Here is a 54681-nt window from a genome sequence, read left to right on the forward strand (position 1 = left end):
ACCAGCGTGCCGCAGCTCAGATTGGCGATGGCACCGGTCATCGCCCCTGCCCGATCGGAGGCGGCAAAGGCAGCGAAATCGCCGATCTCGGCGAGCGTCGGGAAGCGCCCGAGCAACGGCCCGTTGGCGGCACGGGCAGCGAGCATGTCGTCGACGGACATGCCGGCCCGGCTGGCAAACCCTTCGAAGGCGGCTCGGGCATGCGACATCCCAAGGGATTCGGGTATGGCGTCGGGGCGCAGGCAGATCACCCTGATGCCGCTCCGCCCGAGTTCGCCGGCAAGGATGCGCGACAACGCCTCCACCGCGGCACTTGCAACGCCGTTGCCAAGAAAGCCCACACCAGACATGCGCGCGCCGGGCGTCGACAAGGTCAGGATCACGCCCTTGCCGCGCATGTGCCGCGCCACGGCCTTGGCGGTCAGGAAGTTGGTCCTGGCATAGGCGGCAACAGGCGTTTCGAAATCAGCAAGCGAAAGTTCCGCCAGCGGCGTGCCCTGGACGTGGGCGACACCGACGGCGTTCAGCGCGATATCGATGCCGCCGTTCTTCGTCGCCACTGAACCGGCATGGCGTTCGACCGCCTCCTCGTCGAGCGCATCCACAATTGCGATCTCCGCGAAGCCACCGCTGGCACGAATGTCGGCCGCGACAGCCTCCATCCTGGGGCGGGAGCGCCCGGCAAGGAAGACACGGGCGCCGTCACGGGCGAATGCCTTTGCAGCGGCGCCACCAATCGCGCCACCGCCGCCATGGACCACCGCAATGCGGTTGTTGAGCAGCATGTCACTCTCCACCTTTTGCAGCAGTCTGCGGGCTGCCGATACGCTCGGCATATTCGCTCACCAGCCGCGTGTGGGTCCGCCAGAACCCGTCGGGCTCGCGTCCCTCAAGCCTGGCGGCGAGGATGCCGAGATGCGTGTGCCAGCCGGCGGCGACGTTCAGAATCGCGCCATGGTCGGTGAGCCGGCGATGGGTGACCGTCAGCAAGACCTTGTCGTTGCGCGGCTCAATTTCGAAGCGCACCTCGGAACTTTCGCCCGTCTCCGCCGCGCCGCCCCAGCTGTAGGCGAGCAGATACGGCGGCTCGCAGGCGATGATCTCGCCAGGCACCCGATGCTCGGCGAGGGCAGCCAGATGCGCCGGCGGCGGATCGTCGTTGCGGGTCAGTTCGGAATTGCGGAAGACGTTCTCGACCTGTCCGCCTGCTTTCAGCTCCATCGGCCCGCCGGCGAGCCAGGTGCTGCGCTTGTCGGAGTCGGTGAGGTAGCTCCAGATGCGTTCGGCCGGGCCGGGCAGCAGCCGCTCGATGCGCACAGTTCCCGGTTCGGTGACGACGCCGTAAGAAGTGTGGATATTCATGACTTGCTCCGTTTCTTCTTCGCTTCAGTGCCGGTTTCCGGCTTCTTCGCCGCGGCTTGATCCTCGGCCACCAGGATGGCCTCGAGTGCATCGAGCTGCTGGCTCCAGAACTTCTCGTAGTGGCGCATCCACTCGACACCGGCATGCATCGGCATCGCGTCGAGGCTGCAGACATGGGTGCGCCCCTGCACGCTGCGGCGCACAAGCCCGGCTTTCTCCAGAACCTTGATGTGCTTGGAGGCCGCGGCCAGCGACATGTCGAACGGGGCTGCCAGGTCGCCAACATTGCGCGGCCCCTTGGCCAGACCGGTGAGCATCGCCCTTCGGGTTGGATCGGACAGCGCGTGAAAGACCGCGTCGAGATGCACTGAATCTTCAACCATAAGGTTGAACGTATAGCCGCAAATTCGAATAGTCAACCATTCGGTATAACGATTTTCGAGGCTACTTTCCGTTGCGCTCCAGCCGGTCGAGGAACCATTGGGTCAGCCGTACCCAGACCTCGTCTTTCTCGCCTGAATCCTCGACGCCATGGTCGAGGTTGGGGTTGTCGTTGACCTCGATGACGAAGACGCCATCCTTGGTCTCCTTCAGGTCGACGCCGTAGAGCCCGTCGCCGATGCAGCGCGCGGCACGCACGGCGGTTTCGATGACATGGGCCGGCGCATGCTTCAGCGTGAACGTCTTGATGCCGCCCTCATCGGGCTTGCCGGCGCGGTCGTGATTGACGATCTGCCAGTGCTTCTTGGCCATCAGGTAATGGATGGCAAACAGTGGCTGGCCGCCGAGCACGCCGACGCGCCAGTCATATTGCGTCGGCATGAACTTCTGGGCGATCAGGAGATCCGAATCCTCGAGCCAGGCGGTCGCCAGCGCCTTCAGCTCGTCGAAGTTCGACGCCTTCTTGACGCCACGCGAAAACGAGCTGTCGGGGATCTTCAGCACCAGCGGAAAGCCGAGCGTGTCGGCCGCCACCTGCAGGTCCGACACTCCGGCGATCATGACAGTCGGCGGCACCGGCACGTTGTTGAAGGTCATCAATTCGTTGAGATAGACCTTGTTGGTGCAGCGGATCATCGACAGCGGATCGTCGATGACCGGCATGCCCTCCTGCTGGGCGCGGCGCGCGAAGCGGTAGGTGTGGTTGGAGATCGACGTCGTCTCGCGGATCAGCAGCGCGTCGTAATTGGCGAGCTTGGCCAAATCCTTTTTGGTGATCGGCTCGACCTCGACGCCCATCTTCTCGGCGATGCGAGCCCAGTAGCGCAGCGACGATATCTCCGACGGCGGCAGTTGCTCGTTGGGATCGATCAGCGTGGCGAAGGTGAAGCGCGAGGGCGTGCGTGCCTTGGTATCGCGCCATTCCCGGCTGGTGTAGGTCTCGAGCGCTGCAACAAAACGCTTCTTGTCGGCGTCGTCCAGCCGTCCAAGCGCGGCAAATCCGATCTTGTGGATCGAGGCCCATTCGCCGTCCTTGATCGCCACTTCCAGAGCCGGCGCACGGAACCAGTCGAACAACAGCCGGGTAAAACGGTCCCAGGCCTTGGACGGGCCGACGCCGAAGAAGATTGTCACCTTCGCCGGGAAACTGCCGCCCAAGTCCTTGCGGCACTTGTTGAGCGCCAGTTCCAGTTCCGGCAGTGCGTTTTCGTAGAGCTTGCGTTCCGACAGGTCGATCATCGTCTCGACGGTCGGGATCACCTTGTGGCCGCGCGAGCCGGCAAGCAGCGAGGCGTAATAGCCCCGGCTCTGGTAGGCATAACGGTTCGACAGGTTGATGATTTTCGGCCGCTGGCCGCGAAACAGCGCCGGATGAGCGAGATAATCGCGGTTGGTGATGATCTTGTGCGGCGTCGCCGCCTGGTCGAGATCGCTTTGGCGGCCGGTAAGAATGACCCAAGTCATCGTTTCCTAAGCTTTCCGAGAGTGATTGCGGCGCGCAGGCCATCGCGGCCGAACTGCGCCATGCGCATGAAGATGTCGTAGGGAACGGGAATGTTGGCAGCATCCGACGCAGTCTCACGCTCCTCGTCCTCGATCCACGGGTCGTGGATCAGGATGTGGCCGCCATCGTCGCCAATCGCCAGCACCCAGTGCGGCACCTTCTTGCCGAACATCAGGAAGCCCGAGATCAGCACCAGCACCAGCTTGCCTTCGGCCAGCTTGGCCCTGATGTCGTCGAGCGTGAACGGCCGGTAGGTCACCGGGATCGCATATTTTTCGGCGCGGGCGCGAAAATCGGCTTGCGCCAGTTCCATCACCCGGCGCTTTTCGGCCGTGCGGACGGATTGGAGGAAAAGTGCGCCCTCGGCGGACACGAAGATCTCCGCGGCGAGCCCCGCCTCGTGGCCTGCCACCGCCAGCCCGAACGGCTCGCAACCGCCCGGCCCCGACATCATGAAGATCGTCGTCGCCTCGCGCCACAGCCGCACTTCCATCACCGGGTCGGGCACGAAACCGCGGTCAAAATTGGCCATCGCCATCATCAGGCAGCATGGGCCGCAGGTGAAATCGCAGGTCTGGGCGTAGAACGGGACTTTGGTGGCCACCGGCACGTCGCCGCGCAACGTCTTTTCGTAGCGCAACGCGGTCATGCCGTCTTCGTAATAGTCCGGCTCGCAGCCGATCCTGCGGTAGCCGTTCTGCTCGTAAAGGCGGATGGCGCGCGTATTGTCCTGGCGTACCTCTAGCCTCAGCATCATGCGGCCATGCTCGTAGGCGACGTGCTCGGCGGCATCGAGCAGGCTGCGGCCAATGCCCTTGCCGCTGAAATCGGGTGCAATGGCGAAGGAATAAAGCCGCGCCACGCCGCTGCCCTTGCGAAACAGCACCATCGCATAGCCGGCAAGGCGGCCATTGATGTCAGCGACACGCGCCTGCGCGGTTTCATGGTCAATCAGCTGGCGGAAGGAGCGGCGCGAGATCCTGTCGCCTTCAAAGACGGCATTTTCGATGGCGACAAGCGCATCGACGTCTTCTGCGCGGGCCGTACGAATGTCGGCAGCCATACGGATCCGAGAACCTCGTCTGGGCGGAAGAGAGCCCTAAGGATGCATCCCTGCGAAGCACTCATGCGCTCGCTGTGCCAGCGCAGTCACGCCTCGATTCGGGCCTTATTGTGACATGGCTCAGCGGCGGCGAGGATATGAATCTCATAGGAAAGGACGCCGAAAATCGGCGTTTTCTTCAAGCCCGTCCGCGCTCGCATTTCCGGATCTCGGCAGTCGGTTTGCTGCCGAGCCCTGCTTGGCTGGTCGAGCGGGGGAACTTTTGAACTTCCGCTTCCTGATGGCTTGTGACCACCCAATAGCCACAAGCCATCAGGATAACGGCCGAAGCTCCACAACTTGGGAGGCAAGCAGGGCGCAGCAGCGAGCACCCATCTGCCCAAGGTACAGGCCCTGTACAAGCCTACGACCGTGCCAGCCCGGCGCCGGCAAGCAGTTGCTTGTAGGCGTCCTTGGCGACCACGCCCATCTGCTCGGGCGGCAACGTGCCGACGATGGCGCAGCCATAACCTTCGTCCTGCCAGTAGACGGCCTCGGGGCCGCCGCTGGCGAGCGTGTAGGTGCCCTTGGAGCGCTCGGTTCCTTCGGTGGTGACATAGACCGAGATCCGATTGCCTTCGGCGTCGGCATACAGCATCAACGCCGCCGTGCTGCCGTTCGCTGGTACCAGGCGCCCACCGAGAAGCGTAAAGCCGTTCTTGGTCAGGTCCGGCGCCACGAGCGTCAAGCCGGTGCGCTTGGACAGCCAGCCGGTCAGATAGGCCTGGTCACTGCCATCGACCTCGACCGGCCGGTTCTTGTCGGCGGCAAAAGTCTGGTGGGCGGCAATCGCCAGTTCGGCCATGCGGTCGTCGTCACCGGAACCAAAGCCTAAACCGCTGGCCCCGGCAAAATACCCGCCGAGCCCGCCTGAAATCAGCAGTGCCGCAGCGGCCGCCATGCGCCACCACTGCGCTGCCCCCTTGCGCCTGGGTGCATCGCCGTTGACGGCTGCCTCCAGCCGCGACGGCACCGGCTCTTCGAGCACACCGGCAAACAGGTTGCGCAGCGCGGCGTTGTCTGCGGCATAACGCAGGCTCCTGGCCTTCATGTCGGGATTGGCTTCGAGCCAGGCCTGATAGGCGGCGCGTTCGTCCTCCGGCAGTTCGCCGTCGAGGGCCAGATGGATGTCACGGTCGGTAAAAGCGCGGGCGTTCATTTCTCGACGATCCTTATCGTCCTGCGGCGCGCCTGATCGTCAAGCAGTCCGCGCAGTTCCTCGCGGCCACGCGCGATACGCGACATCAACGTGCCGGCCGGCACGCCGAGCATCGTTGCGGCCTCGGCATATGAAAATCCTTCGATGGCAACCATCACCAGTGCGGCACGCCGGTCGGGGCTGATCTGCTGCAATGCGTCAACGATCTCGCGCGAAGCGACACTTTCGGCCTGCACCGCAGGGGTCGCCAAAGCCTCGGAGGCATCGAGCGGCAGGATCGAAGCCTCGCCGCGCCGGCTCACCTTGCGCATCTGGTCGATGAATAGATGGTGCATGATCGTAAACAGCCACCTCCTGGGGCTTTCTCCCGTTCGCCAGTTGTCCATGCGCACCAGTGCGCGCTCGAGACTGTCCTGGACAAGGTCGTCGGCGGCATCGCGGTCGCGCAGAAGCGCCCGCGCGTAGCGGCGCAGCCGGGGAATTTCCTGAAGTATCGCTGCCTTCTTTTCGTCCATGACCGCGGATCGCAAGTCGCCCTCTTTGCACGCCGATTGAACGCGCCTTATCAGCGCGGCGCAAGCGTGTGACTGGAGCGCCGCGCGTCCACTTGGACGCGCAAAGGACGCTCCGGAACTCTAAAACTGCGCATCGTCTTTTCCGAAAATCAATTCCGATTTCCGGGCCGATGCGCGGCGGCGGCTTGCCACCCCAGTCACCCAAGCGCACAATTAACGATTGCCAGGCGCATTCTATTCCCGACACATCAGAAATCTTGAAGCATTTCCCTAGTTCAATTGATTTTGAACATCGGCCGGGATCGGCTAGATATGGCGCTCCACGGAGATGCGACCATGACTGCTGCAACTGCAACCACCAGGTCGCAATCGAGCGTTCCCTGGCTCATCATCATCTGCGGCTGCCTGATCGCGGCGCTGACCTTCGGCCCGCGCTCGGCGATGGGCTTCTTCCAGTTGCCGATGCTCGCCGAAAAGGGCTGGGACCGCACCACCTTCGGTCTCGCCATGGCGATCCAGAACCTGTGCTGGGGTCTCGGCCAGCCGATCTTCGGCGCCATCGCCGACCGCTTCGGCAGCTGGCGTGTGCTGACGCTCGGCGCCGTGCTCTATTCGCTCGGCCTCTATCTGATGGCCAATGCCGACAGTGCCACGATGCTGCATCTGAGCGGCGGCGTGCTTGTCGGCCTCGGTGTTGCCGCCGGCTCGTTCAGCATCGTTCTGGCGGCGTTTGCCCGCAACACCAACCCGCAGAACCGCTCCATGGTGTTCGGCATCGGCACCGCTGCCGGTTCCGCCGGCATGTTCATCTTCGCGCCGATCAGCCAGGGCCTGATCGACGCCTATGGCTGGTCCGACACGCTCGTTTACATGTCGATCGCCATGCTGGTCATTCCGGTGCTGGCAATCCCGCTGGTCGGCAATGCGCGTTCGGGCACGGTCTCGCAGTCCGAGGTCGAGCAGACGCTTGGCCAGGCATTGTCGGAAGCCTTCGGCCACAGGAGCTACCTGCTGCTGACCTCCGGCTTCTTCGTCTGCGGCTTCCAGGTCGCCTTTATCACCGCCCACTTCCCCGCCTATATCAGGGACATCGGCATCGACGCGCGCTATGCCGTGATCGCGCTGGCGCTGATCGGCTTCTTCAATGTCATCGGCTCGCTCGCCTCTGGCGTCATCGGCCAGAAATATTCAAAGCCGCACTTCCTCGCCTGGATCTACATTGCCCGCTCGGCGCTGGTGGCTGTGTTTCTGCTGGTGCCGCAGACACCAACGACCGTCGTGGTCTTCGCCATCATCATGGGCCTGCTGTGGTTGTCGACGGTGCCGCCGACCAACGGCCTGGTCGCCATCATGTTCGGCACCCGCCACCTCGGCATGCTCGGCGGCATCGTCTTTTTCTCGCACCAGATCGGCTCGTTCCTCGGGGTCTGGCTCGGCGGCTACCTCTACGATCATTTCGGATCCTACAACCCGGTCTGGTGGCTCGGCGTGATCCTTGGCCTGTTTGCGGCCGCCGTCCACTGGCCGATCAAGGAACGCCCCGTCGCGCGGCCAACGGTGCTGGCGCCGGCGGAGTGATCCGCCAGCTGTCGCTGGCTCCTACCGGCAGTAGAAGCGGCGGCCGCCCTCGCCGATAAAGGTGTTGCTGCGCCGGTCGTAGCCATAGCGCCTGTGGCACGGCCCGCCCCACTGGTCACGCCGGCGTTCCTTGGCGTTCTGTTCGGCTATCGAACCGGCAACGATCGCACCGACGGCAAGGCCGAGGATACCGAGGCCGATGGCGGCCTCTGTGTCCTTGTCGCGCTTGCGACGGTCGTGGCGGTCTTGCCTGTCGCGCCATCTGTCGCACTGCCTGCGTTCGTAGCTGTCGCGCGGCCACGAGCAATCGATGTCGTCGTCATCGTCGTCATAATAATAGTCGCCGACGAGTTGCACCTGTGCGCCCGCTGTGAAGCTTCGGCTGCCGGCATGGGCCGGAAGGCTGGCAAGCAGGCTCGCGGCCACGGCACAAGCCACTGTCCTGGCCAGCGTCTTTGCAAGAAACATCATGGCTCCTTTCCGGGCCTGGCCCGGTCATCGAAAACAGACCGATTGGGAGCTGGGCCTGCCTTCGATGTGGTGGGTCACCGTTGTCGGCGCCGTGTATCCCTCCTGGAGGACAAGGGAAGCGGCAGCACCTTCAACCGGCGCAAGATCCATCCCGAAGACCACCATGGGCCTTCGGGTTTCTTGCCTCAGAAGCCGTAGTTCAGGCCGAGCTTGACGCTGTGGCTGGCAAGGTCTTCGCTGCGGCGACTGCCGCCCTTGACCACCGCGTTCACGTCGCCATAGTTGACGTAGTTGTATTCGACGCGCGCCCTGAGGCCGCCATCGAAGGCCTGCTCGATACCGCCGCCGACGAGGTAGCCGCCTTCCCACTTGTCGTCGGAAATGACATTGCCCTTGCCCTTGAACTTGGCCATCGAGTAGCCGGCGGTGCCGTAGACCAGCGTGCGGTCAAGGGCTACGCCGGCGCGAACCTTGGCCGCACCGTTCCAGGTGCGCTGCAGTTCGGCGCCACCGCCGAGATTGTACTTGGAGCCCTTGGAGTAGCTGCCTTCGAGCTCGGCGCCATAGACCATCGAGCCGGACTGGAAGTTGGTGCCGACCTGGCCGCCGAGCTGCCAGCCGCTCTTGTCGGCGAACGGGTTCGGGAAACCCGATGAGGCCGAACCGAGATGGACACCGGCATAGGTGCCCGACCAGTCATAGGCCTGATTGGAAAAATCCTGCGGCGCGGCGTAGTTCTGGGCCACGTCAGCGGCCATTGCAGGCATGGCGAAAGGCGCGAGGCCAGCGAATACGACGAGAAACAGATTTCGCATGGACATGTTAGTTCTTGCTCCGACATTTGCGTGGGGCTGCGAAGCAGAAGCCTCGCAGCCCGTTGACGGGGCCTCGACGCGGCGGCAACGGGGGAGAACCCGCCGGCCAAGTCCCGTGCACCATATCATTGGTTGCGAGCGTAACCTGAGCCTTCTGCATTGCAGCAACATTGCATCGAATATAATAAAATCAATTATTTAGCGGTAATCTTTCGGTAACCTTCATTAAGGCATCCTTGCGTCGGTCTATCGCGGACGCCTCAGGAAAACGGGCCACGCTGCCGCGCTCACACTGCCACGCCGCGCATGGCACCCAGTTGCCACGCAACCATAGGCCATTGCCAAAGCTGATGTTCTGCGACGACTATGAATCCTGACGGCACCTCTCGGCCTGTTGCGCTCTGCGAGCGGAACAGGCGACGGTGCCAGGCTGACGTCGTCAGCCAGCAGTGCAGCCAGGAGGCTTCGGGTGGTCGAGATCAGGAAAGGCCAGGGCTTGGCAAGCCAGATTTCAATGCAGCCGGCTGCGAAGACCTTATTGCCGACCTTTGCCGCGACCGCGGCCATGGTCGCCATCCTCTATTTCGCGCGCGACGTGCTGCTGCCGCTGGCCATCGCGATACTGCTCACCTTCGCGCTCGCGCCGATCGTTGGCTGGCTTCGCAGGCTCGGTGTCCCCAGGCTGGTGTCGGTCATTGCCTGCGTCATGGCCGCCTTTGGCATGGTCGCCGTGTTCAGCTTCGTGGTGGCGTCGCAGATCGGCGAAGTTGCCCAGAACCTCCCGACCTATCAGTCCAACATCCTCGAGAAGGTGCGCTCGCTCAAGGAGACTGGCGGCGGCAATGGCATCATCGACAGGCTGAGTGGGGTCATCGAGCGTGTCGGACAAGAAATCGACAAGCCCGAAGGCGCGACAGCCGGGTCGACGCAGCCGTCGCGGCCGGACCCGCTTCTGGTCGAGATCTTCACACCTCAGCGCCCGATAGAAACCCTGAAGAACCTGATCCTGCCGCTGATCGGCCCGCTCGCCACCGCCGGCCTGGTCATCGTCGTCGTCATCTTCATGCTGCTGGAGCGCGAAGACCTGCGCGACCGCTTCATTCGCCTGGTCGGCTATGGCGACCTGCATCGAACGACCGAAGCGCTTCAGGATGCCGGCCGCAGGGTCGGACAGTATCTGCTGATGCAATTGGTCGTGAACGTCGCCTATGGCGTGCCGATCGGCGTCGGTCTCTGGCTGCTGGGCATACCGAACGCGGTCTTGTGGGGCCTGTTGGCGATCGTGCTGCGCTTCGTGCCCTATATCGGCCCGGCGATCGCGATGATCCTGCCGCTTTTCCTGGCCCTGGCGGTGGCGCCGGGCTGGTCGCTCGTGCTGTGGGCGGCAGGGCTGTTCATCGTGATGGAACTGATCATCAACAACGTCATCGAGCCATGGCTATATGGCTCCAGGACTGGCCTCTCGCCGCTGGCCATCATTGTCGCGGCGATCTTCTGGACGTGGCTGTGGGGGCCGGTCGGGCTGGTGCTGTCCACGCCGCTGACCGTTTGCCTCGTCGTGCTTGGCAAGCACGTCCCGCAGTTTGCATTCCTCGAGGTCCTGTTCGGCAACGAGCCGGTCCTCGATCCCAAGCAGCGCCTCTACCAGCGCCTGCTGGCTGGCGACCCGGAGGAGGCAACCGACCACGCCGAGGAGATGCTCGAGACCGAGTACCTTGTCGACTTCTACGGCAGCGTGGCCATTCCGGCATTGCTGCTCGGCGAACGCGACCGCGCTCGCGGCGCGCTGACCGACGAGCAGCGCAGGCGCGTTGCGGCAAGCGCGGCGACGCTGGTCGCCAACCTGAACGAGATCGCCAACGAGGAGGCGGAGGAAGGCGACGACGTCGCTGCTGACGATGCTGAGCCGGACGAAACCCCTGAGGGCGACGAACTGCCGGACGGATCGGGAAAATCGGTGCTTTGCATCGGCGGGCGCGGCGATCTCGACAATGCTGCCGCCGCCATGCTCGCCCAGGTCCTGACGGTTCAGGGTGCCTCGGCGTCGACGGCGAGCCACACCGATGTCGACCCTGCCAACATCCGCAACCTGCCGCTCGGCACGTTCCAGACCGCGATCGTCGGCTTCCTCAACTCCGACTCGTTGAACCATGGCCGCTACGTCGTGCGCCGGCTCAAGCGCGCCGGAAAGGACCTGCGCGTCGGCATCGTGCTTTGGGCCGACGAAGCGCCGGGCCGCGACGCCGAAAAGCTTGCCGCCGAGTTGAACGCCGACTTTGTCGCATACGACATGACATCAGCCGCGACGGGGGCATTGTCGGACGCGCCTGCCGTTCCCCTCAAGGCGCCGAAAACGCATGGTCCGGCGCCAGCCTTCTTCCCGCAGCAAGCCGGCGGCAAAGCCGAAGGCGCCGGCAGGCTGAAACCTGCAACTGCTGGTCTGCTGGGTTGGCAGCCGGCTTGCGGCGCTCGCCTGTTGGCTACCTAGCGCGCCGCCCGCGTCAGCAGGCGCTGGTAGAACAGGCCGATGCCGATCAGCACACCACCCAGGCCGATGAAGGACAGCGCCCGCAACACGCCTTCCAGCTCGGACATGTCGAACAGGAAGACCTTGGCCACCGCGACCGAGATCAGCGCCGCGGAAGCGATACGCAGCACCTGCGACTTCAGCGTCACGCCAGCGACAAGCAGGCCGACGCCCATGGCAAGCCAAAGTGCCGAATAGGTGTAGGTCTCGACCTGCCCGAGGCCCGCCCACAGGCCGATATGCTCGCCCTGGAACAGCCGCCGGACCGACAGCGTCGCATAGGCGAAGGCGAGCAGTGCGGCGACCAGCGCCAGCATCGCCGAATACCATTGCGGGCGCTTGCCCCGGGCGTAATAGGCCAGCGCCGCTGCTGCTGCCGCCGGCAGCAGATAGGCGAGGAACAGCAAGTTGAAGAACACAATGCCGCCGGTGCTTTCGTTGGTGAACAGCGGGTTGAGCACCAGGAAGTGCTGGCCGACGATCGACAGCACCGACACAACGCCGATGCCGAGCGAACCATAGCGCAGCACCGGGCTCGGCGAACGCATGTCGAGCGCCACCAATATGCCGCCGCCACCGAGCGCGATCAGCGTGTAGATCGCCTGCTCCGCCAGCGTCGGCACGTCGGAAGTGATGACGCCGCCATTCATTGCGTGGCGCACCAGCATCGCCAGCGTCAGCAGCGCAAACAGTGCCGCCACCGCTTCCATGACCAGCCGGGGCCGCCCATTGGTGGTTCGCGCCAGCTGCCAGGCGGCAAAACCAAAGGCGAGTGCCGGAATGCCGTAGCCGGGCAAAATCCAGTTGAACACCGGCGTCTTGCCGAGCACGTCGGCGCCAACGATCGTTGGGTCGAACGCCACCCGGACCAGCACCGCAACCGCCGCCGCAACGCTCAGCCAGCCGAGCGCCGGATAGCTGCGCTGGCGGGTCGCCAGGGCCGCTACCGCTGCGGCCAGTCCGAGCAGCACGGTGGTAAAGCCCGAGCCGAAGCCCATATGCAAGGCCAGCAGCAGCGCCACCCCTGCCCCGCCCAAGGCGAAGGAGACGGCAGGGCCACCGGTCAGCGGCGGCTGTTCGTTGCGGGCGATCCATTCGCCGCCGGCGGCAAAGCCGGCAACAAGTGCAACGGCGATCAACGCGCGCAACAGATCGCGGTCGGGGTTGCCATAGGCGATCCAGAGCGAAAACAGCACCACCAACGGCACCGCCACGCCCCACCCGGCCCAGGCCGCGGCGCGCCAGGGCACCGTCACCACGTAGCGTTTGGCGCTCCACAGGCCGGCGCCGGCGAACACCAGGCCGAGCAGCCAGCCGATGCGGGTCAGTGTCGAACCGGCAACCTCGATCGGCAAACCTTCGACAGTGAGCGCGCCAATCGGCAGGTCGAGGTCGAAGGTGCCGCCCAGCGCATTGCGCAGATAGACCAGCACGGCGGCGAGAGCGGCCGCAAACAGCAGTGACACTGCCGCCGGACGATAAAGCGCCACCGCCAGCATGCCGATCATCAGGATCGTCCCGCGCAGCGGGCCGCCAAGCGCTGCATAGGTCGGATGGATGAACAGCACCACCGATGTCACGGCGACGAAGAAGGCCGGCACCATCGACGGCCAGTCGAGCGTGGCTGGCTCGTCGTCACGGCCGAGCCATAGCAGGGCCAATGCCGCCAGTGTGATGGCGGAGATGAACAGCACCACCGCAAAACTCGCCAGCGGCGCGTCGGCGAGATAAAGCAGCGTCCAAAGGCCGGTGCCGATGAAAGCAGCGCCCATCAGCAGCGACCACCTGCGGGTGCGGGCGACGGCCGCCGTCGCCACCAGGACGATGGCAAGATAGCCGAACAGTGCCCAGTAGTTGGGCGCGGTCGACGCGACCAGCACCGGCGTCACCATCGAGCCGAGCAGCCCGAGGCCGGCCAGCGCCTGGCCATGCGCCAGGGCCGCGGTAATCGTCGCGACACCGACGATGCCCAAAAGCACGAAAGCCGGGCCGGCACCGATGAAGCCATAGATGCCATGTGCGGCGTAGATGGTGCCGAACAGGGCGAACGCGCCCGCCGCCGTCAGGATCGCCGGGATGTAGGCGTTGGAGCCGTTCTGGATCGGTACGCGATAGCCGGTGCGACGGATGAATTCGCCGCCACCGACCAGCACGAGCCCGAGCAGGGCAGCCATGCTGAGCCGCAGGCCGGGGCCGAAGATGCCGGATTCGATGGAGTAGCGGATCAGGAACACCGCGCCGAAGGCCAGCGCCAGGCCACCGACCCAGACTGCCCAGCGTGTACCGAGCGCGGTCTCGATGTTGGGCGTTGCGCGCGCCGCAGCCTGCTGCGGCTCGGCTGCCGCTGGCGCCCACGGGCCAGCCACCGCAGCTTCCACCTCGGCATTTGCCGCCACGGGCAGCTCTTCCGCTGTCGCCGCGACAGATTCCGCCGCGGCTGGCTGGTCGGCTACCTCAGCGGCCAGCGCCTCCGGCAAGACCGCCTCGCTCACCGTCGCTGCCTTGACCTCCGCCGCCTTGGCGGCCGGCGCCGGCACGGCACCTGACAGCACCAGGCTGCGCAGCGCCCCAAGCTCGCGCTCGAGCAGGCCGAGCCGGCTCTGCTGCTTCGACACGATGACGATCAGCACGACGATGGCGATGACGCCCAACAGGCTCTCAAGCATGGCCGTTCCCCCTCAGATTGGCCGGCTCACCGCGCCGCCAGATTGGCGACGGGAAAGATCGAACATGTTTCGGTGCCGAAGGCGAGCAGCTTGCCGTCCTTGTCCTTCAGCGTCGCTTCCGACACGGCGAGCGTGCGGCCCTTGTGGATCACCCTGCCTTCGCACACCACTTCGCCTGTCTTGGGCGTGATCGGCCGGGTCAGGTTCACCTTGAACTCGACGGTGGTGTAGGCTTCGCCCTTCTCCAGCGTGCTGTGCACGGCACAGCCCAGTGCCGAATCGAGCAAGGTCGCTGCCCAGCCGCCATGCACGGTGCCGAGCGGGTTGAGATGGCGCTCGCCGGGCAACCCGCGAAACACCGCGCGCCCCGCTTCCACCTCGGTCAGGCCGAAATTCATCGCCGCGGCGATCGGCGGTGCGGGATAGAGCCCGTCGACGACACGCTGCAGCAATTCAGCACCGGAATAGAGATGCACGTCCTCATGCGGGATCGTGCCCAGGCCAAGCGGAGAGACGAGGCCGGGGAACAGTTCGACTTCGCTCATGCGGCTGTGTCTCCATGGGAAATCGCCCTGGCCGCATAAAATTTCCGCAGCGCCATCAACAGTCCGCTGCGCGCGTCGGGCACCTCGATGCCGCGCGGCTCGTAGACGTGGCGAGCAAAAAAGAAGCTCGACAGGCGAAAGGCATCTTCAATGGCTTTGAGGTCGGCGCCTTGCCGCGCCCCGCGCTGCAGGAAAACAGGCAATGGCAACAGCTTGTCGCGCCATGGCTCGCCGGCCACGCGCGACACGGCGCGGCCCGATTTCGGCGAGACATAGGTCAGCTCCTCGAGCGCGCCGGTAGCGGCACATTCGGAAAGATCGAGGCCGAAGCCGAGCTCTTCCAGCACCAGAAGCTCAAAACGCACCACCAGTTCGCCGACGGCTTCGGCGTCGCTCAGATGCTCGATCAGGATCGCGAGCGTCTCGTAGAGGCCTGCGTGCGGGTCACGCTCGGGCAGAAGCCTCAGATGGGCTGCCAGCGTCTGCAGCGCATAGACGGCAATCGCGCTGTCGATCAGCCTGGCGGCATTGAGCTCGATTGGCTCGGCCTGGAACGTGCCGAGATGTTCGTCGAGACGGGCGCGCCAGATCAGGTCGACCCGATTGCCCGCCTGCAACAGCGGCTGCTGCTTGCGCGAGCGGCCGCCGCGCACGAGCCCCAGATGCCGGCCATGGGCACGGGTCATCACCTCGAGCACGGCGGAGGTTTCGCCGTGCTTTCGGGTGCCGAGGATGATTCCTTCGTCGCGCCACTCCATGGCCGGACCATCAGCCGGTTAGGCGGCGAAATCAAGAACTATGGCTGTCGGCAACCTGGTGTCCTTGTCCAACCGGCTCAGCTCTCCGGCAATGCCGGGATCAGCGCCAGCAACAGCAGCGCGCCGAGCACCAGAGCCGCGGCCACCGCAGCCAGCGGCAACAGGCCGAGCGTAATGAAGGGCGCCACCGCGGCCGTGCCGGCAGCGGTCGTGCCGAGGATGGCGACCACGACAAGTGCAGCGCCGCGCGCGTCGTCGCCATGCGAGGCGACCACCGCGCGGTGGAAGCCGGGCGGACCACGAAAGCCGAGGCCAAAGTTGAACGGCACGAACAGGGCCGTCACAACAAGCGTGTTCGCCCCGCCGGCCAGCGCGTAGCCCAGCATCGCCAGGCCTCCGAGCGCTGAAAGTGCCGTGCCGAACCAGATCATGCGCTCGGCACCGAAGCGCGCCGTCAGGCGACCGGTGACGTTGGCGGCAACGATGAAGGTCGCAATGCCGGTGAGCTGCATGACAATGAAGTCCTTGAGCCCGGCGCCGAGTGCTGCGACGAACACCGTCGGCGCGGCGAACACGATCACCAGCAACGCGCCGAGCGTAAATGCGTGGCTGACGGCATAACGCAGGAACACCGCATCGCGCAGCAGATGGGCATAACCGCCGCTGCGGCGTCCGCTGACCACACGCGGCAGGTGCCGCCCAAGTGCCGCTACTGCTGCCGCGAGCACCAGCGCGAGTGCGGCGATGACCTCGAACGACGCGTTCCATCCGGCGACGGAGAGCAGCCAGACGCCGGCGACCGGTGCCAGCGCCGGTGTAAGCGAACTCGATGCTGCCCAGAAGCCCGAGCTTGCCGATGGCGCGCTCGTCGCCATAAAGCGCGCGGATCATGCCCGGCGCGAACACCGCCGCCGCAGCCCCCGCCGCGCCCTGCAGGAAACGCAGCGCAATCAGCATCTCGAGCGAGGCGCTGAGACCAGCCAGCGCCGAGACGACGCCATAGGCGACCAGCGAGCCGACGAGCAGGCGGCGCTGGTCGAAGCGCGCGCCGAGCGAGCCGAAGATGAGCAGCCCGAGTGCGGCTCCGGTCACGAACGCTGCCAGCACGAACTGCGCGCGCGCATAGGTACCGCCGAGCACCTCGGGCAGGCTCGGCACTGCCGGCAGCACAAGATCGGTGCCGGCGATGCCGAGCACGGTGCTGGTCACGATGAGTGCGAAAGCGATGCCTGCATGGCCGCCATGCTTGCCGATGGTCATTGTCTTGCCAGTCTTGAGGTTGGGCCAGTCTTGGATTGAGGGCTTTTTTCGGGACGGCGTCAGTGCCCCATGACAGGCCATGGGTCAAGCAAAGCCGGTTGGTCCAGAGCCCTCGGCGTGGCCTGCTACGGGCAGTCGCTGTCGCGGACGAAGCGGGCCTTGACCCAGCCCTTGGTGGTGCGGTCGCCATTGTAATGCGTTACCGGGCACCAGCGGCTCGCCCAGGGCTGGCTTGGCGGCCGGCAGGCGGCGTCGAGATGGATGATACCGTGCGTCTGCGGCGGCAGCACGTCGACGATGCGGGCATTGGCCGACGGCCGCGCCCGCATGTTGAGCGCATCGTTGCGGGCGACATTGACCACCACCAGACAACCCGGCCCTGATGTCGCCATCACGGGTGGAACGATGGCAAGCGTGAGAAATGCGGTCAGCGCGATCTTGAACATGGCCTGTCCCCTCGCCGTTCAGGGCAGCGACGCGGACTTCCGCACCAACCCCGCCGCCGATGATAGCGGCCTTGACCGGCAGCGCCAAGACGATGGCCGCGTACCGCAATGAAGTTGGCCGCCGTGTTATCACGGCGGCCTTGTCGGCTCAGGCGAGCTTTGGCTTGAAGAGGCGCGTTGCCAGCCAGTCGAGGACGAACATCACAACAAGCGAGATGCCGACGAGCGGAAAGGCGATGCCGCCCATAGCGAGGATTGCGATCAGCCCGCGAAACACCCTGGTGTCACCGGGTAATGGCGGCACGCCGAGCGAGCCGGCTGGACGGCGCTTCCACCACATCACACCGGCCGAGACCGCCAAAAGCACGATGCCGATGCAGGCCGCGAGCATCACCAGCTGGTTGGCCAAACCGAATTCCTGACCCATATGCACCGAGATGCCCCATTCCATCCACTTGCCTCCCACACCGTAGTCGGCAAAGCCCATGTCGATCAGCGGCTTGCCGCTGTATTGGTCGAGATGGATCACGCGCTGCTCGGCCGCGTCGTCGGGATAAACCGAACCGGTGTAGACGCCTTCCGGCTTGCTCGGTATGGCGACCGTATAGCCGCGATGCAGCCCTAGCCTGTCGAACGTCTCGATGGCCTTGTCCAGCCCGATCGGCGTGCCTGCAACTCCCGAGGACTCCGGCAGCTTGGCCTGCTCCAGCGACCACGACGTCTTGGCGACGTGGTCGAGATGTTCGCCCGACATCGGCACGTCGACGCGCACGCCCGAGGGATAGCCGAAGTTGCTGCCATTGGCCCATTCGTTGACCTTTTCGCCCCACACGCCCGACCAGGGCATGCCTGTTATCGCCAGGAAAACGATGAAGAACCCGACGAACAGGCCGGTCACCGCATGCAGGTCGCGCCAGAACATGCGGTTTTTCGGCTTGCCGCGCACGGTGACGACCCCACCCTTCTTGCCGCGCGGCCACCACAGATAGATGCCGGTGCCAACCATCAGGATCGACCAGCCGCCGGCAAGCTCGATCAGCAGCCGTGCCGTGTCGCCGAAATATTTCAGGCTGTGCAGGTAACGGATGGTCCACATGATCGTGCCGCGATCGGGCAAGGCGCCCAGCACCTGCCCGCTGTAGGGGCTCACATAGACGGCGAGCTTGCCAAAGTCGGCGGTGGCGACGGTGATCTCGGCCGAGCTCTCGGGCGTCGCCGGGTCAAGATACTTCACCGCCGTTCCGGGATAGTTGGCAAGTGCCGCGTCGACCATGGCCTCGGGTGCCACCCTGGTCTGTTCGACGGCGACGCGCTTGAGCTTGGAATAGACGGCAGCGTCGATCTCGTCCTTGAACAGATAGAGCGCGCCGGTAACGGCGAGCGTAATCATGAAGGGCAGAACCAGCAGCCCGGCATAGAAGTGCCAGCGCCAGACGGCACGGTAAAGGTTGGACGCGGAGCGCGCAGCCACGGCGCTGCTCTCCCGTCCGAGAGTGATTTCGGACATTTTTGTCTCCATAGGCGTGGAATGTCAGGCCGCATGAACGGCCCTGATCGGTTCGACGTCAGATGGAGATCGTGGGTGGCGCCCGTGCCTCGGCGATAAGGCCGCGTTGGCCCTGGCGAACCGGCACCGCCTGTTCGGCAACGACGGCGCCATGCGCCTCGGGGCGGTCGAGGATGAAGGCAAGCTGTTGACCCGGCAGGCCGGGCGTGGTCGCTACGGCCAACTGGCAGAGCGTGCCACACGGGCATTCGGCGGGACTGCGGGCGGGCTGTTTGTCGTCGCCTGCCGGTGCCATGCCTTCCATCGTGCAGATGACGCCGAGCGGGTCGGCGATGGAGGCCGCCATGGCGCCTGATGCGGCACCTGACAGCAGCGCCTGGAACAGCAGCATGAAGGCGATCATGCCGGCGATGGCGCCAGCCGACAGCCTGTCCCGCAAAAGCAGCCGCATGCTCTTCATGCTGGCGCCATGCCACATTGCCGCCGCAAAGTCACTGCGGCACGAGCGCTTTGGGCGTCAGCCGTGGCGCGGCCATTGCGGGTGTTGCGTATCGATGACGAAGCCATGCGCATGCCGGTGCCCAAGGCGATGTCCGCCCTCGGCCCAGTGCGGATCGTCCTCGTCGAGATCGTCGTGGCGATGGCCCAGCACATCGGGATCTGTCGCGGGCCACATCGCCAAGGCCGCCGCCAGGGCTGCGGCCGCAATGCCCGCCATGATGACGAAGGTCTGGGAAATGCCGACAGTCACCCCGAGCCAGCCGGCAAGCGGATAGGTGATCAGCCAGCAGGCATGGGACAGCGCGAACTGCGCGGCAAAAAGTGCCGGCCTGTCTTCGGCATGCGACGAGCGCCTGAGCAGCCGCCCAGCTGGCGTCTGCGCCATCGAATAGCCGAGACCGAGAATGAACCACAGCGGCAGCAGCGAATCGAAGCCCCGCACCAATGTCCCGCACACAAGCCCGGCAGCCAGTAGCACAATGCCGGCCAGCATGATCGAGCGGTCCTGAACCCGGTCGAGAATTCCAGGCAGCATCAGTGCTGCCACCATCGACCCACCGCCATAGGCGGCCAGCGCCATCGCCGTCGCCTTCTGCGTCAGGCCGTACTCGCCCTGCACGATGACGACGGTGTTGACGATGACCATCGCGCCGGAAGCCGCGACCGCCATGCTGACCGCCAGCAGCCCCTGCAGCCGTGGCGTCGCAAGGTAGATCCTGAGGCCCCGAGTGGTCCGATCATAGATGCCACGCGGCGCCGACAGTTTGGGGCTCGGCAGTCTCACCGAGACCACCAGGGCGGCGGACGCCAGGAAGCCTATGACGGTGCCGGCAAACAGGCTGTGGAAGCTGATCACCGTCAAAAGTGCGGCCGCAAGCACCGGGCTGACCAGGCTTTCGAGGTCGTAGGCAAGCCGCGTCAGCGACAGCGCGCGGGTATAGTCCTTCTCGTCGGGCAGCACGTCGGGGATCGTCGCCTGGAACGCCGGGGTGAAGCCGGCGGATGCCGATTGCAGTACGAAGATCAGCACATAGACCTGCCAGACCTCGGTGACGAAGGGTAGAAGCAGCACCACCGCCGCGCGCACCAGATCGAGGCAGACCAGCATCGTGCGCCGCGGCAGCCGCTCGGCGAAAGCCGCCGCCACGGGCGCGACGACGACAAAAGCGATCATCTTGATCGCCAGGGCCGTGCCGAGCACGACGCCCGCATCCGGCCCCGCCAGTTCATAGGCCAAAAGGCCGAGCGCCACCGTGGCGAGGCCGGTGCCGATCAGCGCGATCAGCTGCGCCGCAAACAGATGGCGGTAGGTTCGGTTGGACAGGATCTGAAGCATTGGTCGGGCTCTGGCGGTATCAGGCACTTTGGGACAACGGCAGCCCGGCGGCATGGCCGGGGCGAACGGCGCGCCTAGAGGTACTTGGTGATTTCCTTGAACTCGTCGATCGACTGTCGCTGCTCGCGCGGCAAGGCGCCGACCGCGTCCTCCAGGCAATGGTCGAGATGATCCTGGATCAGCGTGCGCTTGGCCTGGCCGACGGCCTTTTCCACGGCATGAAGCTGCTGGGCGATGTCGAGGCACGGCCGGCCCGCCTCGATCATGGCGATGATGCCGCGCAGATGGCCCTCGGCCCGCTTCAGCCGCTTGACCGTGTCGGGATGGGAGGCGTGGGGGTGGGTATGTTCTGCCATGCTCAATTGCTATCCCCCCGGAGGGGATATGGTCAAGATCGCCGCATGAAACTTCTCGGCCATCCCTCTCACCAGCCGCGGAAGCGTGGCCAGTAATCGAGCCCGCCGGCTGCCGTGACTACCTGATAACCGTCGAATTGAGCGGCGGTGGCGCAGGCATGATTGGGCAGGATGCGCAGCATCGTGCCGACTGATATGTCAGGCAGCGGCGCCCCGCTGCCCGGCCTGACCCCAATGACGCCGTGCTCCTGGCTCGTCGCGGTCACGATCAGGCTGTCCAGCACTTGCCCGTCAATGTCGCAGACCACGCCGTAACCCTGGTCAATCTTCTGGGATGCTGTGCCGCGGTCGCGCGACAGCGCCATCCAGCCGGCATCGATCATGATCCAGCCACGCTCGGTCTGGTGGCCGATGACAGTGGTCAGCACCGACAGCGCGATATCCTTTAGCCCGCAGACGCCAACGCCGGCCTGAACGAGGTCGAAGAACACATAGACGCCGGCGCGCACCTCGGTCACCCCGCTCAGGTCGCGGGCGAAGTGCGCCGTCGGCGTCGCGCCGACACTGACCACCGGACAGGCGAAGCCGGCCTCAGCAAGCTGCGCCACTGCCGCGACCACGGCGTCGCGCTCCTGTTCTGCGAAGGCAACGAGGCTTGCCTCGCCATGCGTGCCATAACTCTCGCCGGCATGATCGACGACGCCGCGCAACTCCGCGCCTCCGTCGACAAGTATCCTGGCTATCTCGACGACCACGGGGTCGTCGGGCCGAACGCCCGAGCGGTGACCGTCGCAGTCGATCTCGATCAAGGCAGGGATCGCCTCGCCCGCCTTGCGCGATACCTCGGCGACAGCGTGCGCTTGCGCAAGCGAATCGAGGATCACCACGAGATCGCATCCGGCTGCCCTCAAGGCCAGCACGCGCGGCAGCTTCTGCGGCGCAATGCCGACGCAGTAGAGGATGTCGGTGACGCCGGCCTCGGCGAAAACCTCGGCCTCCCGCAGCGTCGAGACAGTCGCGCCCCTGGCGTTCCGCAGCACATGCCTGGCGGCGTCGACCGACTTGACCGTCTTGAGGTGCGGCCGCGCCGAAACCTTGAGCGCGGCCAGCCTGCGTTCAAGGCGCTCGATGTTGCGGAGCATGATCGTCTCGTCGAGAATCAGGCTCGGCGTCGCGAGGCTTCCCAGGTCGGCAACATCACCCATGACCGTATCCCCCATTCGGCAGAGGCATGATAGCGCCTCTGCCCGATGTCCGCCAAGCGGCCGGCATGAGAGTCAGGGGATCCAGAAGCGGGCCCCCCGTCGCCTCAGCGATAGCCTGTCGTATCCGCCGGCTTGCCGGCATCCTGAACCTCGACCACATAAGGCCAGGCATTCGGCCGGGAGCCGTCGAGATCGGTGAAGCCGTAGACCTGCGCCAGGCCGCCGCTCGACAGCGACTGCCCGTTCCAGCGCGCCACATCGGTGTCCGCCGCAAGGGCTGCCACGGCGCGGCCGACGAAGCGCGGCGTCTCGGAGATGGCGAAATGCGGAACATTTTCGAGCGCGTCGCGCCAGTTGGCTTCGGTGACGCCGAAATGTTCGAGCATCATTTCCGAGCGTAGCCAGCCCGGCGTGATCGCCACGGCGGTCGCGCCAAGCGGCGCGAGATCCTTGGCATGCGCCCAGGCCATGCGCAGCACCGCCGACTTGCACAGGTCGTAGAAGGGCGACAGGCGGTAGTTCACCGCATTGTATTCGGCCGTGCCGTCGGTGACCTCGACCAAGAGCCCGCCGGGCTTTTCGATCATCAGCGGCAAGGCGTGATGGGCGGTGATCAGATGGGTGTCGATGGAGAGCCGCAGCATCCTGAGGCCATTGTCGAGATTGTGGTCCCACACCGGCTTGTTCCATTCGAACAGCTTTTCGCCGCCCCAGATGTCGTTGACCAGTATGTCGAGACGGCCCTCGTCCTTGCGGATGCGGGCAACGAGGTCGCGGACCTCGTCGGAAACGAGATGGTCGACGCGCAGCGCAATGCCCTTGCCGCCAAGCGCGTCGATGGCCTCCGCGGTTTCCTCGATCGTCTCCGGCCGCTGGTATTCGGACTGGCGGTCGCGCGTCGTCCGCCCGGTGACGTAGACGGTGGCACCGGCCGCGCCCAGTTCCATGGCAATGCCCCTGCCCGCGCCGCGGCTGCCGCCGGCAACGAGCGCTACTTTTCCTTGCAGTGTCATCGATCTCTCCCGAGAGTGTTTCTTTCGGAGGCTGGTCATCGGCTTCTAGGCGATATATAAACAAATATTCGTTTATAAATAGAAGGTCAAGATGCCGCGCCGCAAAACCCTGTCCAACGAAGAGGTGCTCGTCGCCGCCTCACGGCTGCTGCACGATCGCGGACCCGATGCGCTCACCTTCGAAAGCCTCGGCCGGGCCTGCGGCCTGTCGCCGGCGACGCTGGTGCAGCGCTTCAAGACCAAGGCCGGGCTCAAGCAAGCGACGCTGCTGCATGCCTGGGACAGGCTCGATGCCAAGACCGCAACGCTTTCCGCCTCGACGCCGAAAACGCCCGACGGTGCGATCGAGTTGCTTGTCGGCCTGTCGGATTATGGCGGCATCGAAACCTATGCCGAAGGCCTGCTGGTGCTGCGCGAGGATTTGCGCGACCCGGCACTCAGGGCACGGGGTGCCGCCTGGAAAGTGGCACTGTCCGCCGCCCTCGAAGAACGCTTCGCCGGCGTCGCTGGTGCGCCCAGGGGCATCGGGCTGCTGATGGCCTCGCAATGGCAAGGCTCGCTGTTGTGGTGGGGCTTCGACCCGCAAGGCCAGGTCGAAGATTTTGTCGCCGCCGGCCTGCGCGGCTTCGTCTCGGCCGTGCTGGCCGAGCCGGCGGAGGTCGGTTGATCCAACCCCTCCGCTACTTGTCGCCGACCTGCTTCTTGTCGCTCAACAGCGCATAGACCGCCATCGCATGGCCATGGCCGAGACCGAATTCGTCGCGCAGCCATTCGACGATCTGCCCTGCCTTGACGCCAGGCTTGAGCTTGCCGCTCTGGGAAAGGCCCTTGCCGTCGGCGAGTGCCAGCAGTTCTTCCGGTCCCTTGCCGGTCTTGGTCTTGATGGTGTCGAGATAGGCTTGGAAGGACATCGTATTCTCCTCGTTGAAGATAAGATTGTTCAGCCGCGCCGCCGGTTGGCCAGAACGCCGCCGGCGATGATGGCGGCAATTCCCGCAACCGACAGCAAGGTCAGCACGTCCTTGAACAGAAGCGCCGCCATCACCACGCCGAAGCCCGTGCCCCAGTAGCCGAGTTGGCTGAAGAACACCGGCCCGCCAATCTCCTGCAGGCGGAAGTTGAGCAGGTAGGATGAGGCCGAAGTGGCGACCATGCAGCCGATCCAGAACAGCACGTCGCGGTCCAAGAAGACCCAGCTCGCCGGCGCTTCAAAGAACGGCGCCACCAGCGCCACCATCAGGCTCGAGCTCAGCAGGATGCCGCAGGAAAAGGCGAGCGCTGATGAGCCCTTGGGCCAGTAGGCCGTGCGGATGATGTTGCCGGCAGCCGCACAGGCCGGGATGATGATGCCGAGCAGCACCCAGACGGTCTGCGAGAAGTCGATCTCGGCAAGCTGCTGCTGCACCAGCGCCGCCATGCCGGCAAGGCCGATCAGGATGCCGGCGAAGCGCCTGAGATACATGCGCTCGATGCCGAGCCCTGCCGCAAAACTCATCGTCAGAAGCGGCGACAGCGAATAGACCGTCGAGGTGTAGGCCGGCCCGACCCGGTCAACGATGTAGTAGCCGAGCACCGTCGGCACGGTGAAGCTGATGATGCCGAGCACCAGGTAGAGCAAGAGGTGGCGCCGCTCGCGCGGGATGCCCTGCCCCGACGCCGCCAGCAGCGGCAATAGGATCAGGCCGGCGCCGACATTGGCGACGAGCGCCAATTGGAATGGCTGCATGCCGGCATTCAGCGCCGCCTTCGAGATCATGATGCGGGTGGCGAAGACCAGGCCGCACAGCGCCAGCAGGATCAGCGGCGAGCGCGCGGCGTAGGACACCGGCAGACGAAGAACTTCCTGTTGCGTCATGGTCAACCCCGAGATATCTTAGTGCTAAGATAAATGACGGAACTATCTTAGTGTCAAGACATCTCGACGAAAATAATGCGGAGTTGGTGGGCGATAGCCTGCGGGACGGCATCGATGCGCGCCGGGCGCAGTGGGCCAGGGAACTGCCCCATCTCGACACGCGCGGCATGGCGATATTGGGTCGCGCCCGCTGGATCACGCTCGCCGCCCGCCCCAAGATCGAAGCAATCTTCGCCTCCTACGGGCTCGACACCGGCGAGGCCGACGTCGTGTTCACGCTGCTGCGCTCGGGGCCACCCTACCGGCTGCGCCCGACCGAGCTCTACAGGTCGATGATGATCTCGTCGGGCGGCGTCACCAACCGCATTGTCAAGCTGGTCAAGGCAGGCCTCATCAGGCAGGTCGCCTCCGATGGCGACGGCCGCAGCCTGCCGGTCGAACTGACCGAGGAAGGTCTTACCCGCGCCCGCGAAGCCTTCGAGGCCGACATGGCGGTCGAGACGCTGATGCTGGAAAGCCTGACCTGGGACGAGCAGACGCAGCTGGCCAGACTGTTGCGCAAACTGGCGCTATCCCTCGGCAGCGCGCCATCGCCAGAGTGACGCCAGCGAATCGTGACGCGGGCGCACTGCAGCGTGAGGAATGGAATGAACCGGGAAGAGCTTGCCGAACTTGTCCGTAAACAGCAGTTCCCGCTGGCACTCTATGCCACGGGCAAAGGCCTCGAGCGGCCTTGGGGCGCTGCCGCCGGCATGGCCGACGAACAAGCCGGCTGGCCTATGTCGGTCGACACGCCGCTGCGTGTCGCCAGCAACACCAAGACCTTCGTTGCCGCCACGGTTCTGCGCCTTTGGGAACGCGGGCTGATCGACCTCGACGGCCCGATCGCACAGCAGATCGACCCGCTGTTCAACGAGTTGCTTGCCGCCGCCGGATACCGCACCGACAAGATAACGGTTCGCCATCTGCTCGACCATAGCGCCGGACTGGTCGACCACACCGATGCCCCTGAATTCTTCGCCACGGTTGTTCGCGAGCCGACGCGTTTCTGGACGCGCGAGGAGCAGGTCCGCCTCGGCGCCAAATTCTCGGCGCCGCTCAGCGAGCCGGGCAGGCGCTTCAGCTATTCCGACACCGGCTACATCCTGCTCGGCGACATCGTCGAGCGTATCTCGGGCACGACGCTTGCTGCGACCGTCCGGCGCGAGATGGCGTTCGAGCGGCTTGGGCTTGCGACGACTTGGTGGGAGATCGCCGAAGCCGAACCGGCGCAAGTCGAGCCACGGGCTCGCCAGTTCTTCGGCGACGTCGATGCGACTGAAATCAACGCCTCCATGGACCTCTACGGCGGCGGCGGGCTGGTGATGTCGGCGCGTGACCTGGCAACCTTTTTCGCCGCCCTCTTCGAAGGCCGCGTGTTCGACAGCCCTGACTCGCTCCGGGAAATGCTCTCGAAAGGTCCGCATGAAGGTGCTGAAACCCACCGTCTCGGCATCGCGGCAAGCAGCGTCGCTGGGGCCGAATGCTACTCGCATCTCGGCTTCTGGGGCACCGCCGCCTATTATTCGCCAGCCTCGCGCATCGCCGTCGCCGGCTTCGCCACCAGCCGCGAAGCGCGCGGCAAGCTGGTCTCGGTCATCGAGCAGGCACTCGCCGCCACCCTGCCTGTATCCACCGTCGCCTAGACAAGGGTTGTCTTACCTGCGCAGGCCGTTCAATCGGCCCAGCGGAGGATTGTCTGTCCAGTGCTCTGAAGCGTCGCTTCGAATTGCGGTGATGCCAGCACCGCATGCATATGCAATTCAGTGGTGCCGACATTCGCAAAGCCATGCTTCTTCAAAGCAGGCACGATGAGCGACTGCCCGGTGGCCATTAGGAGAGACGTCCCGTCCAGCCAGAACTCGACGTCCCCGGCCATGACAGTCAGCACTTCCTCTACCGGATGGTGGTGAGTCGGCGCGCCCGCTCCCGGCGCCACCCACTGCTCGAAGATGCAAAGCTGCGATGCGCCAGCACGGGCAGACACAAGCATGCGTGTCCTCACCCCCTCGCGCCATTCCTCAAACGCATGGTTGGTATGAACGACAGCCTTCAAGAGAGGCCCCTCGCATCCGTTGCCCAGGCTATGGAGGACACGATATGCCCCGCCACGCGTTTCCGCAACGGAGTAGCAGCCGGCCGGCGGCGCCTCAGACGGCGGAATCGGGCGAAACGACCTCCCAGGTGCCGAACAGCTCAAGCCCCGCCTTGCTGGCAAGCAATATCGACGCCGCATTGTCGGGCTGGCACCGGTATTGCGGCTCATATCCCAGCTCCCAGGCATACCTGCTGATCGAGCGCACCACTTTGCGGGCGTGGCCCTTGCCCCTGAACGGCTCGAGCGTCAGCACGCCGAGATCGGCGACCCGCCCGTCCATCCAGGGGTACATGCTCGCCGCACAGACAAGGCGGTCCTGTTCGAACGAACCGAACACCAGCCAGTGATCGAGCTCGACAAAGGCACCATCCAGGTCCTGCTCCGACGCCTGTGCCTGGAAGCCTGTGAACACCGCCTTGTCCTCGCTGCTCAGCCGTCTCGGGCCGGCGGCCGGCTCATCCAGCATAAGCCGCTTCTTTTCGGCTTCGGTAAAATGAAACACCCGATCGGCGCCATGAAGCGTCACGCCCGCCTCATCAAGGGCATTGCGAAAAGCAACGATGGACAGGCCCTGCCGTTTGCGCAGCCCGGCCTTGACCGCCAGCTCAGGCGTCAGCACCGCCATGCCCCGGCCATCGACTGTCTCCAGCACCATGACCCGGCAGTCCTCGTCGAGATCAGGGTCAGCTGTAACAGTAAAAATGTCGTCGCTATGGAGGATGTCGCCGTTGAGAAACTGCGCCCGCCAAAAATCAGTGATCGTCAGCGAAAAAATTGACATGATGAATACTCTGTCTCGTCTGGACGAGCGTGAGCGCGGAAAGTGTAGTCTCGCGATTCTCACGACTTCGTGAAGCAAGCCGTAGCCAGCAAAACCCGGCGAATGTGCGGCAAAAAGCGCTTCATGGCTGCTGGACCAAGCATCGCCCGGACTTGCCCGGCGGTTTCGGCTACCCGACGGCCAGGGCCTGTGCGACCTTGCCGTCAGTGGCCGCGCCCTCCTCGACGCGGTGGGAGCCTGCCATGCCATCAGCCGACCTGTTGATCGCCTTTGTCGCCACCACCGCGATCTTCGCCTTCATGCCGGGCCCGGCCATGCTGTACGCCGCCGCCCAGACGCTGGCGCGCGGGCGCTGGTCGGGACTGATGGCGGCACTCGGCATCCATCTTGGCGGCTACGTCCATGTCATTGCCGCCGCCGCCGGCCTGTCGGTGCTGTTCCACGCCGTGCCGCTGGCCTACACGGTCGTCAAGCTTGCCGGTGCCGCCTATCTCGTCTGGCTTGGCATCTCGCTGTTCCGCGCCAAGGCGCAAGGCGACCTGCCTGCCATCGAGCCGAAATCCGCCCGGCGCGCCTTCGTCGAGAGCATCGCCGTCGAGGTGCTCAACCCCAAGACGGCGATCTTTTTCATGGCCTTCCTGCCGCAGTTCATCGACGCCTCGGCTGCCTTTCCGGTCTGGCTGCAGTTCTTCATCCTGGGCACCGTGGTCAATGCGATGTTCACCACAGCCGACGTTGTCGGCGTCATGCTGGCGGGCGCGATGATCGGCCGGCTCAGGCGCTCGCGCCGCGCCCAGCGGCTGATGCAGCGCGCCGGCGGTGCAGTACTCGTCGGCCTTGGCGTCCACGTCGCCCTTCAGAGAAGCTGACCGGCTCGACACCTCAGACGATCCGCGACAAGACAGTTTCGAAAACCATGCCAGCCGACCAGCACGCCACCTCCCTCGCCGACCTATTCGCCCAGGGGCAGCGCTCGTTCGCGGGCCTGCAACTGGCCGGAAGCGATCTGGCGCGGCTCGACCTCAGCGCCTGCGAGTTCGCCGACTGCAACCTGACGGGCGCTGATCTGTCGGCGGCGACGCTGACCGACACACGCTGGGTCAGCTGCCGCATGGCGGGCGCCAAACTTGCGTCGATCGACGGCGTCGATGCCCAGTTTCACAATTGCGACCTCTCCAACACCGACTGGACACGGTCGCGGCTCAACGCTTCGAAGTTTGGCCAAAGCAAGCTGACGGGCGCGAACTTTGCCGATTGCACACTGATCGGCGCAGACTTCCAGGAATGCCGGCTGGTCAGCGCCTTCCTGCCCGCGATCTCGTTCCGGCGCAAATCGCTGAGCCGTCTCGATTTCAGCGACGCCGAACTCAGAGGCTGCGACTTTCGCGAGGCGATCTTCGACGGCTGCAGCCTGCGCGGTGCCAGCCTACGTTCCTGCCGCTTCGAAGGTGCCGACCTGCGCGGCTGCGACCTTGGCCCGCTGAAGCTCAACGAGGCGTCGATCCTCAAGGGCGCGGTGATCTCGAAAAGCCAGGCAACCGACCTGTTGCGCAATCTCGGGCTGCAGGTGCTGTAGCGCTACGTTACTCTTTCACGCCGCCTCGGTCTCGGCGTGCCTGATTGCTTCGAACAGATTGCGGCCAATGGCATGCGCCGCTTCGAGATGCTCGGCAGGCCCCTGTGTTTCCGTGTCGAGCATAAGCTCGGAGGTTGCCACTGGCGCGCCGACATAGTCGAAGATGCCGTGGTCGATCTGCGTCTTCATCGCGCCGAAATAGCCGTGCCGGGCATAGGTCCGCGTGGTGGCGCCGCCAATGGCGACGAGATGCACCTTGAGGTGACGCAGCCGCTTCACCGGCTTGATGCCGGCACCCTCGTCATAAGCCCAGCCATTGGCAAAGACGCGGTCGATCCAGCCCTTGAGCAAAGCCGGCATCGACCACCAGTAAACGGGATAGACCAGCACCAGCGTGTCGGCGCCGTCGATCCGCGCCTGCTCGGCGGCGACGTCGGCCGCCGGCGCCACTTCCCTGCGATGTACGGCGAGATCGGTGGCTGTGTAGCGCGGGTCGAAGCCTTCCCTAGCGATGTCGGCGATCTCGAACGTGTGGCCTGCCATGCCAACGCCTTCGGCGAGGCAGGCTGCAACGCCGTGGCTGAGCGACTTCGGATCGGGATGGGCGACGACGATAAGCGCGTGCATTGGAAATTCCTGTTTCGTGGTTGCGGGCAGCGGTGACAGTTAATATACTTCGAGTAACCTACTAACAGTATATACTTTTGGTATATTATGACGTCAAGCACTGAAACGTTGGAACAGCCCTCGCCGCCGCGCCGCCGTTTGTTGCGGGAAGACCGCCGCCGGCAGCTTGTCGATGTCGCCTGGCGCATCGTCCGCGAGCAAGGTACCGAAGCGCTGACGCTGCCCCGGCTCGCCGAGCAGGCAAGCGTGGCAAAACCCGTCGTCTATGATCATTTCGCCACCCGGCCCGCTTTGCTCGCAGCGCTGTACCAGGAATTCGACACGCATCAGACCGCACTGATGGACGCTGCCTTCCGGGCGAGCGAACCGACCCTGCCGAGCAGGGCCATGGTCATCGCCTCGTCTTATGTCGACTGCGTGCTCGAACAGGGCCGCGAGATACCGGGCGTGATCGCCGCCCTTGCCGGCTCACCCGAGCTGGCCAAGGTCAAGCGCGACTACGAGGCGATCTTCATGGACAAGTGCCGGTCCCTGCTTGCCCCGTTCGCAGCGACCGGCACCGTCGCGTCTTCGGGACTTTGGGCGATGCTGGGCGCAGCCGAAGCGCTGTCCTTCGCCGCCGCGAACGGCGACCTCACGCCCATCCAGGCCAAGGACGAGCTGTTCGAAACAATCCTCGCCATGGTCGCCAGAACCCCGCGATGATGACGCTGCGGCGGCACGGCCGCTCGCCGCCTTCCGCAGGTTCGAGAATAGCCTTCAGCGCCTGCCTGATCGCATGCGGGCCCTTGCTGCGCCGCCCGCGGCTCCGGCTGCGATTGCCATCGCTGCGAGCAGCAGCGCGATGCCGCTGAACAGCGCTTCATAGCCATGGCCGGCAATCAACGGCGTGACGAGCAGCGGCGAAACGAATTGCCCGATGAAGATCGACGCAGTCAGGATGCCGCCGCTCACCCCCCGGTGCCGCAGCGGCGCAAGGTTGAGCGTGAGGGCGACGAAGCTCGGCGAAACAAGCGCATAGCCCGCGCCGATCGCCGCGGCTGCCGCAAACAGCACGGGCGTCGTCCCGGCGAAAACCAGCAGCAAAAAGCCGAGTGCCATCGCGGCATAGCCCAGCAAGAAGATACCTGCATAGCCCGCGGCGCGTTGCACCAGCGGATAGAGAAGGGCGAAGCTGCCTCCGGCGAGCATCAGCGTGCCGAGGATGGCGCCGGTCATCACGGCGGCGTCATAACCCTTGGCTTCGAGGAAGAACGACATCTGCGTCGGCATCACAAAGAAGATCATGTTGGTGAGAGCCTGGAGCAGCACCAGCAACGACAGCAGCAGCACCCAGGACGGTTGTCCTTCGGCCTCGTCCACAGCCCTTGCGCCCGGTGCCTGCGAACGCCGGGGCGGATCGACGATGACCATCCACATCAAGGGCAGGAAGACGGCAGCGAGCCCGTAGATGGCGAATGGCCAGCGCGGCGAAATCGACGCCACCCACCCGGCCAGCGAGATGAAGACCAGGCCACCGAAATTCCGCGCCGATATCTGCAGCCCGGTCAGCGCACTGCGCCGGTCGCCGGTGAAATAGTCTCCGACAAGGGCAGTCTGCGCCGTCATGATGAGTGCGACCGCAATACCGAGGACGAGGCGGCTGGCGAAGATGCTGGGAAGGTCGGGAAGGAAGAGCCCCGCACATCCGGCCAGCGCAAACAGGATCACGCCTGTGAGCAGCAGCAGGCGGCGTCCGAACCGGTCTGCCGCGAGCCCGGCGAAGGGTGCGAACAGTGCGACGCTGAGCGACGGAGCCGGCACCAGCAGGCGGGTCAGCATCGCGGCGTTCGGATCGGCTGCGAACAGCCGCTCAAGTCCGGGGAGCGCCGGACTGATCGTCGCGTTCGCCATCGTGGTGAGCGACGCGGCCAGCAGCAATGCGACCGCGCGCCCATCCATCCAAACGGGCCTTTCTATTGTATCCTGAATGCTCTGCATGACTTTTCCTCTTGCTGAAATCGACGTTTCGGCAGAGCGTACGACTTCAAGCCAACTTGAGGTCAAGCATGCATTTTCTGGATATTGGCGAGGTTGTCGAACGCACGGGCGTGCCGCCGTCGACTCTGCGCTATTACGAGGAGATCGGCCTGATCCGTTCGCTTGGGCGACATGGTCTGCGGCGGCAGTACGATCACGACGTCTTGCTGAAACTGTCGCTGATCGGCCTGGGCAAGGCAGCCGGCTTCTCGCTCCCCGAGATCGCGGGCATGTTTGGCCGGGACGATCGGCCCGACATCCCGCGTGCACAGTTGCACGCCAGGGCTGAGGAACTGGAACGGCAAATCATCGATTTACGAATGCTGCGCGACGTTCTCCGCCACGTGGCCGACTGCCCCGCTCCATCGCATCTGGAGTGCCCGAGCTTCCGCAAGCTGTTGACGTCGGCGACACACAAGACGGCGAGTCGCGCTCCAAAACCTGCTGCAGGACGGGCAAAGTCAGTACGGCAGCGGTAGACTGCTTTTTTGATGCCAGCGGCTGCACATGCTGGCCGTTCAGGGCGCAACCGGGCGCCAGCTCGTTTTGAGAGCAGGCATTGGGCCTGACGTTTCTTGACTTTGCCAGTCAGCCAGACAGCAGGCTGGCAAATATCTCGGCCAGCTGCTTGTCCATGAACGGCTTCTTCAGAAGGGGGCGGTCGCGATAGCCATCCCTCACGTCGTGGCCGCTGTAGCCCGTCGAGAAAACGAAAGGCACGCCGCGCGCAGCGAGCGCGTCGGCCACGAAATAGGTCTTATCGCCGTTCAGGTTCATGTCCAGCATGGCTGCATCGAAGTTGTGTGCTTCAATGAGGGCGAGCGCCTGCTTGACCGTAGCGGCAGCGGTCACCGACTCGCATCCGAGGTCGGCCAGCATGTCTTCGATCATGATGAGCACGAGCATTTCATCCTCGACGACAAGGATACGACGATTAGAAAGCAGCCTATTCATCCCGGACACCGTAGGTGGCAGGAAAGTTGATCGTGCAGACAAGGCCTTCCACCCGGTAGTCGAGATCGACCGCGCCATCGAGTTCGTGTGCTAGGCCGCGCTCCAGGACCCGCGAGCCAAACCCTTTCCGGGACGGCGGCATGACGGGCGGACCGTCCTTCTCTTGCCAGCGCAGGACCAGCCGAGCGCCCTCAGGCGACAGCTCGATCATCCATGAAATCAGCACGGACCCTAAATTGTTGGAAAACGCGCCGTATTTCACGGCATTGGTCGCAAGTTCATGGAAGGCGATGCCGAGGGCCAGGGTAACTTTGGGCGAGACGCGGATGTTGCTGCCCGTGATGACAAAGTGCTCCGACCTGCCATTTGCAATCCCGAACGGCTCCAAGGCCGCCTTGATCAGATCGAGCAGCCCCGCACCTTCCCAGTTCTCGCGGGTCAGCAGGTCATGCGACCGGGAGAGTGCGAACAGGCGCGACTCGAATGGAGTCCCGGATCACTTCGGGATCGGAGGTATTTCGCAATGCCTGCCAGACAATCGACTGCACCGTGGCAAGCGTATTCTTGACCCGGTGGTTCAGCTCATCGATGAGCATCCGCGACTGGGCCTGCTCCTGCTTGTGATCGGTGAGGTCGACGAGGGAGGCGAAGTGCTGCACGACATCGCCGCGCTCATCCCTGACTGGGCTGATGAGGATTGCCGACCAGAATTCGCTGCCGTTCTTGCGGCGGTAGCAAATTTCCGATCCGCCAGTGACGGCGCCCGCAAAAGCAGCTTCGATGCGCGCCAAAGAATCGAGATCGGTGCCGCGTGCCATCAGGAAGTTGAAGCTTTGGCCAAGCAACTCGTCGCGGGAATATCCGGTCAGACCAAGAAAGGCGTCATTGGCGAAAATGATCGGATTGCTAGGCTCTTTCGCATCGGTGAAAACCATCGCCATACGTGTCGTTTCAGCCGCAACGACAAACGGCCCAAGATCCCTCCGAAAGCTTTCGACCTCAGCTTCGGCGACCTTTTGGCCTTCGGATTTGATTACTGGTTCAGCCATGCCTCAGCTTCATTCGATTGGCGGCAGGCCGCAGCTAACTAGCAACGTTTGGAGCCGTGCGAAGTTCTTGGATGGGCACGAGGCTGTGACTTACGTCGCGGACATCTTGCCTAACGAAAACCGGCAATATTTGCCGCCACGCTCGCTCTTGAAAGCGTTGATTAATACCAGCGACCGCGGCCGAACCAGCCGCCGCCCAGCAGAACAAGTACGATAAGTATGATGAGAAGAGTGGTGGTATCCATGTCTGTCTCCTGGGAGTGCTCTTGACCTCCCGCCACTCTTTTCACGGAGCGGTGGATTGCCTGTTCATCGCGCTCCAACTGTAAACAACGCTCCACATGCTTTCTTGTTCCAACGAAACAGCGACTTTGGCGCTCTATTTCACGCAAAGATTTTTCAGCTTCCAACCGGCAACTCCGCGGCTACTGGATCACGCCTTCCCAAACATCAAAGCATCCTTTATTCGCTGCTTTCTTTTAGCGGATAGATTGGATCGAGACGTGATCAGGCCGGCCGACGTGACGGATGCTTCCAGCCTCGCCGCACTCGGGCTGGAAGTCTGGCTGAACACCTACATTCGACATGGCGTCAATGCGTTCTTCGCCGACTATGCGCTGGAGCATTTCACGGCCGCCCGTTTCGAGAAGATCCTGGCGCGGACAGACCAGACAATCCTGGTTTCGCAGAATTCCGCCGGCATCGACGGCTTCATCCATGTCGCATCGGGCGCGCCGGCACCCGTGCCGGCATGCTCCGATCTCGAGATAGCAAAGCTTTATGTCCAGCCCCGGCATCAGGGCAGCGGCGCTGGCGGGCGTTTGCTCGATGCCGGCTTGCGACACTGCGCTTCCACCGGCCGTCCAAATGTCTGGCTTGCGGTCAATGCCGAAAACGAGCGCGCCACCGCGTTCTACCTCCGGAAGGGTTTTGCCAAGGCTGGCGAAACCCGGTTCCAGATCAACGACGAGTCTTACCCGAACCACGTGCTGCGCTACGAGTTGGTCTAGACAGGCGCGCCGTCGGCGTTCAGCTTGCCCGCGCCAAGGCGACGGCGTCGGCACCGGCGGGAAAGCGGAGCTGCCCTGAAACATCGGTCGCGGCCTGCCACACGGCTTCGGCAACGTCGGCTTCTTTCGTCACCAGCGCCGGCGTCGCGAACCCGGCAAAAATCGGTCCCGCGAAGGCGGCATAGGCTTCGGGAATGAGATCCGCGACGCGCAGCTCGGTGTTGTGGGCAAAACGCGTGCTTGGCGCATAGCCTGGTTCAACCAGTTTCACCCGAACGTCGAATGCGCCGAGTTCATGGGCCAGCGACCCGGTAAAACCCTCGATCGCCATCTTGCTTGCGGTGTAGGCGGCGGCGAGCGGCATCGCGGTGAGCGTCACGCTGGAGGTGACGTTGACCACCACGCCTGCCCTGCGCGCACGGAATTGCGGGATCACGGCCTGGGTCATCGCCATCACACCGAAGGTGTTGGTCTCGAACAGCTTGCGCACATGCGCCATCGGCATCGCTTCGAAGGCACCGACGAGGCCGATGCCCGCATTGTTGACGAGCACGTCGATCGGGCCGCTGGTGTCGAGCGCTGCGGCAATGCTCTCGTCGTTGGTCACGTCGAGCGGCAAAACGCGCATCCGCTCCGAGCGCGGCAGGATGTCTTGGCGCGGGGTTCGCATGGTGGCGACGACATTCCAGCCCCGGGAGTGAAAGTGGCGCGCGGTTTCGAGGCCATAGCCAGACGAGCAGCCGGTGATCAATACGGTTTTCATGACTTGTTCCTGATTGATGTTGACGCCGTAAAAATACGGCGCAAAATCAGGACTAACATCAATCATAAGTCCGATTTTTATTTGTAATAGTCCTGATATGACCGACCCGCTCGCCCAGATCATCGAACTGCTCCAGCCGCGCGCCGTCTTCTCCAAGGGGATAAGCGGCGCAGGGCGCTGGGGTGTCCGCTATTCCGAATTCGGCCAGCCCGGTTTCTGCGCCGTCATCGAAGGAAGCTGTCGCCTCGCCGTCGACGGAGAGGTGCCTGTCACGCTTGAAGAGGGCGACTTCGTCCTGTTGCCCGCGACCCCTGCCTTCACGATGTCCGGCTTCGAGCCGGTGACGCTGAAGCGCATCGATCCCAAGGTGACGCCTGCGCCCACCGACGAGGTGCGCCACGGACGACCGGACGGCCCCGCCGATGTCCGCCTGCTTGGCGGCTATTTTGTTTTCGGTTCTCCGGATGCGGCGCTGCTGGTGTCGCTTCTGCCGGCAATGGTGCACGTGCGTGGCATCCAGCGGCTTTCCACGCTGGTGCGCCTCGTCGGCGAGGAGACGAGCCAGCAGAATGTCGGCCGCGACCTGGTGCTGGCCCGTCTCGTCGAGATCCTGCTGATCGAGGCATTGCGAGCAACGCAGCCCAAAGGCTCGCCACCGGGGCTGTTGCGCGGGCTGGCCGACGCGAGGGTGTCAGGGGCGATACGGCAGATGCACGGCGATCCGAAGCGGCCGTGGACGGTGGCCGAGCTCGCCGGCGAGGCCGGCTTGTCGCGCTCGGCCTTCTTCGACCGCTTCACGCGAACCGTCGGGCTGCGGCCGATGGAATACCTGCTCGCCTGGCGCATGGCCCTTGCCAAGAACCTTCTCGCCGGCAAGGCGATCGCGCTCGACGAAGTCGCGCGCCAGGTCGGCTATGGTTCGGCAAGCACCTTCAGCACGGCGTTCAGCCGCCATGTCGGGCAATCGCCGGGCCGCTACGCGCGCAGCGACCGGGCGTGATGAAGGGTCGGGGAGGTTTAGGTTGGCGACATCGCGCGCGGGGAGACCGACCTCTCGGTCAACGCCGAAAAAGTTGGGCTGACCGCATCCCTGCGCGCCCAGCCCTGCCCCTGGCCTAATGCGGGAAATCGAGGCCCATCTCGCGGTAACGCTCGGGATCGTCGCCCCAGTTCTCGCGCACCTTGACGAACAGGAACAGGTGCACCTTCTGCTCCAGGATGCCACCGATCTCCATGCGCGAGGCCTGGCCGATGGCGCGGATGGTCTCGCCCTTGTGGCCGAGCACGATCTTCTTCTGGCTGTCGCGCTCGACAAAGATGACCTGCTGGATACGCACCGAGCCGTTGGGCATCTCTTCCCACTTCTCGGTCTCGACATGCGAGGAATAAGGCAGCTCCTGGTGCAGCCTGAGATAGAGTTTTTCGCGGGTGATTTCGGCCGCCAGCTGGCGCATCGGCAGGTCGGAGATCTGGTCTTCGGGATAATACCAGGGACCTTCGGGCAGGCGCTTGGCCAGGAAGTCGAGCAGATCCTTGCAGCCCGAGCCGGTCAGTGCCGAAACCATGAAGGTGCTTTCGAAATCGACAGCCTCGTTGGCGGTCGAGGTCAGCTTCAGCAGCTTTTCGGGATTGACCCGGTCAACCTTGTTGAGGATCAGCACCTTGGGCTGGCGTACATCCTTGAGCCGTTCGAGGATGGCGGCGGCATCGCCCTTGATGCCGCGCTCGGCGTCGATCAGCACCAGGATCAGGTCGGCGTCCTTGGCCCCGCCCCAGGCGGTGGTCACCATCGCCGTGTCGAGGCGACGCTTCGGCTTGAAGATGCCGGGCGTGTCGATGAACACGATCTGGGCGTTGTCGTGGGTGGCGATGCCGCGCACGATGGCGCGCGTGGTCTGCACCTTGTGGGTGACGATCGACACCTTGGCACCGACAAGCTGATTGACCAGCGTCGACTTGCCGGCATTCGGCGCGCCGATCAGCGCGACGAAGCCCGAACGGGTGCCGCCCGTTTCAGGCATTGTGGTTTTCAGGGGCATCGGTCACGATGCAGTCTCCTCATTCTTCCAAACGCCTTCGCGCACCAGCAAGGCTGCGGCGGCGTTCTGCTCGGCCTCGCGCTTGGAGCGGCCGGTGCCGGTGGCGGGCAAAAATTGTCCGACCCGCACGCTCACCGAAAAGACCGGGTCGTGATCAGGGCCGGTGCGGCTTTCGATCTGGTAGGCAGGCACTGAAGTCGACGCCTGGTGCGCCCATTCCTGCAATTCGGTCTTGGGGTCGCGGCGCGCAGCACCGGCGGCCTCGGCGCGCGGCTTCCAGTACTTATGAATGAAGCGCTTCGCCGCATCCAGCCCGCCGTCGAGATAAATGACGGCGATCAGCGATTCCAGCGCGTCGGCGCGCAGGTTGACGCGCTTGCGGTCGGCGAGATTGCGCACTTCGGAGCCAGCACGGATCAGCTCGGCGAGGCCGATCTCGTCGGCGATCTGGGCCAATGCTTCGGCATTGACCAGCGCATTGAGCCGGACCGACAGCTCGCCTTCGGGCGCCTCCGGAAAATCGGCCAGCAGCATGTCGGCGACAGCCAGCCCGAGCACCCGGTCGCCCAGGAACTCGAAACGCTCATAGTCGACGCCGGCATTGGCGCTGCGCGCGCTGCCATGCGTCAGCGCCCGTTGCAGGCGCTGATGGTCGCGGAAGATGTGGCCGGTGCGGAGTTGCAGCGCGTCGGCGAGTTCCGTGGCGGTGAGCCGTTTGCCTGCCATGCCTATCGGACGAAGTTGAACAGGCGCGAGGCGCGCATCTCGGTCGGCCACTTCCAGATCTCGAGCGGGCTTGCGCCGCTGGCGATCGAGAAGAAGATGATGTTGGCGCGACCGACGAGGTTCTCGCCCGGCACGAAGCCGACATTGAAGCGGCTGTCGGTCGAGTTGTCGCGGTTGTCGCCCATCATGAAGAAGTGGCCTTCGGGCACGACGAATTCGCGCGTGTTGTCGCCGATCGAGTCAGGCGTCAGGTCGAGCGTGTCGTAGGAAACGCCGTTCGGCAGCGTCTCGCGATAGACGTCGACCGGACGGTTGACCTCGGTGATATCGGGGTTGTCGATCTGGCCGACCTTCTCGCGCGGCACGGCTGTGCCGTTGATGTAGAGCTGGCCGTCCTTCATCTGGATGCGATCGCCGGGCAGGCCAACGACGCGCTTGATGTAGTCGAGCGACGGATTGGGCGGGAATTTGAAGACGACGACGTCGCCACGCTCGGGGTCCGAGCCGAAGATGCGGCCGGAGAACAGGTTCGGCGACAAAGGCAGCGAATAACGCGAATAGCCATAGGCCCATTTGGTGACGAACAGATAGTCGCCCTCGAGCAGCGTCGGGCGCATCGAGCCCGACGGAATCGAGAACGGCTGGAACAGCAGCGTCCGGATCACCAGCGCCAGCAGCAGTGCCTGGATGATGACGCTCACGGTCTCGCCGAGCCCACCGGACTTCTTCTGTTTTTCAGCCACGCTCATGTCGTCCTCGATTGTAGGTCGCGATGGGTATAAGGGCTCGCCGCCGCCGGGGCAATGTCTCAGCCGCCGCCAAAACCCTAAGATAATGGCGGTTGTTCGACGGGCAGCGCCTCGATGATCACAAAGGCTTGTGCGAGCGGAAAATCGTCGCTGATTGTCAGGTGAACCACGGCGCGATGCCCCTCAGGCAGCATCTCGGCGATGCGGCGCGCGGCACCGCCGGTCAGCTCCATCGTCGGCCGACCGCCGGGCATGTTGACCACGCCCATGTCGCGCCAGAACACGCCTTCGGCGATGCCGCAGCCGAGCGCCTTGGAGCAGGCTTCCTTGGCGGCAAAGCGCTTGGCATAAGACGCGATGCGCCCGCGCCGGCCCTCGGCGCGCTGCTGCTCGACTTCGGTGAAGATGCGCTGGATGAAGCGCTCGCCATGGCGGGCGATCGACTTCTCGATCCGCCTTATGTCGATCAGGTCGCTGCCGATGCCGAGGATCATGGGTTCAGCCCTACACGGCACGTCTCACCGGCGAGGCGCAACGCGGACGCCCCCCTCTCTCCGTTCTTCACGGGGAGAGGGTAAGGGTGAGGGGCAATCTGGCAACGTCTGCGCCGCCCCTCATCTGCCTGCCGGCATCTTCTCCCCGTGAAGCACGGGGAGAAGACAGCAGTCCGCAACGCCGCTTCTCGTTCTGGACCGATGGGCGCGATCAGCCTCACCGCCATCAACCCTCAAATATTCCGGCTGCCCGGCTTGATCGCCGGGATCGCCGCCAGTTCCGGCGGCAGCTTGTCGGCCGGATAGGCCGGCACCTCGTATTCGGCAAGCGCGATCAGCGGCACGCCGACGTCGGTCTTGCCGGCCGAGCGGTCGATGATGCAGGCAGCCGCCACAACCTCGGCGCCAAGTTCGTTCAGGCAGGCGATGGTCTCACGGATCGACAGACCCGTGGTCACGATGTCTTCGACGATGACGACGCGGGCGCCCTTTTCGATCTCGAAGCGGCGCAGCCGGAACGTACCCTGCTCGCGCTCAACCCAGATCGCCGGCACTTTCAGGTGCCGCGACGTCTCATAGGCCGGGATCAGCCCGCCGATCGCGGGGCCGACGACATAGTCGATGTCACCCTTGACCTCGGCGCGGATCTTGTCGGCCAGCGCCTTGCACAAGGTCTCGGTCTTGTCGGCATGCATGAACACCCGTGCCTTTTGCAGGAACACCGGGCTGCGCAGGCCCGAGGTCAGGATGAAATGGCCTTCGAGCACGGCACCCGCCGAGCGGAAAATGTCCAGAACGTCGCTTGTCTGCATCATCGTCTTTCCTGTCGTCTGCCCAGCGCCCTGCCCCTAACCGTTGACGCGGCGGGCATCGCTGACGCTGGAGTTGTCCTTGAGCTGGGAGATCAGCCGGTTGAGGTGCTTCAGATCCCAGACTTCGAGATCGAGCAGCATTTCGGTGAAGTCGGGTGCCGTGCGGATCATCGACAGCGTGTGGATATTGGCGTCGTTGGCCGCCACCACCTGGGCGATGTCAGCGAGCGAGCCCGGCGCGTTGATCGCGGTCACCGAAAGCCGCGCCGGAAAGCGCTCCTTCGAGCCTTCGTCGAGATCCCAGCGCACGTCGATCCAGCGCTCCGGCTGGTCGTCGAAGGCCATCAGCGATGGCGACTGGATCGGATAGATGGTGATGCCCGAGCCCGGCTGCATGATGCCGACGATGCGGTCGCCAGGCACCGCCCCTTCGGGGGCGAAGCGCACCGGCAGGTCGCCGCTGACGCCGCGGATCGGCACGGCGCTGCCTTGCGCCTTTTGCTCCTTGCGCGGCGGCGTCGAGGAACGCCCGGGGATCTGGAACAGCATGCCGGCGGCGTTGCGGATCTTCGACCAGCCTTCTTCGCGCGGCTTGGATGCGGCCGGCGTGACGCGCTCTTCCTTGTAGTCGGGGAAGACGGCACGGACGACGTCGTTGGACGACAGCTCGCCACGCCCGACGGAAGCCAGCACATCTTCGATGTCCTTGCGCGCCAGCCGGTGCAGCACCGGCTTCAGGCTGTCCTTGGAGTATTTCTTGCCGGCACGCTCGAAGGCGCGTTCGAGAATGCGAGCGCCGAGGCCCGAATACTGTTTGCGGATGGCGTTCTTGGTCGCCCGCCGGATCGCCGAGCGCGCCTTGCCGGTGACAACGATCGATTCCCATGCCGCCGGCGGCACCTGCGCCTTGGAGCGGATGATCTCAACCTCGTCGCCGTTCTTGAGCTCGGTCATCAGCGGCATCACCCGGCCGTTGACCTTGGCGCCGACGCAGGTGTCGCCGACATCGGTGTGGACGGCATAGGCGAAGTCGATCGGCGTCGCGCCCCTAGGCAGCGCGATCAGCATGCCCTTGGGGGTGAAGCAGAAGACCTGGTCCTGGAACAGCTCGAGCTTGGTGTTTTCGAGGAAATCCTCTGGGTTGTCGCCGTCGGCGAGTTGCTCGATCGTCCGCCTCAGCCAGCCATAGGCGTTGGTCTCCTTGGAGATGGTGTGGCCGGCACCATTGGTCTTGCCGGCATTGTCCTTGTAGATCGAATGCGCGGCGACGCCGTATTCGGCGATCTTGTTCATCTCGCGGGTGCGGATCTGCAGCTCGATGCGCTGACGCGACGGGCCAACAATGGTGGTGTGGATCGAGCGGTAATCGTTCTGCTTGGGCGTCGAGATGTAATCCTTGAAGCGCCCCGGCACCATCGACCAGGTGGTGTGGATGGCACCCAGCGCGCGATAGCAGTCCTCGACGCCGTCGACGACGACGCGGAAGCCGAAGATGTCCGACAGCTGCTCGAACGACAGCGCCTTGGTCTCCATCTTGCGGAACACCGACCACGGCTTCTTCTGCCGGCTCTTCACCGTTGCCTTGATGTCGTATTTCTCGAACTGCGCCGACAGCGCCTTTTCGATGTCGGCGAGCACGCCCTTGCTGCGCTCCGACATCTCGGCCAGCCGCTCGGTGACGGTGCGGTACGCCTCGGGATTGATGTAGCGGAAAGCGAGCTCTTCGAGCTCCTCGCGCATGCCCTGCATGCCCATGCGGCCGGCCAGCGGCGCATAGATGTCCATCGTCTCTTCGGCGATGCGCTGGCGCTTGCTGTCGGGCACATGGTGCAGCGTGCGCATGTTGTGCAACCGGTCGGCGAGCTTGACCAGCAGCACGCGCACGTCCTCGGAGATCGCCAGCAAGAGCTTGCGCAGGTTCTCCGCCTGCTCGGCCTTCTTGGAAACGAGGTCGAGCTTCTTCAGCTTGGTTAGGCCTTCGACAAGCCTGCCGATATCGGGACCGAACAGCTCGTCGATCTCGTCGCGGGTCGCACTTGTATCCTCGATGGTGTCGTGCAGCAGGGCGACGGCGATCGTCGCCTCGTCGAGATGCATGTCGGTGAGGATCGCTGCCACTTCGAGCGGATGCGAAAAATACGGATCGCCCGAGGCACGCTTCTCGATGGCCATGCTTTTGCATGGCATAGACATAGGCCTTGTTGAGCAGCGCCTCGTTGACGTCAGGCTTGTAGCGCTGGACGCGCTCGACAAGCTCATACTGACGCATCATGGGCGGCTTCCCGGAACTCGAAATGAATCATGCGCCGCAAGGGCTTGCGACGCATGTCATAGATAAACACTGATGTGGCGGCGCGGAAGTGCCGATTGGCCGGTTTGGCGCGCGTTTTGGCACGACACGAGACCTTTTTGAGAATTCGCCCTGCCGAGTCAGATGGCGTGGCTTTCGAGAACCGGAGCGGAGCGGACTTTCGGGTCCGTGAGCACCGCAAGCGGAGAAAGCCGCGTCAGGTGGCCGGCAGGGTAGAATTCTCAATAGGTCTCAGTAGTCGTCGCTCTTTTCGGGCGCGACCAGGCTCTCGATGCCGGCGAGCAGGTCTTCTTCCGACATGCGGTCGAAGTTGATGTTTTCTTCGGCTTCGTCGCTGTCGATGGCGGAGGCAGTGGTCTGGTCCGCCGGCTCGGGAGCTTCCGGCTCCGGCTCGTCGACTTCGACATGCTTCTGCAGCGAGTGGATCAGGTCTTCCTTGAGATCGTCCGGCGAAAGCATTTCGTCGGCGATTTCGCGCAGCGCCACGACCGGGTTCTTGTCGTTGTCGCGCGGCAGCGTGATCTGCGCGCCCTGCGAGATCTGGCGGGCGCGGTGGCCGGCGAGGAGCACCAGCTCAAAGCGGTTGTCGACCTTGTCAATGCAGTCTTCAACGGTTACGCGGGCCATGAAGTGCCCCTTTCATGCATGGATTTGACGGAAAGCTGACGCGTGCATTAACCTGAACGGCCACGCAATTCAAGCATGAAGCCTGCTTTACCGGACAAGCGTCGGAATCCGGGCATCCATCCACAAACGATTATTTTACTGCTCCGCATCAGTCCCCCCTTGGAATGACTCATCGCGAGCGATATTTGCCGCAGTGGGGCAAGTCATTGATTTGGGGGGAACGAGCGCTCGGTTCAGCGTATTTGGCGTCAGCCTATTTCGACAAGGAAATTTTCCTATGTTTGATCCTCGCGAGAAAATCGCACTTTTTATCGACGGAGCTAATCTCTACGCCACTTCGCGCTCCCTCGGCTTCGATATCGACTACCGCAAACTGCTTTCCAGCTTCCAGAAGCGCGGCTATCTGCTGCGCGCCTATTATTACACGGCGTTGGTCGAGGACCAGGAATACTCCTCGATCCGCCCGCTGATCGACTGGCTCGACTATAACGGCTTCAAGGTCGTCACCAAGCCGGCCAAGGAGTTCACCGACGCCACCGGACGGCGCAAGATCAAGGGCAACATGGACATCGAGCTGACCGTCGATGCGCTGGAGCTCGCGGACGTCGTCGACCACTACGTCATCTTTTCCGGCGACGGCGATTTCCGCACGCTTGTCGAAGCATTGCAGCGTCGCGGCCGCAAGGTCTCGGTGATCTCGACCATGGCCTCGCAGCCGCCGATGATCTCGGACGACCTGCGCCGCCAGGCCGACCATTTCATCGACCTGATGACGCTCAAGGCCGAGATCGGCCGCGAACCTTCCGAGCGGCCGGCGCGCAAACCCGATCCTGTCGATCCGGCGGCCGACGACATTTGATGCACAGTCCCCAGTCCGCCTTGCCGGTCGATCCCGACCGAAATTGTCAGCTTTGCCCACGCCTGCACGATTTCATCGCCGGCTGGCGCGAACGCGAGCCGGGCTGGTACAACGCGCCCGTCCGCTCCTTCCTTCCTCCCGAAGGCGAAGCGGCCGTGCGTTTCCTGATCGTCGGACTGGCGCCCGGGGTGCGTGGAGCCAACCGCACCGGGCGCCCGTTCACCGGCGACTATGCCGGCGAGCTGCTCTACTCGACGCTCAAGCGCTTCGGCATGGCCCGCGGCGAGTTCGAGGCGCGGCCCGACGACAGCCTGGAATTGATCGGCACGGCGATCACCAACGCCGTGCGCTGCGTGCCGCCGGACAACAAGCCTGTGGGTGCCGAGATCAACACCTGCCGCACCTTCCTGGTGCCGACGATCGCGCGCTTTCCCAATCTGAAAGCCATCCTGACGCTCGGTTCGATCGGCCATCAGTCGACGGTGCGGGCGCTCGGCGCGCGTGTCGCGGCGGTGCCGTTCAAGCATGGCGCGCGTTGCGACGTCGGCAAGATCGCGGTGTTTTCGAGCTACCATTGCTCACGCTACAACACCAATACGGGCGTCTTGACGGAAGAGATGTTCGTCAATGTTTTCCGCGATGTAGCGGATTTCCTGCAAACTTAGATTCCGACCGCGCAGCCGGCTCGTCGCCTTTATGTTTCCCATAAAAAAGCCTGGTTGCGCTGTGGGGCGACAACCAGGCAAGGGGCACTGGCAAATGGAACGACTGGCTATGGCGCCAGCCGCAAGGTTATGGTCAGGCCGTCATCCGGCTGGAGGTAGGCGCCGACAGTGGCGCGTGCAGGGAAACCCCAGACTGGGCAATCCCTTTGGTAACGCGCCGCGTGAGCTCAGCCGGCGAAGCCCTTACCGGGAATGAAGCCCTTCCCTCGCGGGATGGAGATGGTCCCGGACCTGTTGGGTCCAGCGGCCAGTAGAACGGCTCCGTCCTTTGTAGCCTGGCTGGTGATAGCTGGCTTCTCGGCAGTGTCTGCCGCAACCGGCACTGCGGCGAATGCCAAGGGCGCCAGCATCAGCGACACCGCCGCTGTCATCATGATCGTCTTCATCGATATGTTCCTTTCACCGGCCACACGCGGCCGCCTACGGCGCAGGATGGCACTGCCCCCAGTGCCGAACCGCGCCTGCGCCAAAACGCGATCTGCGTCGAGAAATGACTGCAAAACGCTGATTTGTGCATACGGCAGATGGCGTATTTCGACGGCGGGTGGGCGCCGAATTCAAGGCGTTGGTTAACCGGAATCTTCTCGCGATGGTGACCGCCTCGGACTGCCATTGCCAGCGGAAGTGCGGGGCAAGATTTCCACGGGCCGGTGATTTTCCTGGTGCCTTTGGGCTCCTCATTCTCACCGCCCTCATTCCTTCGCACCCCCCTCTGGCCTGCCGGCCATCTCCCCCACAAGGAGGGAGATTAGTCTCGTCGCCGGCGGCGCCCATCCTGCAGCGTCGGAAGGCGGATTGGTTAAGCCTTGCGACGTTGGCGATTAGGCGAGGATTCGATGCAGGCGTGATCTCCCTCCTTGTGGGGGAGATGGCCGGCAGGCCAGAGGGGGGGTGCGAAGGATCGGGACACAGTAGGTTGGCTTCGCAGGACACAACCACCCTCGAAGCCGCTTTGGAAGGTGGCCGAGCGAAGCCAGGTCGGATGAGGGGTGTTGGAAGAAATGAGAGGCTGCAGAATAGGATTCTGAACGACGACGCTCGGAAACACCGCACTCCGTCCAACACCCTCATCCGCCACTGCGGGGCACCTTCTCACACTAGGGGAGAAGGCAGAATCCGCCCTAGCCGCGCTCCTTGAGCAACCGGCCCTTTTCGCGATTCCAGTCGCGCTGTTTTTCGGTCTCGCGCTTGTCGTGCAGTTTCTTGCCGCGACCGACGGCGAGCAGCATCTTGGCCATGCCGCGATCGTTGAAATAGATCTTGAGTGGCACTAGCGTCATGCCCTCGCGCTCGATGCTCTGGGCGAGCTTGGCCATCTCGCGCTTGTTGACCAGCAGCTTGCGGCGGCGCCGCGTCTCGTGGTTGAAGCGGTTGGCCTGGAGATACTCCGGCACATACGAATTGATCAGCCAGAGCTCGCCGTTCTCGAACGAGGCGTAGGAATCCTGGATGTTGGCCTGGCCCAACCGCAACGACTTGACCTCGGTGCCGCTCAGCACCATGCCGGCTTCGAGCGTGTCGAGCACCTCATAGTTGAAGCGCGCCTTGCGGTTTTCCGCGGCGATCTTGTTGTTGGGGTCGGATTTCTTGCCCTGGCTCATGACGTCGCTATGTGTTTGGTGCGTCCCTTGACGGCTTGCCGGTCGGGTTTCGACCTCGGGATGAGGAAGCAGCGCACATCCAAAATCCTGCGCGAACGGCGCAATATGATTTCAGCTGCGGTTGCTGATTTCCCTCATCGCGAAGTGCGAAAACGAAGGGCGAGCCTCGAGAGAGGCACAATTCCAAGAGCGCTTACATGGCTGCGAAGTGGCAATTCCGCAACCCTTTGGGCACTCAGTTGATGAGGCCGGCGTGCTTCATCGCCGCGTCGATTTTCTCGGCAGTGGACGCCTCGACGGTCATCAGCGGCGAGCGCAGCACGTTCTCGACCTTGCCGAGGCGTGACAGCGCATACTTCGCACCCGATACGCCGGGCTCGATGAAGATCGCCTTGTGCAGCGGCATCAGGCGGTCCTGCAGTTCGAGCGCCTTGTCCTTGTCGTTGGCAAGACTCGCCTGCTGGAACTCGGCGCACAGCCGCGGCGCGACATTCGACGTCACCGAGATGGCGCCGACGCCGCCATGCGCGTTGAAGCCGAGTGCCGAAGCGTCCTCGCCCGACAGCTGGATGAAATCCTTGCCGCAGGTGATGCGCTGTTCGGAGACGCGCTCGACCTTGCCGGTCGCATCCTTGACGCCCACGATGTTCTTGAAGTCGTGCGCGAGGCGGCCCATCGTCTCCGGCGTCATGTCGATGACCGAACGCGGCGGGATGTTGTAGATGATGACAGGCAGCGTCGTTGCCTGGGCGACAGCCGAGAAATGCGCATAGAGGCCGCGCTGGGTCGGCTTGTTGTAATAGGGCGTGACGACCAGCACGGCGTCGGCGCCAACGCTTTCGGCGTACTTGACCAGGCCGACAGCCTCTTCGGTGTTGTTCGAACCCGCCCCAGCAATGACGGGCACGCGACCACCCGCCACCTCGACGCAGATCTTCACGACCTGGCGATGTTCGTCATGGCTCAGCGTCGGCGACTCGCCTGTAGTACCGACCGGCACCAGGCCGGTGGTGCCTTCGGCGATCTGCCATTCGACGAAGTCGCGAAAGGCTTTCTCGTCGAGACGGCCATTCTTGTCGAATGGTGTCACGAGCGCGGTAAGTGAGCCTCTCAGCATATCGTCCAACTCCAGCAATCCCTACGGTTTCGCAGCCTTTTTGATGTCGCCGGCTTTCTAGCCGAAAGCAGGGCCGCGCACCATAGTCTCGACACCAATTTGCGGCAAGTGTGGCCGCAACCTATATGGCGGCGAATCGAAAGACCGCGCTAACCTTTCATTAACCCGCTCTTCACCACATGAACCTAGGCTCGATCCGCTCCTGATTGTAACCCGCAAGGATGGGGAATGACCAAGATCATTCCGGCTGCCAGGCCGCATCATATCGCGCTGTTGAGCGCCTTTATTGCCCTGGCGCCTGTCTCCGCCCGGAGCTCCGGTCTCGACCCGCAGGCAACGTCGGCCATTCCCTTTGCCAGCATCAGCAAGGCGGATGCGGCGCGCGCGGCCTTCGGTACGATCGACCAGCTGAAGAGCGGGCTCGACGCACTGTCGAGCGGCAATCTGGCGCAGGCCCGCGCCATGCGCGACGCCCTGCCCGTGACCGCGCTCGACCGTCACATCCTGATGTGGGCGATCGCCCTCAATGGCGGCGACCAGGTGCCGAGCGCCGACATCGCCGCAGCCGCGCAGGCCCTGCCAAGCTGGCCTGGGCTTGCCACGCTTCGCCGCAACAGCGAACGCGCCATGGCGCGTGAAAATCCTGGGCCCAACGTTGTCGTGCAGGCCTTCGCCGGCAGCGAACCGCAGACGATCGACGGTGCTGTGCTGCTCGCCCGCGCCCAGATGCAGCTCGGCAACGCCAGGGCGGCAGTGGCCGTGTTGCTGCCTTACTGGCGCAACGAGAAGCTCGAAGCCAAGGACGAGGTCGCGATTGTCAGGGAGTTCGGCGGCCTGATCCCGGCAGCCGACCACCGCATCCGCATGGAAAAGATGCTTTATGCCGAGCGCGTCAGTTCGGCCGCCCGCGTCGCCGAACTGGCCGGAGCGAAGCCGCTTGCCGACGCCTGGTCCGCCGTCATCAAGGGCGACAAGAAGGCGGCAGCATTGCTCGACGCAGTGCCGGCGGCGCAGCGTTCGGCCGGCTATGTCTTCGCCAAGGCACGTTCGCTTCGCAAGCAGGAGAAATTCGCCGAGGCAGCGGCGGCGATGCTCAAGGCGCCGAAGGACCGTGCCAGCCTGATCGACCCCGATGCCTGGTGGGTGGAGCGCCGCGTCCTGTCGCGCGAGCTGCTCGATAAGGGCGAGGTGAAAACTGCCTATCGTATCGCCGCGGCGCACTCGGCCGAAAGCCCGACCAGCGCCGCCGACGCCGAATTCCACGCCGGCTGGTATGCACTACGCGGCCTCAACGACGCCAAGCTGGCGTCGGGCCATTTCGAGCGCATCGCCAAGATCGCCGGCAGTCCGATCTCGCTGTCGCGGGCCTATTACTGGCTCGGTCGCACGGCTGAAGCCGGCGGTCCGGGCATTGCCAAGGACTATTACGCCCGCGCCGCCACCTACGGCACGAGCTTCTACGGCCAGCTTGCCGCCGAACGAATCGGCCGCAAGGCGCTCAATGTCGTCTACCCCTCGCCCAGTGCCGCCGACCGCCAGAACTTTGCCGGTCGCGAAGCCGTCAGCGCGATCACCCGGCTGGAAGGCGCAGGTTATGCTGCCTATGCCGAGATGCTTTATCGCGACCTCGCCGCGCAGCTGAACAGTCCAGGCGAACTGGCGCTGCTCGCCGTCATGGCCGAGAAGCAGGACAATCATTATCTGGCATTGCGCGTCGGCAAAATCGCCGCCCAGCGCGGCCTTGACGTCGGGGCGCTGTCGCATCCGATCGGGGTCATTCCCGGCTCGGCCAACATTTCAGGCTCCGGCAAGGCGCTGGCTTACGCGATCGCGCGCCAGGAAAGCGAGTTCAAGGTTTCGGCCATCTCGAGCGCCGGGGCGCGCGGCCTGCTGCAGCTGATGCCCGGAACGGCCAAGGATCTCGCCAGGAAAGCCGGCATCGCCTACTCGCAGGACCGCCTGACCTCGGATGCCGGCTACAACGCTACCTTGGGCGCGACTTTCCTCGGTGAGCAGCTCGGCCGCTTCAACGGCTCCTATGTGCTGACCTTCGCCGGCTACAATGCCGGTCCACGCCGCGCCGACCAATGGATCGCTAGATATGGCGATCCGCGCGGCAAGGATGTCGACACAGTTGTCGACTGGGTCGAGCGCATCCCCTATGCGGAGACGCGCAGCTACGTCCAGCGCGTCATGGAGAACTATCAGGTCTACAAGATGCGGCTGTCGGGCAGCTACGACATCAACGGCGACCTAGTGAACGGCCGCTGACACCTGCCCTCCGCGATTGACCGCCCCCAACCGCGTCGGTAGCTAGTTCAGGCCAACGCGGCAGGCGCGTTGTGTGCGGGAGACGCAGCGTGATGGCCAGCGAAGACGGCTTTTCAGACTTCTTTTACGCGTCGCAAGACGGCCTGAAGCTGCATGCGCGAATCTATGGCACCGAGCCGGGCCACGGCGCGACGGCGAATCCTGACAGCTGCCCGGTCGTTTGCCTGCCTGGATTGACCCGCAATGCCAGGGACTTTCACGAGTTGGCGCTGCACCTCGCGGCCGATCCCCAAAAGCCGCGCCGAATCATATGCTTCGACTATCGCGGCCGCGGGCAATCGGCCTACGACCCGAATTGGCAGAACTATAATGTCGGAGCCGAGGCAGCCGACATTCTGGCAGGATTGGACGCGCTCGGCGTCACTCAGGCCGCCTTCATCGGGACGTCGCGTGGCGGGCTGATCATCCATGTGCTCGCCGCGATGCGCCCTGCCCTGATCAAGGCGGTGGTGCTCAACGACATCGGCCCGGTGATCGAGCCGGCTGGCCTCGCCCATATCCGCTCATATCTGGAAAACGCCCAGCGCCCGACCGACTTCACTGATGCGGTCCGGATTCAAAAAGCCGTCCATGGCGAGGCCTTTCCGGCGCTGTCGGATGCCGACTGGCGACGCTTCGTCCGCGCCATCTATCGCGATGAAACAGTTAGGCCGGTAGCGGACTACGACCCCGCCTTGATCAACACCGTATTGGCGATGGACCTGAGCCAACCGCTGCCTGATCTGTGGCCGCAGTTCGGGGCCCTCGCCTCAGTGCCCATGCTGGCGATTCGTGGCGCAAACTCGCGCCTGCTTTCGGCCGCGACTCTCGAAGAAATGGCTAAGCGCCATCCGCGCTTCGAAGCGATCACCGTCGAAGGTCAGGGCCACGCGCCGTTTCTGGAGACGGGCGAGTTGCCTGACAGAATCTCTGCCTTTCTTGGCAAGGCGGACGCCAAGACCATATGATCCGCCCGGCAATACAGGACGACAGCCTCCTGATTTTCACAGCTAAACAGCTGGAAAGCGCCTGACGCGATAGCTCGCGCCGACAGCCCACAGAGATATCACGACGGTAGGTACGCGAGGTTCGAGACAGCTTAGGCCATCATTTCCCCAAACGAAAAAACCCGGCGGTTGCCCGCCGGGTTTTCCTAAACCAGCTGGTGAGCCGATTAGAACGAAGCGTCGAGGCGCAGGAAGCCCGAGAACGAGCCGTCGACCGGATAGCTGTCGCCATCGTTGTAGTTGACAGCCAGCTTGGCGTTCAGGTTTTCGACGATCTTGTAGTCGACAACCGCACCGATAGCCCAGTCGTTGTTGCCAACATTGGTGGTGGTGTTGGTCACGAAGTTCGCGAAGTGGCTGTCAGCGAAGTACTGACCGCCGGCGCCCACCGTCAGCTTGTCGTTGACAGCGTACTTCAGATAGCCGCCGACCGACCATTCATAGCCCTTGTAGGGGTCAGACAGGCTGAACCAGGTAGCGCCCGACTCGTAAGCTGCGAGCAACTCAAGCGTCAGAGCGTCGGTTGCCTTGATCTTGGCGATACCCTTGAGGGCGAATTCGCTCAGGAAATCGTCGTAGCCAACGAACAGGTCGACCGAACCCCAACCCTGTGCGATCGAGACCTTGCCGGTGATGAGCGGCACGTAGTCGAAATCGCGATCTTCTTCTTCGAGGCCGACCGACACAGCGATGCCGTTGCCAGCGTCGAAGGTGTAGCGGATCTGGTTGACGAAGTCGCCACCGCCCTTGTCGAATTCGCCCGACAGATCGCCATCGAACAGGGTGTCGTTACGACCGACCATCAGGCCGCCGAGTTCGAAGTAGGCATAACGAAGACCAAAGGCGGAGTCGTCAGAATATGCACGGTACCCGTTAGCGCCGGGAGCAGCAAATTCGCCGCCATCGTTTGCTGCCTGGATTTCGATGTAGCGCTTGAACGTGCCGTATTCGGTTTCCGAACGGGCATCAAACTTCAGGCGAGCCGTAGCTTTCTTCTTCCAGCCGTTGTCGTTGTCGGTCCAGTCGATCTGGTAACGAACGAGGCCGCCGATCTTGAGGCAGGTCTCGGTGCCGGGGATGTAATAGAAGCCCGCACCGTAAACGTCGCAGATGCGGACGTATTCCATGGGTTCCGGCTCAGCGACGACGACAGCGTCGGCCGCACGAGCGCCGGAAACTGCGAGCAGAGCTGCAGCGGAGCCGAGAAGAAGGCTCTTAATGTTCATTTTCTGACCTCCAGTCAGAATCGCGACTGGAAGTCGAAAAGTTAGGCCGCAAAGCTAGCGGCATCGGCACGCATAGCCGATGCGACAATGCCGCAAGCGATTGAAATAACTGGTACTTCAGTGATTTGGGAAGGGAGATGGCGTTGGGCTGGCGGAGAGGATGGGATTCGAACCCACGAGAAGCTTTTGACCTCTACTCCCTTAGCAGGGGAGCGCCTTCGACCACTCGGCCACCTCTCCGTTGCGCCGCTGGATAAAGAAAAGGAGCGGCACAATCAACAAGTCATTCTACATATTGGCGGGAAAAAGCGTCGCCTGGCGATCTCTATGAACGAATCGTCCGCGAAGCCGAGCTCTTGGGGAATCGGATCACCCACGATTCTGCGGTACGAGAACTCAAGCGCGGGCAGCTCCTGGGGCAAAAGCCGCGCTCGAATCGGCTTCATTTCTTAATGACTTCTTTATAGGGGGCATCAAATCGTGTCATTTGTGCAACATGGCCCGGCGATAGAGCGTTCTGCGGACCTCGCCGATTGTGTTGGTTGTTGAACCGCGGCGGCGCATGGGTAATGTCGGGGTCGAAGAGGGAGCGCGGTGCGCATCTTTTTCAAACGGGGATGGGGCAGGGAACGCTGTCCTTCAGCAAAAAATACCCAGACCCTCTTTTGAAACTTTTGACTGGAGGTCAGAAAATGAACATTAAGAGCCTTCTTCTCGGCTCCGCTGCGGCTCTGCTCGCAGTCTCCGGCGCTCGTGCGGCCGACGCTGTCGTCGTCGCTGAGCCGGAACCCATGGAATACGTCCGCATCTGCGACGTTTACGGCGCGGGCTTCTACTACATCCCCGGCACCGAGACCTGCCTCAAGATCGGCGGCCTCGTTCGTTACCAGATCGACTTCGACGACCAGGATGAAGGTTGGCGCAAGAAGACCACCGCTCGTGTGAACCTCGATGCCCGTTCGGAAACCGAATACGGCACGTTCCGTCGCTTCATCGAACTGAACTTCTCCAACGATGGTGGCGAATTCGGCACCCTTAACACCGTCACTGGCTACCGTCCGTACTCCGACGATTCCAGCTTCGGCATCCGTTATGCGTTCTTCGAACTCGGCGGCCTGATGGTCGGTCGTAACGACACCCTGTTCGACGGTGCTCTGTCGGGTGAGTTCGACGCCGGCGGCGGCGACTTCATCAACTCGATCCGCTACACCTTCGACGCCGGCAACGGCATCGCGGTTTCGGTGGCTCTCGAAGAAGAAGACAACAACTTCGACTACGTGCCGCTCGTCGTCGGCAAGGTTTCGATCGCACAGGGCTGGGGCTCGGTCGACCTGTTCGCTGCTTATGACGATCGCTTCTCGGAGTTCGCTCTCAAGGGTACCGCCAAGATCAAGGCAACTGATGCTCTGACCCTCGAGCTGCTCGCAGCTTACGAGTCGGGCGCCACCTGGTTCGGTCTTGCTGACTTCTACGCTGGCTACGAATGGTCGGTCGGCGGTTACCTGAAGTACGCTGTCAATGATCGCCTGACGGTCGGCGCTGGCGCTCAGTACTTCGCTGACAGCCACTTCGGCAACTTCATCACCAACACCACCACCGAAGTCGGCAACGACGATTGGTCGATTGGTGCGGTCATCGACTACAAGATCGTCGAGAACCTCAATGCCAAGCTCGCTGTCAACTACGACGACGGCGACAGCTTCACGGATGGCTCGTTCAACGGCTTCCTCCGTCTCGACGCTTCGTTCTAATCGGCTGAAAGGCTGAATTAGATGGGAATGGCTCGCGGTCTTCGGATCGCGGGCTGTTTCTGTTTTGTAACAGGGCAGTGCGTTTGTTGTTCGCAGCGCTGGTGTCCAATAAGAAAAGGGATTGCTGTTAGGCTATCTATGTAGCTCAATTCCCCGCTGGCTCGTCAAATGATTGGAGGCCAGACCCGAGGGGAACGGAATTGCACCGAAAGCGGGCATCATCCAGCGGCGAAATGCCGCAAGTTCAGGATGTAAGCTCTTACAGCTTTCACTATTCCTTTGGCACGAACGGATCAGCAAAGGCCGTTAAGAGCTTAACAGTGGCCGAGCTCTTCTCCCAATATGGGAAGATCCTTTGGGAGGAAGGCCATCACAAGGCCAATGTAAAGTCCTTCTTGGGTGAGATAAACGAAATCTTATTCAATCAAGGGTTCAGCGTCTTTAGTCAAGAAATGCTGGACAATCTTATCGGAACGCTACGAGAACGCG

59 protein-coding genes, 1 tRNA gene and 2 pseudogenes (2 of these 62 running past the window's edge) are annotated in these 54681 nt (G+C 63.7%); 17 read left to right on the forward strand and 45 right to left on the reverse strand.

Features of this window, described 5'->3' with window-relative positions; genetic code table 11:
* The 7 genes from ACHMW7_RS21540 to ACHMW7_RS21570 all read right to left on the reverse strand — a co-directional run.
* Positions 1-785 carry the 5' portion of an SDR family NAD(P)-dependent oxidoreductase gene (locus tag ACHMW7_RS21540; protein WP_395447505.1) on the reverse strand. 7 nt of this gene lie to the left of the window's left edge, so the window shows 785 of its 792 coding nt (coding positions 1-785); its start codon is at positions 783-785; its stop codon lies beyond the left edge, outside the window.
* Position 786: 1 nt separating this feature from the next.
* Positions 787-1362: an SRPBCC family protein gene (locus tag ACHMW7_RS21545; RefSeq protein ID WP_395447506.1), complete on the reverse strand. Its 576-nt coding sequence runs from the start codon at positions 1360-1362 to the stop codon at positions 787-789.
* Complete coding sequence (locus ACHMW7_RS21550) at positions 1359-1745, reverse strand: ArsR/SmtB family transcription factor (protein ID WP_395447507.1); 387 nt, start codon at positions 1743-1745, stop codon at positions 1359-1361. Before ACHMW7_RS21550 ends, ACHMW7_RS21545 begins: the two co-directional genes overlap by 4 nt.
* Positions 1746-1806: 61 nt before the next feature.
* Positions 1807-3267, reverse strand: coding sequence for a RimK family protein (locus ACHMW7_RS21555; RefSeq protein ID WP_395447508.1), 1461 nt, complete (start codon positions 3265-3267; stop codon positions 1807-1809).
* Positions 3264-4370, reverse strand: a complete 1107-nt coding sequence (locus tag ACHMW7_RS21560) for a peptidase C39 family protein (RefSeq protein ID WP_395447509.1) — start codon at positions 4368-4370, stop codon at positions 3264-3266. Before ACHMW7_RS21560 ends, ACHMW7_RS21555 begins: the two co-directional genes overlap by 4 nt.
* A gap of 403 nt (positions 4371-4773) precedes the next feature.
* Positions 4774-5568, reverse strand: coding sequence for an anti-sigma factor family protein (locus tag ACHMW7_RS21565; RefSeq protein ID WP_395447510.1), 795 nt, complete (start codon positions 5566-5568; stop codon positions 4774-4776).
* A complete protein-coding gene (locus ACHMW7_RS21570; RefSeq protein WP_395447511.1) occupies positions 5565-6083 on the reverse strand; it encodes a sigma-70 family RNA polymerase sigma factor in 519 nt (172 codons plus the stop codon). The genes ACHMW7_RS21565 and ACHMW7_RS21570 overlap by 4 nt, the downstream gene beginning before the upstream one ends.
* A gap of 336 nt (positions 6084-6419) precedes the next feature.
* Here ACHMW7_RS21570 and ACHMW7_RS21575 point away from each other — a divergent pair, with 336 nt between their 5' ends.
* On the forward strand, positions 6420-7661 hold the full coding sequence (locus ACHMW7_RS21575; RefSeq protein ID WP_395447512.1) for an MFS transporter: 1242 nt from the start codon (positions 6420-6422) through the stop codon (positions 7659-7661).
* 21 nt (positions 7662-7682) lie between these two features.
* On the opposite strand, the gene ACHMW7_RS21580 is transcribed toward ACHMW7_RS21575, so the two are convergent.
* Positions 7683-8132, reverse strand: a complete 450-nt coding sequence (locus ACHMW7_RS21580; protein WP_395447513.1) for a hypothetical protein — start codon at positions 8130-8132, stop codon at positions 7683-7685.
* Between the two features lie 185 nt (positions 8133-8317).
* Positions 8318-8953, reverse strand: a complete 636-nt coding sequence (locus ACHMW7_RS21585) for an outer membrane protein (protein WP_395447514.1) — start codon at positions 8951-8953, stop codon at positions 8318-8320.
* Between the two features lie 463 nt (positions 8954-9416).
* On the opposite strand from ACHMW7_RS21585, the gene ACHMW7_RS21590 reads away from it, so the two are divergent.
* Complete coding sequence (locus tag ACHMW7_RS21590) at positions 9417-11435, forward strand: AI-2E family transporter (RefSeq protein WP_395447515.1); 2019 nt, start codon at positions 9417-9419, stop codon at positions 11433-11435.
* Here the strand turns inward: ACHMW7_RS21590 and ACHMW7_RS21595 are convergent.
* The 12 genes and pseudogenes from ACHMW7_RS21595 to ACHMW7_RS21650 all read right to left on the reverse strand — a co-directional run bounded on the left by ACHMW7_RS21595 (position 11432) and on the right by ACHMW7_RS21650 (position 23067).
* Positions 11432-14140: a DUF2339 domain-containing protein gene (locus ACHMW7_RS21595; RefSeq protein WP_395447516.1), complete on the reverse strand. Its 2709-nt coding sequence runs from the start codon at positions 14138-14140 to the stop codon at positions 11432-11434. The genes ACHMW7_RS21590 and ACHMW7_RS21595 overlap by 4 nt on opposite strands.
* Before the next feature lie 26 nt (positions 14141-14166).
* Positions 14167-14685, reverse strand: a complete 519-nt coding sequence (locus ACHMW7_RS21600) for a PaaI family thioesterase (protein ID WP_395447517.1) — start codon at positions 14683-14685, stop codon at positions 14167-14169.
* Complete coding sequence (gene recO / locus ACHMW7_RS21605; protein ID WP_395447518.1) at positions 14682-15443, reverse strand: DNA repair protein RecO; 762 nt, start codon at positions 15441-15443, stop codon at positions 14682-14684. Before recO ends, ACHMW7_RS21600 begins: the two co-directional genes overlap by 4 nt.
* A gap of 77 nt (positions 15444-15520) precedes the next feature.
* Entirely contained in the window at positions 15521-16318 is a 798-nt protein-coding gene (locus ACHMW7_RS21610; protein WP_395447519.1) for an MFS transporter, read from the reverse strand.
* A 16-nt stretch (positions 16319-16334) separates the two neighbouring features.
* Positions 16335-16784 (reverse strand): annotated as a pseudogene (locus tag ACHMW7_RS21615) (MFS transporter); the annotation flags it as partial.
* A gap of 44 nt (positions 16785-16828) precedes the next feature.
* The gene (locus ACHMW7_RS21620) at positions 16829-17149 is read right to left on the reverse strand and encodes a hypothetical protein (protein WP_395447520.1); all 321 of its coding nucleotides are present in this window, start codon (positions 17147-17149) and stop codon (positions 16829-16831) included.
* 148 nt (positions 17150-17297) lie between these two features.
* On the reverse strand, positions 17298-18656 hold the full coding sequence (locus tag ACHMW7_RS21625; protein ID WP_395447521.1) for a PepSY-associated TM helix domain-containing protein: 1359 nt from the start codon (positions 18654-18656) through the stop codon (positions 17298-17300).
* A 58-nt stretch (positions 18657-18714) separates the two neighbouring features.
* The gene (locus ACHMW7_RS21630; protein WP_395447522.1) at positions 18715-19116 is read right to left on the reverse strand and encodes a DUF2946 family protein; all 402 of its coding nucleotides are present in this window, start codon (positions 19114-19116) and stop codon (positions 18715-18717) included.
* A 57-nt stretch (positions 19117-19173) separates the two neighbouring features.
* The gene (locus tag ACHMW7_RS21635) at positions 19174-20493 is read right to left on the reverse strand and encodes an MFS transporter (protein ID WP_395447523.1); all 1320 of its coding nucleotides are present in this window, start codon (positions 20491-20493) and stop codon (positions 19174-19176) included.
* A 74-nt stretch (positions 20494-20567) separates the two neighbouring features.
* Positions 20568-20849, reverse strand: coding sequence for a metal-sensing transcriptional repressor (locus tag ACHMW7_RS21640; RefSeq protein WP_395447524.1), 282 nt, complete (start codon positions 20847-20849; stop codon positions 20568-20570).
* 68 nt (positions 20850-20917) lie between these two features.
* Positions 20918-22054, reverse strand: coding sequence for an alanine racemase (locus ACHMW7_RS21645; protein WP_395447525.1), 1137 nt, complete (start codon positions 22052-22054; stop codon positions 20918-20920).
* A gap of 104 nt (positions 22055-22158) precedes the next feature.
* Positions 22159-23067 carry an SDR family oxidoreductase gene (locus ACHMW7_RS21650; RefSeq protein WP_395447526.1) on the reverse strand — a complete coding sequence of 303 codons (909 nt, stop codon included), beginning with the start codon at positions 23065-23067 and terminating at the stop codon, positions 22159-22161.
* Positions 23068-23158: 91 nt separating this feature from the next.
* Here ACHMW7_RS21650 and ACHMW7_RS21655 point away from each other — a divergent pair, with 91 nt between their 5' ends.
* A complete protein-coding gene (locus ACHMW7_RS21655) occupies positions 23159-23734 on the forward strand; it encodes a TetR/AcrR family transcriptional regulator (RefSeq protein WP_395447527.1) in 576 nt (191 codons plus the stop codon).
* Between the two features lie 13 nt (positions 23735-23747).
* Here ACHMW7_RS21655 and ACHMW7_RS21660 read toward each other — a convergent pair whose 3' ends face one another.
* Together ACHMW7_RS21660 and ACHMW7_RS21665 are read right to left on the reverse strand one after the other, a co-directional pair.
* The gene (locus tag ACHMW7_RS21660) at positions 23748-23978 is read right to left on the reverse strand and encodes a DUF4287 domain-containing protein (protein ID WP_395447528.1); all 231 of its coding nucleotides are present in this window, start codon (positions 23976-23978) and stop codon (positions 23748-23750) included.
* Between the two features lie 29 nt (positions 23979-24007).
* Positions 24008-24922, reverse strand: coding sequence for a DMT family transporter (locus tag ACHMW7_RS21665; RefSeq protein WP_395447529.1), 915 nt, complete (start codon positions 24920-24922; stop codon positions 24008-24010).
* A gap of 86 nt (positions 24923-25008) precedes the next feature.
* Between ACHMW7_RS21665 and ACHMW7_RS21670 the strand changes: the two genes are divergently transcribed.
* Together ACHMW7_RS21670 and ACHMW7_RS21675 are read left to right on the forward strand one after the other, a co-directional pair.
* A complete protein-coding gene (locus ACHMW7_RS21670; protein ID WP_395447530.1) occupies positions 25009-25524 on the forward strand; it encodes a MarR family winged helix-turn-helix transcriptional regulator in 516 nt (171 codons plus the stop codon).
* A gap of 45 nt (positions 25525-25569) precedes the next feature.
* The gene (locus tag ACHMW7_RS21675) at positions 25570-26607 is read left to right on the forward strand and encodes a serine hydrolase domain-containing protein (RefSeq protein WP_395447531.1); all 1038 of its coding nucleotides are present in this window, start codon (positions 25570-25572) and stop codon (positions 26605-26607) included.
* A 29-nt stretch (positions 26608-26636) separates the two neighbouring features.
* On the opposite strand, the gene ACHMW7_RS21680 is transcribed toward ACHMW7_RS21675, so the two are convergent.
* Positions 26637-27017 (reverse strand): cupin domain-containing protein, encoded by a 381-nt coding sequence (locus tag ACHMW7_RS21680; protein ID WP_395447532.1) that lies wholly within the window; start codon positions 27015-27017, stop codon positions 26637-26639.
* A 94-nt stretch (positions 27018-27111) separates the two neighbouring features.
* Positions 27112-27918: a GNAT family N-acetyltransferase gene (locus tag ACHMW7_RS21685; protein ID WP_395447533.1), complete on the reverse strand. Its 807-nt coding sequence runs from the start codon at positions 27916-27918 to the stop codon at positions 27112-27114.
* Between the two features lie 164 nt (positions 27919-28082).
* On the opposite strand from ACHMW7_RS21685, the gene ACHMW7_RS21690 reads away from it, so the two are divergent.
* Positions 28083-28709: a LysE family translocator gene (locus tag ACHMW7_RS21690; RefSeq protein WP_395447534.1), complete on the forward strand. Its 627-nt coding sequence runs from the start codon at positions 28083-28085 to the stop codon at positions 28707-28709.
* A 47-nt stretch (positions 28710-28756) separates the two neighbouring features.
* A complete protein-coding gene (locus tag ACHMW7_RS21695) occupies positions 28757-29416 on the forward strand; it encodes a pentapeptide repeat-containing protein (RefSeq protein ID WP_395447535.1) in 660 nt (219 codons plus the stop codon).
* A gap of 15 nt (positions 29417-29431) precedes the next feature.
* Here the strand turns inward: ACHMW7_RS21695 and ACHMW7_RS21700 are convergent, their stop codons facing one another.
* Complete coding sequence (locus tag ACHMW7_RS21700; RefSeq protein ID WP_395447536.1) at positions 29432-30043, reverse strand: NAD(P)H-dependent oxidoreductase; 612 nt, start codon at positions 30041-30043, stop codon at positions 29432-29434.
* Positions 30044-30130: 87 nt separating this feature from the next.
* On the opposite strand from ACHMW7_RS21700, the gene ACHMW7_RS21705 reads away from it, so the two are divergent.
* Entirely contained in the window at positions 30131-30748 is a 618-nt protein-coding gene (locus ACHMW7_RS21705) for a TetR/AcrR family transcriptional regulator (protein ID WP_395447537.1), read from the forward strand.
* A 54-nt stretch (positions 30749-30802) separates the two neighbouring features.
* Here the strand turns inward: ACHMW7_RS21705 and ACHMW7_RS21710 are convergent, their stop codons facing one another.
* On the reverse strand, positions 30803-32023 hold the full coding sequence (locus ACHMW7_RS21710) for an MFS transporter (protein ID WP_395447538.1): 1221 nt from the start codon (positions 32021-32023) through the stop codon (positions 30803-30805).
* 68 nt (positions 32024-32091) lie between these two features.
* Between ACHMW7_RS21710 and ACHMW7_RS21715 the strand changes: the two genes are divergently transcribed.
* On the forward strand, positions 32092-32541 hold the full coding sequence (locus tag ACHMW7_RS21715) for a helix-turn-helix domain-containing protein (RefSeq protein ID WP_395447539.1): 450 nt from the start codon (positions 32092-32094) through the stop codon (positions 32539-32541).
* A 109-nt stretch (positions 32542-32650) separates the two neighbouring features.
* Here the strand turns inward: ACHMW7_RS21715 and ACHMW7_RS21720 are convergent, their stop codons facing one another.
* The 5 genes and pseudogenes from ACHMW7_RS21720 to ACHMW7_RS21740 all read right to left on the reverse strand — a co-directional run bounded on the left by ACHMW7_RS21720 (position 32651) and on the right by ACHMW7_RS21740 (position 34475).
* Positions 32651-32968 (reverse strand): response regulator, encoded by a 318-nt coding sequence (locus ACHMW7_RS21720; RefSeq protein ID WP_395447540.1) that lies wholly within the window; start codon positions 32966-32968, stop codon positions 32651-32653.
* A 40-nt stretch (positions 32969-33008) separates the two neighbouring features.
* Complete coding sequence (locus tag ACHMW7_RS21725; RefSeq protein ID WP_395447541.1) at positions 33009-33404, reverse strand: sensor histidine kinase; 396 nt, start codon at positions 33402-33404, stop codon at positions 33009-33011.
* A 6-nt stretch (positions 33405-33410) separates the two neighbouring features.
* Positions 33411-33488: pseudogene (locus ACHMW7_RS21730) on the reverse strand (HWE histidine kinase domain-containing protein); the annotation flags it as partial.
* Positions 33463-34065, reverse strand: a complete 603-nt coding sequence (locus ACHMW7_RS21735) for a PAS domain S-box protein (protein WP_395447542.1) — start codon at positions 34063-34065, stop codon at positions 33463-33465. The gene ACHMW7_RS21735 and the pseudogene ACHMW7_RS21730, both read right to left, overlap by 26 nt.
* Positions 34066-34226: 161 nt before the next feature.
* Positions 34227-34475, reverse strand: coding sequence for a hypothetical protein (locus ACHMW7_RS21740; protein WP_395447543.1), 249 nt, complete (start codon positions 34473-34475; stop codon positions 34227-34229).
* Positions 34476-34568: 93 nt separating this feature from the next.
* On the opposite strand from ACHMW7_RS21740, the gene ACHMW7_RS21745 reads away from it, so the two are divergent.
* Positions 34569-35075 carry a GNAT family N-acetyltransferase gene (locus ACHMW7_RS21745; protein ID WP_395447544.1) on the forward strand — a complete coding sequence of 169 codons (507 nt, stop codon included), beginning with the start codon at positions 34569-34571 and terminating at the stop codon, positions 35073-35075.
* A gap of 19 nt (positions 35076-35094) precedes the next feature.
* On the opposite strand, the gene ACHMW7_RS21750 is transcribed toward ACHMW7_RS21745, so the two are convergent.
* Entirely contained in the window at positions 35095-35838 is a 744-nt protein-coding gene (locus ACHMW7_RS21750) for an SDR family oxidoreductase (protein ID WP_395451404.1), read from the reverse strand.
* Between the two features lie 97 nt (positions 35839-35935).
* Between ACHMW7_RS21750 and ACHMW7_RS21755 the strand changes: the two genes are divergently transcribed.
* The gene (locus tag ACHMW7_RS21755) at positions 35936-36838 is read left to right on the forward strand and encodes a cupin domain-containing protein (protein WP_395447545.1); all 903 of its coding nucleotides are present in this window, start codon (positions 35936-35938) and stop codon (positions 36836-36838) included.
* Between the two features lie 115 nt (positions 36839-36953).
* Here ACHMW7_RS21755 and era read toward each other — a convergent pair whose 3' ends face one another.
* The 7 genes from era to rpoZ form a co-directional block, all read right to left on the reverse strand.
* On the reverse strand, positions 36954-37859 hold the full coding sequence (gene era, locus ACHMW7_RS21760) for a GTPase Era (protein ID WP_395447546.1): 906 nt from the start codon (positions 37857-37859) through the stop codon (positions 36954-36956).
* 21 nt (positions 37860-37880) lie between these two features.
* Positions 37881-38603, reverse strand: a complete 723-nt coding sequence (rnc, locus tag ACHMW7_RS21765; RefSeq protein WP_395447547.1) for a ribonuclease III — start codon at positions 38601-38603, stop codon at positions 37881-37883.
* Positions 38604-38605: 2 nt separating this feature from the next.
* On the reverse strand, positions 38606-39352 hold the full coding sequence (gene lepB, locus ACHMW7_RS21770; RefSeq protein ID WP_395447548.1) for a signal peptidase I: 747 nt from the start codon (positions 39350-39352) through the stop codon (positions 38606-38608).
* Positions 39353-39429: 77 nt separating this feature from the next.
* Entirely contained in the window at positions 39430-39846 is a 417-nt protein-coding gene (acpS, locus tag ACHMW7_RS21775) for a holo-ACP synthase (protein ID WP_395447549.1), read from the reverse strand.
* 233 nt (positions 39847-40079) lie between these two features.
* Complete coding sequence (pyrE, locus tag ACHMW7_RS21780) at positions 40080-40658, reverse strand: orotate phosphoribosyltransferase (RefSeq protein WP_395451405.1); 579 nt, start codon at positions 40656-40658, stop codon at positions 40080-40082.
* Between the two features lie 36 nt (positions 40659-40694).
* Positions 40695-42830, reverse strand: a complete 2136-nt coding sequence (locus ACHMW7_RS21785; protein WP_395447550.1) for a RelA/SpoT family protein — start codon at positions 42828-42830, stop codon at positions 40695-40697.
* A 370-nt stretch (positions 42831-43200) separates the two neighbouring features.
* A complete protein-coding gene (gene rpoZ, locus ACHMW7_RS21790) occupies positions 43201-43596 on the reverse strand; it encodes a DNA-directed RNA polymerase subunit omega (protein WP_395447551.1) in 396 nt (131 codons plus the stop codon).
* Positions 43597-43873: 277 nt separating this feature from the next.
* Between rpoZ and ACHMW7_RS21795 the strand changes: the two genes are divergently transcribed.
* Positions 43874-44455 carry an NYN domain-containing protein gene (locus tag ACHMW7_RS21795; RefSeq protein WP_395447552.1) on the forward strand — a complete coding sequence of 194 codons (582 nt, stop codon included), beginning with the start codon at positions 43874-43876 and terminating at the stop codon, positions 44453-44455.
* A complete protein-coding gene (locus ACHMW7_RS21800) occupies positions 44455-45120 on the forward strand; it encodes a uracil-DNA glycosylase (protein ID WP_395447553.1) in 666 nt (221 codons plus the stop codon). Before ACHMW7_RS21795 ends, ACHMW7_RS21800 begins: the two co-directional genes overlap by 1 nt.
* 227 nt (positions 45121-45347) lie before the next feature.
* Here ACHMW7_RS21800 and ACHMW7_RS21805 read toward each other — a convergent pair whose 3' ends face one another.
* The 3 genes from ACHMW7_RS21805 to dapA form a co-directional block, all read right to left on the reverse strand.
* The gene (locus tag ACHMW7_RS21805) at positions 45348-45566 is read right to left on the reverse strand and encodes a hypothetical protein (protein ID WP_395447554.1); all 219 of its coding nucleotides are present in this window, start codon (positions 45564-45566) and stop codon (positions 45348-45350) included.
* A gap of 735 nt (positions 45567-46301) precedes the next feature.
* Positions 46302-46781, reverse strand: coding sequence for an SsrA-binding protein SmpB (gene smpB / locus ACHMW7_RS21810; RefSeq protein ID WP_395447555.1), 480 nt, complete (start codon positions 46779-46781; stop codon positions 46302-46304).
* Positions 46782-47016: 235 nt separating this feature from the next.
* On the reverse strand, positions 47017-47898 hold the full coding sequence (gene dapA, locus ACHMW7_RS21815) for a 4-hydroxy-tetrahydrodipicolinate synthase (protein ID WP_395447556.1): 882 nt from the start codon (positions 47896-47898) through the stop codon (positions 47017-47019).
* A 228-nt stretch (positions 47899-48126) separates the two neighbouring features.
* On the opposite strand from dapA, the gene ACHMW7_RS21820 reads away from it, so the two are divergent.
* Together ACHMW7_RS21820 and ACHMW7_RS21825 are read left to right on the forward strand one after the other, a co-directional pair.
* Positions 48127-50169: a lytic transglycosylase domain-containing protein gene (locus tag ACHMW7_RS21820; protein ID WP_395447557.1), complete on the forward strand. Its 2043-nt coding sequence runs from the start codon at positions 48127-48129 to the stop codon at positions 50167-50169.
* A 92-nt stretch (positions 50170-50261) separates the two neighbouring features.
* Positions 50262-51176: an alpha/beta fold hydrolase gene (locus ACHMW7_RS21825; protein WP_395447558.1), complete on the forward strand. Its 915-nt coding sequence runs from the start codon at positions 50262-50264 to the stop codon at positions 51174-51176.
* Positions 51177-51382: 206 nt separating this feature from the next.
* Here the strand turns inward: ACHMW7_RS21825 and ACHMW7_RS21830 are convergent, their stop codons facing one another.
* On the reverse strand, positions 51383-52441 hold the full coding sequence (locus ACHMW7_RS21830; protein ID WP_395447559.1) for a porin: 1059 nt from the start codon (positions 52439-52441) through the stop codon (positions 51383-51385).
* 149 nt (positions 52442-52590) lie between these two features.
* Positions 52591-52681 (reverse strand) — tRNA-Ser (locus tag ACHMW7_RS21835).
* A gap of 452 nt (positions 52682-53133) precedes the next feature.
* Between ACHMW7_RS21835 and ACHMW7_RS21840 the strand changes: the two genes are divergently transcribed.
* Positions 53134-54192, forward strand: a complete 1059-nt coding sequence (locus tag ACHMW7_RS21840) for a porin (protein ID WP_395447560.1) — start codon at positions 53134-53136, stop codon at positions 54190-54192.
* A gap of 233 nt (positions 54193-54425) precedes the next feature.
* On the forward strand, positions 54426-54681 hold the beginning of the coding sequence (locus ACHMW7_RS21845) for a tyrosine-type recombinase/integrase (protein WP_395447561.1). It continues 650 nt past the right edge of the window; the window shows 256 of its 906 coding nt (coding positions 1-256); its start codon is at positions 54426-54428; its stop codon lies off the right edge, out of view.

Source organism: Aminobacter sp. UC22_36 (assembly GCF_044056035.1).
Classification (GTDB): Bacteria; Pseudomonadota; Alphaproteobacteria; order Rhizobiales; family Rhizobiaceae; genus Aminobacter.

Bases quoted from the DNA above. Each gene is read 5' to 3' on its own strand.
- ACHMW7_RS21545 (WP_395447506.1), bottom strand. From the start codon at position 1,362: ATGAATATCCACACTTCTTACGGCGTCGTCACCGAACCGGGAACTGTG.
- ACHMW7_RS21550 (WP_395447507.1), bottom strand. From the start codon at position 1,745: ATGGTTGAAGATTCAGTGCATCTCGACGCGGTCTTTCACGCGCTGTCC.
- ACHMW7_RS21555 (WP_395447508.1), bottom strand. From the start codon at position 3,267: ATGACTTGGGTCATTCTTACCGGCCGCCAAAGCGATCTCGACCAGGCG.
- ACHMW7_RS21560 (WP_395447509.1), bottom strand. From the start codon at position 4,370: ATGGCTGCCGACATTCGTACGGCCCGCGCAGAAGACGTCGATGCGCTT.
- ACHMW7_RS21565 (WP_395447510.1), bottom strand. From the start codon at position 5,568: ATGAACGCCCGCGCTTTTACCGACCGTGACATCCATCTGGCCCTCGAC.
- ACHMW7_RS21570 (WP_395447511.1), bottom strand. From the start codon at position 6,083: ATGGACGAAAAGAAGGCAGCGATACTTCAGGAAATTCCCCGGCTGCGC.
- ACHMW7_RS21575 (WP_395447512.1), top strand. From the start codon at position 6,420: ATGACTGCTGCAACTGCAACCACCAGGTCGCAATCGAGCGTTCCCTGG.
- ACHMW7_RS21580 (WP_395447513.1), bottom strand. From the start codon at position 8,132: ATGATGTTTCTTGCAAAGACGCTGGCCAGGACAGTGGCTTGTGCCGTG.
- ACHMW7_RS21585 (WP_395447514.1), bottom strand. From the start codon at position 8,953: ATGTCCATGCGAAATCTGTTTCTCGTCGTATTCGCTGGCCTCGCGCCT.
- ACHMW7_RS21595 (WP_395447516.1), bottom strand. From the start codon at position 14,140: ATGCTTGAGAGCCTGTTGGGCGTCATCGCCATCGTCGTGCTGATCGTC.
- ACHMW7_RS21600 (WP_395447517.1), bottom strand. From the start codon at position 14,685: ATGAGCGAAGTCGAACTGTTCCCCGGCCTCGTCTCTCCGCTTGGCCTG.
- recO (WP_395447518.1), bottom strand. From the start codon at position 15,443: ATGGAGTGGCGCGACGAAGGAATCATCCTCGGCACCCGAAAGCACGGC.
- ACHMW7_RS21610 (WP_395447519.1), bottom strand. From the start codon at position 16,318: ATGGCGACGAGCGCGCCATCGGCAAGCTCGGGCTTCTGGGCAGCATCG.
- ACHMW7_RS21620 (WP_395447520.1), bottom strand. From the start codon at position 17,149: ATGTTCAAGATCGCGCTGACCGCATTTCTCACGCTTGCCATCGTTCCA.
- ACHMW7_RS21625 (WP_395447521.1), bottom strand. From the start codon at position 18,656: ATGTCCGAAATCACTCTCGGACGGGAGAGCAGCGCCGTGGCTGCGCGC.
- ACHMW7_RS21630 (WP_395447522.1), bottom strand. From the start codon at position 19,116: ATGAAGAGCATGCGGCTGCTTTTGCGGGACAGGCTGTCGGCTGGCGCC.
- ACHMW7_RS21635 (WP_395447523.1), bottom strand. From the start codon at position 20,493: ATGCTTCAGATCCTGTCCAACCGAACCTACCGCCATCTGTTTGCGGCG.
- ACHMW7_RS21640 (WP_395447524.1), bottom strand. From the start codon at position 20,849: ATGGCAGAACATACCCACCCCCACGCCTCCCATCCCGACACGGTCAAG.
- ACHMW7_RS21645 (WP_395447525.1), bottom strand. From the start codon at position 22,054: ATGGGTGATGTTGCCGACCTGGGAAGCCTCGCGACGCCGAGCCTGATT.
- ACHMW7_RS21650 (WP_395447526.1), bottom strand. From the start codon at position 23,067: ATGACACTGCAAGGAAAAGTAGCGCTCGTTGCCGGCGGCAGCCGCGGC.
- ACHMW7_RS21655 (WP_395447527.1), top strand. From the start codon at position 23,159: ATGCCGCGCCGCAAAACCCTGTCCAACGAAGAGGTGCTCGTCGCCGCC.
- ACHMW7_RS21660 (WP_395447528.1), bottom strand. From the start codon at position 23,978: ATGTCCTTCCAAGCCTATCTCGACACCATCAAGACCAAGACCGGCAAG.
- ACHMW7_RS21665 (WP_395447529.1), bottom strand. From the start codon at position 24,922: ATGACGCAACAGGAAGTTCTTCGTCTGCCGGTGTCCTACGCCGCGCGC.
- ACHMW7_RS21675 (WP_395447531.1), top strand. From the start codon at position 25,570: ATGAACCGGGAAGAGCTTGCCGAACTTGTCCGTAAACAGCAGTTCCCG.
- ACHMW7_RS21690 (WP_395447534.1), top strand. From the start codon at position 28,083: ATGCCATCAGCCGACCTGTTGATCGCCTTTGTCGCCACCACCGCGATC.
- ACHMW7_RS21695 (WP_395447535.1), top strand. From the start codon at position 28,757: ATGCCAGCCGACCAGCACGCCACCTCCCTCGCCGACCTATTCGCCCAG.
- ACHMW7_RS21700 (WP_395447536.1), bottom strand. From the start codon at position 30,043: ATGCACGCGCTTATCGTCGTCGCCCATCCCGATCCGAAGTCGCTCAGC.
- ACHMW7_RS21705 (WP_395447537.1), top strand. From the start codon at position 30,131: ATGACGTCAAGCACTGAAACGTTGGAACAGCCCTCGCCGCCGCGCCGC.
- ACHMW7_RS21710 (WP_395447538.1), bottom strand. From the start codon at position 32,023: ATGCAGAGCATTCAGGATACAATAGAAAGGCCCGTTTGGATGGATGGG.
- ACHMW7_RS21715 (WP_395447539.1), top strand. From the start codon at position 32,092: ATGCATTTTCTGGATATTGGCGAGGTTGTCGAACGCACGGGCGTGCCG.
- ACHMW7_RS21720 (WP_395447540.1), bottom strand. From the start codon at position 32,968: ATGCTCGTGCTCATCATGATCGAAGACATGCTGGCCGACCTCGGATGC.
- ACHMW7_RS21735 (WP_395447542.1), bottom strand. From the start codon at position 34,065: ATGGCTGAACCAGTAATCAAATCCGAAGGCCAAAAGGTCGCCGAAGCT.
- ACHMW7_RS21750 (WP_395451404.1), bottom strand. From the start codon at position 35,838: ATGAAAACCGTATTGATCACCGGCTGCTCGTCTGGCTATGGCCTCGAA.
- ACHMW7_RS21755 (WP_395447545.1), top strand. From the start codon at position 35,936: ATGACCGACCCGCTCGCCCAGATCATCGAACTGCTCCAGCCGCGCGCC.
- era (WP_395447546.1), bottom strand. From the start codon at position 37,859: ATGCCTGAAACGGGCGGCACCCGTTCGGGCTTCGTCGCGCTGATCGGC.
- rnc (WP_395447547.1), bottom strand. From the start codon at position 38,603: ATGGCAGGCAAACGGCTCACCGCCACGGAACTCGCCGACGCGCTGCAA.
- lepB (WP_395447548.1), bottom strand. From the start codon at position 39,352: ATGAGCGTGGCTGAAAAACAGAAGAAGTCCGGTGGGCTCGGCGAGACC.
- acpS (WP_395447549.1), bottom strand. From the start codon at position 39,846: ATGATCCTCGGCATCGGCAGCGACCTGATCGACATAAGGCGGATCGAG.
- pyrE (WP_395451405.1), bottom strand. From the start codon at position 40,658: ATGCAGACAAGCGACGTTCTGGACATTTTCCGCTCGGCGGGTGCCGTG.
- ACHMW7_RS21785 (WP_395447550.1), bottom strand. From the start codon at position 42,830: ATGGCCATCGAGAAGCGTGCCTCGGGCGATCCGTATTTTTCGCATCCG.
- rpoZ (WP_395447551.1), bottom strand. From the start codon at position 43,596: ATGGCCCGCGTAACCGTTGAAGACTGCATTGACAAGGTCGACAACCGC.
- ACHMW7_RS21795 (WP_395447552.1), top strand. From the start codon at position 43,874: ATGTTTGATCCTCGCGAGAAAATCGCACTTTTTATCGACGGAGCTAAT.
- ACHMW7_RS21800 (WP_395447553.1), top strand. From the start codon at position 44,455: ATGCACAGTCCCCAGTCCGCCTTGCCGGTCGATCCCGACCGAAATTGT.
- ACHMW7_RS21805 (WP_395447554.1), bottom strand. From the start codon at position 45,566: ATGAAGACGATCATGATGACAGCGGCGGTGTCGCTGATGCTGGCGCCC.
- smpB (WP_395447555.1), bottom strand. From the start codon at position 46,781: ATGAGCCAGGGCAAGAAATCCGACCCCAACAACAAGATCGCCGCGGAA.
- dapA (WP_395447556.1), bottom strand. From the start codon at position 47,898: ATGCTGAGAGGCTCACTTACCGCGCTCGTGACACCATTCGACAAGAAT.
- ACHMW7_RS21820 (WP_395447557.1), top strand. From the start codon at position 48,127: ATGACCAAGATCATTCCGGCTGCCAGGCCGCATCATATCGCGCTGTTG.
- ACHMW7_RS21825 (WP_395447558.1), top strand. From the start codon at position 50,262: ATGGCCAGCGAAGACGGCTTTTCAGACTTCTTTTACGCGTCGCAAGAC.
- ACHMW7_RS21830 (WP_395447559.1), bottom strand. From the start codon at position 52,441: ATGAACATTAAGAGCCTTCTTCTCGGCTCCGCTGCAGCTCTGCTCGCA.
- ACHMW7_RS21840 (WP_395447560.1), top strand. From the start codon at position 53,134: ATGAACATTAAGAGCCTTCTTCTCGGCTCCGCTGCGGCTCTGCTCGCA.